Annotated in this window: 46 protein-coding genes, 4 tRNA genes, 1 rRNA gene, 1 pseudogene and 1 other annotated feature (1 of these 53 running past the window's edge); of the genes and pseudogenes, 44 read left to right on the forward strand and 8 right to left on the reverse strand. The window is 49.7% G+C overall.

Annotated features, from left to right (window positions below; all coding sequences use genetic code 11):
* Positions 1-68: 68 nt before the first annotated feature.
* Both rrf and NOS26_RS07690 read left to right on the forward strand, forming a co-directional pair.
* Positions 69-185: ribosomal RNA gene (rrf, locus tag NOS26_RS07685) — 5S ribosomal RNA — on the forward strand.
* Between the two features lie 454 nt (positions 186-639).
* On the forward strand, positions 640-798 hold the full coding sequence (locus tag NOS26_RS07690; RefSeq protein WP_155266575.1) for a hypothetical protein: 159 nt from the start codon (positions 640-642) through the stop codon (positions 796-798).
* A gap of 562 nt (positions 799-1360) precedes the next feature.
* On the opposite strand, the gene NOS26_RS07695 is transcribed toward NOS26_RS07690, so the two are convergent.
* Genes NOS26_RS07695 through NOS26_RS07705 form a run of 3 tightly spaced genes read right to left on the reverse strand, consistent with a single transcriptional unit; the run spans position 1361 to position 3741 of the window.
* Positions 1361-2119 carry an ABC transporter permease gene (locus NOS26_RS07695; protein ID WP_179944798.1) on the reverse strand — a complete coding sequence of 253 codons (759 nt, stop codon included), beginning with the start codon at positions 2117-2119 and terminating at the stop codon, positions 1361-1363.
* Complete coding sequence (locus tag NOS26_RS07700) at positions 2100-2801, reverse strand: ABC transporter ATP-binding protein (RefSeq protein WP_255917505.1); 702 nt, start codon at positions 2799-2801, stop codon at positions 2100-2102. Before NOS26_RS07700 ends, NOS26_RS07695 begins: the two co-directional genes overlap by 20 nt.
* Positions 2776-3741, reverse strand: coding sequence for an ABC transporter substrate-binding protein (locus NOS26_RS07705; RefSeq protein WP_014017160.1), 966 nt, complete (start codon positions 3739-3741; stop codon positions 2776-2778). Before NOS26_RS07705 ends, NOS26_RS07700 begins: the two co-directional genes overlap by 26 nt.
* A 259-nt stretch (positions 3742-4000) precedes the next feature.
* Here NOS26_RS07705 and NOS26_RS07710 point away from each other — a divergent pair, with 259 nt between their 5' ends.
* The 8 genes from NOS26_RS07710 to NOS26_RS07745 all read left to right on the forward strand — a co-directional run bounded on the left by NOS26_RS07710 (position 4001) and on the right by NOS26_RS07745 (position 12613).
* The gene (locus NOS26_RS07710; RefSeq protein WP_014017159.1) at positions 4001-5254 is read left to right on the forward strand and encodes a pyridoxal phosphate-dependent aminotransferase; all 1254 of its coding nucleotides are present in this window, start codon (positions 4001-4003) and stop codon (positions 5252-5254) included.
* Positions 5255-5280: 26 nt separating this feature from the next.
* Positions 5281-6081 carry a pyrroline-5-carboxylate reductase gene (proC, locus tag NOS26_RS07715; protein ID WP_014017158.1) on the forward strand — a complete coding sequence of 267 codons (801 nt, stop codon included), beginning with the start codon at positions 5281-5283 and terminating at the stop codon, positions 6079-6081.
* 466 nt (positions 6082-6547) lie between these two features.
* On the forward strand, positions 6548-8095 hold the full coding sequence (locus NOS26_RS07720; RefSeq protein ID WP_014017157.1) for an L-lactate permease: 1548 nt from the start codon (positions 6548-6550) through the stop codon (positions 8093-8095).
* Between the two features lie 477 nt (positions 8096-8572).
* Entirely contained in the window at positions 8573-9994 is a 1422-nt protein-coding gene (locus NOS26_RS07725; protein WP_014017156.1) for an FAD-binding oxidoreductase, read from the forward strand.
* A gap of 147 nt (positions 9995-10141) precedes the next feature.
* Positions 10142-11425, forward strand: a complete 1284-nt coding sequence (gene larA / locus NOS26_RS07730; RefSeq protein WP_255917506.1) for a nickel-dependent lactate racemase — start codon at positions 10142-10144, stop codon at positions 11423-11425.
* A 193-nt stretch (positions 11426-11618) separates the two neighbouring features.
* Positions 11619-12317, forward strand: coding sequence for a TerC family protein (locus NOS26_RS07735; RefSeq protein ID WP_014017152.1), 699 nt, complete (start codon positions 11619-11621; stop codon positions 12315-12317).
* Positions 12318-12374: 57 nt separating this feature from the next.
* Positions 12375-12451: transfer RNA gene (locus NOS26_RS07740), tRNA-Pro, on the forward strand.
* 70 nt (positions 12452-12521) lie between these two features.
* Positions 12522-12613 (forward strand) — tRNA-Ser (locus NOS26_RS07745).
* A 55-nt stretch (positions 12614-12668) separates the two neighbouring features.
* Here NOS26_RS07745 and NOS26_RS07750 read toward each other — a convergent pair.
* The gene (locus NOS26_RS07750; protein ID WP_054335819.1) at positions 12669-13274 is read right to left on the reverse strand and encodes a TetR/AcrR family transcriptional regulator; all 606 of its coding nucleotides are present in this window, start codon (positions 13272-13274) and stop codon (positions 12669-12671) included.
* A gap of 160 nt (positions 13275-13434) precedes the next feature.
* Between NOS26_RS07750 and NOS26_RS07755 the strand changes: the two genes are divergently transcribed.
* On the forward strand, positions 13435-14229 hold the full coding sequence (locus NOS26_RS07755) for an MBL fold metallo-hydrolase (RefSeq protein WP_072982426.1): 795 nt from the start codon (positions 13435-13437) through the stop codon (positions 14227-14229).
* Here NOS26_RS07755 and NOS26_RS07760 read toward each other — a convergent pair.
* A complete protein-coding gene (locus NOS26_RS07760; RefSeq protein ID WP_074787285.1) occupies positions 14226-14540 on the reverse strand; it encodes a helix-turn-helix transcriptional regulator in 315 nt (104 codons plus the stop codon). The genes NOS26_RS07755 and NOS26_RS07760 overlap by 4 nt on opposite strands.
* Before the next feature lie 8 nt (positions 14541-14548).
* Between NOS26_RS07760 and NOS26_RS07765 the strand changes: the two genes are divergently transcribed.
* The 6 genes from NOS26_RS07765 (at position 14549) to NOS26_RS07790 (ending at position 19409) form a co-directional block, all read left to right on the forward strand.
* A complete protein-coding gene (locus tag NOS26_RS07765; RefSeq protein ID WP_255917507.1) occupies positions 14549-16234 on the forward strand; it encodes a heavy metal translocating P-type ATPase in 1686 nt (561 codons plus the stop codon).
* 47 nt (positions 16235-16281) lie between these two features.
* The gene (locus NOS26_RS07770) at positions 16282-16698 is read left to right on the forward strand and encodes a C-GCAxxG-C-C family protein (RefSeq protein ID WP_255917508.1); all 417 of its coding nucleotides are present in this window, start codon (positions 16282-16284) and stop codon (positions 16696-16698) included.
* A 60-nt stretch (positions 16699-16758) separates the two neighbouring features.
* Positions 16759-16835: transfer RNA gene (locus NOS26_RS07775), tRNA-Pro, on the forward strand.
* Between the two features lie 54 nt (positions 16836-16889).
* Positions 16890-16981 (forward strand) — tRNA-Ser (locus NOS26_RS07780).
* A 137-nt stretch (positions 16982-17118) separates the two neighbouring features.
* Positions 17119-18039, forward strand: a complete 921-nt coding sequence (locus tag NOS26_RS07785) for an alpha/beta hydrolase (protein ID WP_169013529.1) — start codon at positions 17119-17121, stop codon at positions 18037-18039.
* A 56-nt stretch (positions 18040-18095) separates the two neighbouring features.
* Positions 18096-19409 carry a zinc ribbon domain-containing protein gene (locus NOS26_RS07790; RefSeq protein ID WP_255917509.1) on the forward strand — a complete coding sequence of 438 codons (1314 nt, stop codon included), beginning with the start codon at positions 18096-18098 and terminating at the stop codon, positions 19407-19409.
* Between the two features lie 324 nt (positions 19410-19733).
* Here the strand turns inward: NOS26_RS07790 and NOS26_RS07795 are convergent, their stop codons facing one another.
* Entirely contained in the window at positions 19734-21899 is a 2166-nt protein-coding gene (locus tag NOS26_RS07795) for a Tex family protein (RefSeq protein WP_072982438.1), read from the reverse strand.
* 194 nt (positions 21900-22093) lie between these two features.
* On the opposite strand from NOS26_RS07795, the gene NOS26_RS07800 reads away from it, so the two are divergent.
* The 19 genes and pseudogenes from NOS26_RS07800 (at position 22094) to upp (ending at position 40471) form a co-directional block, all read left to right on the forward strand.
* Positions 22094-22504: a Fur family transcriptional regulator gene (locus NOS26_RS07800; RefSeq protein ID WP_014017144.1), complete on the forward strand. Its 411-nt coding sequence runs from the start codon at positions 22094-22096 to the stop codon at positions 22502-22504.
* A 103-nt stretch (positions 22505-22607) separates the two neighbouring features.
* Complete coding sequence (locus tag NOS26_RS07805; RefSeq protein ID WP_022497686.1) at positions 22608-23438, forward strand: deoxyribonuclease IV; 831 nt, start codon at positions 22608-22610, stop codon at positions 23436-23438.
* 20 nt (positions 23439-23458) lie between these two features.
* Positions 23459-24604: an exonuclease SbcCD subunit D gene (locus NOS26_RS07810; protein ID WP_072982441.1), complete on the forward strand. Its 1146-nt coding sequence runs from the start codon at positions 23459-23461 to the stop codon at positions 24602-24604.
* Positions 24601-27645, forward strand: a complete 3045-nt coding sequence (locus NOS26_RS07815) for an AAA family ATPase (protein ID WP_072982444.1) — start codon at positions 24601-24603, stop codon at positions 27643-27645. Before NOS26_RS07810 ends, NOS26_RS07815 begins: the two co-directional genes overlap by 4 nt.
* 52 nt (positions 27646-27697) lie before the next feature.
* Positions 27698-28180 (forward strand): YbaK/EbsC family protein, encoded by a 483-nt coding sequence (locus NOS26_RS07820; protein ID WP_072982446.1) that lies wholly within the window; start codon positions 27698-27700, stop codon positions 28178-28180.
* 16 nt (positions 28181-28196) lie between these two features.
* Entirely contained in the window at positions 28197-28559 is a 363-nt protein-coding gene (locus tag NOS26_RS07825) for a VOC family protein (RefSeq protein WP_014017139.1), read from the forward strand.
* A 2-nt stretch (positions 28560-28561) separates the two neighbouring features.
* Complete coding sequence (locus NOS26_RS07830) at positions 28562-29272, forward strand: ThiF family adenylyltransferase (RefSeq protein ID WP_072982449.1); 711 nt, start codon at positions 28562-28564, stop codon at positions 29270-29272.
* A gap of 258 nt (positions 29273-29530) precedes the next feature.
* Positions 29531-31681 carry an anaerobic ribonucleoside-triphosphate reductase gene (nrdD, locus tag NOS26_RS07835; RefSeq protein WP_074787289.1) on the forward strand — a complete coding sequence of 717 codons (2151 nt, stop codon included), beginning with the start codon at positions 29531-29533 and terminating at the stop codon, positions 31679-31681.
* A gap of 13 nt (positions 31682-31694) precedes the next feature.
* Positions 31695-32201: an anaerobic ribonucleoside-triphosphate reductase activating protein gene (nrdG, locus tag NOS26_RS07840; RefSeq protein ID WP_255917511.1), complete on the forward strand. Its 507-nt coding sequence runs from the start codon at positions 31695-31697 to the stop codon at positions 32199-32201.
* A gap of 329 nt (positions 32202-32530) precedes the next feature.
* Positions 32531-32695, forward strand: coding sequence for a hypothetical protein (locus NOS26_RS07845; protein ID WP_170101502.1), 165 nt, complete (start codon positions 32531-32533; stop codon positions 32693-32695).
* A 113-nt stretch (positions 32696-32808) separates the two neighbouring features.
* Positions 32809-33606 carry a sulfur carrier protein ThiS adenylyltransferase ThiF gene (thiF, locus tag NOS26_RS07850; protein ID WP_022497414.1) on the forward strand — a complete coding sequence of 266 codons (798 nt, stop codon included), beginning with the start codon at positions 32809-32811 and terminating at the stop codon, positions 33604-33606.
* Between the two features lie 160 nt (positions 33607-33766).
* Positions 33767-35118 (forward strand): annotated as a pseudogene (locus NOS26_RS07855) (AAA family ATPase).
* 24 nt (positions 35119-35142) lie between these two features.
* On the forward strand, positions 35143-35352 hold the full coding sequence (rpmE, locus tag NOS26_RS07860) for a 50S ribosomal protein L31 (protein WP_014017132.1): 210 nt from the start codon (positions 35143-35145) through the stop codon (positions 35350-35352).
* A 48-nt stretch (positions 35353-35400) separates the two neighbouring features.
* A complete protein-coding gene (locus NOS26_RS07865; RefSeq protein WP_177183664.1) occupies positions 35401-36315 on the forward strand; it encodes a DUF1385 domain-containing protein in 915 nt (304 codons plus the stop codon).
* Between the two features lie 10 nt (positions 36316-36325).
* Positions 36326-37414: a peptide chain release factor 1 gene (gene prfA / locus NOS26_RS07870; RefSeq protein ID WP_027895289.1), complete on the forward strand. Its 1089-nt coding sequence runs from the start codon at positions 36326-36328 to the stop codon at positions 37412-37414.
* Complete coding sequence (gene prmC / locus NOS26_RS07875; protein WP_255917512.1) at positions 37407-38264, forward strand: peptide chain release factor N(5)-glutamine methyltransferase; 858 nt, start codon at positions 37407-37409, stop codon at positions 38262-38264. The genes prfA and prmC overlap by 8 nt, the downstream gene beginning before the upstream one ends.
* A 5-nt stretch (positions 38265-38269) precedes the next feature.
* Positions 38270-39322, forward strand: coding sequence for an L-threonylcarbamoyladenylate synthase (locus NOS26_RS07880; RefSeq protein ID WP_255917513.1), 1053 nt, complete (start codon positions 38270-38272; stop codon positions 39320-39322).
* A gap of 70 nt (positions 39323-39392) precedes the next feature.
* Complete coding sequence (gene rpiB / locus NOS26_RS07885; RefSeq protein WP_014017127.1) at positions 39393-39830, forward strand: ribose 5-phosphate isomerase B; 438 nt, start codon at positions 39393-39395, stop codon at positions 39828-39830.
* A 17-nt stretch (positions 39831-39847) separates the two neighbouring features.
* On the forward strand, positions 39848-40471 hold the full coding sequence (gene upp, locus NOS26_RS07890; RefSeq protein WP_022498294.1) for a uracil phosphoribosyltransferase: 624 nt from the start codon (positions 39848-39850) through the stop codon (positions 40469-40471).
* 107 nt (positions 40472-40578) lie between these two features.
* On the opposite strand, the gene metA is transcribed toward upp, so the two are convergent.
* Together metA and NOS26_RS07900 are read right to left on the reverse strand one after the other, a co-directional pair.
* Positions 40579-41514: a homoserine O-succinyltransferase gene (gene metA, locus NOS26_RS07895; RefSeq protein WP_255917514.1), complete on the reverse strand. Its 936-nt coding sequence runs from the start codon at positions 41512-41514 to the stop codon at positions 40579-40581.
* 25 nt (positions 41515-41539) lie between these two features.
* Entirely contained in the window at positions 41540-42826 is a 1287-nt protein-coding gene (locus NOS26_RS07900; protein WP_014017124.1) for an O-acetylhomoserine aminocarboxypropyltransferase/cysteine synthase family protein, read from the reverse strand.
* Positions 42827-42910: 84 nt separating this feature from the next.
* Positions 42911-43155 (reverse strand) — a binding site (T-box leader).
* Positions 43156-44756: 1601 nt separating this feature from the next.
* Between NOS26_RS07900 and NOS26_RS07905 the strand changes: the two genes are divergently transcribed.
* The 8 genes from NOS26_RS07905 to brxL all read left to right on the forward strand — a co-directional run.
* On the forward strand, positions 44757-45125 hold the full coding sequence (locus tag NOS26_RS07905) for a hypothetical protein (RefSeq protein WP_255917515.1): 369 nt from the start codon (positions 44757-44759) through the stop codon (positions 45123-45125).
* A gap of 9 nt (positions 45126-45134) precedes the next feature.
* Positions 45135-45329: a hypothetical protein gene (locus NOS26_RS07910; protein ID WP_255917516.1), complete on the forward strand. Its 195-nt coding sequence runs from the start codon at positions 45135-45137 to the stop codon at positions 45327-45329.
* A gap of 769 nt (positions 45330-46098) precedes the next feature.
* The gene (locus NOS26_RS07915) at positions 46099-46290 is read left to right on the forward strand and encodes a DNA-binding protein (protein WP_255917517.1); all 192 of its coding nucleotides are present in this window, start codon (positions 46099-46101) and stop codon (positions 46288-46290) included.
* 82 nt (positions 46291-46372) lie between these two features.
* Positions 46373-48505: a hypothetical protein gene (locus NOS26_RS07920; RefSeq protein WP_255917519.1), complete on the forward strand. Its 2133-nt coding sequence runs from the start codon at positions 46373-46375 to the stop codon at positions 48503-48505.
* Between the two features lie 7 nt (positions 48506-48512).
* On the forward strand, positions 48513-50924 hold the full coding sequence (locus tag NOS26_RS07925) for a phosphoadenosine phosphosulfate reductase family protein (protein WP_255917520.1): 2412 nt from the start codon (positions 48513-48515) through the stop codon (positions 50922-50924).
* A gap of 15 nt (positions 50925-50939) precedes the next feature.
* Positions 50940-55157, forward strand: coding sequence for a hypothetical protein (locus NOS26_RS07930; protein ID WP_255917521.1), 4218 nt, complete (start codon positions 50940-50942; stop codon positions 55155-55157).
* Positions 55158-55164: 7 nt separating this feature from the next.
* Positions 55165-57483: a BREX-4 system phosphatase PglZ gene (gene pglZ / locus NOS26_RS07935; RefSeq protein WP_255917522.1), complete on the forward strand. Its 2319-nt coding sequence runs from the start codon at positions 55165-55167 to the stop codon at positions 57481-57483.
* 14 nt (positions 57484-57497) lie between these two features.
* A protein-coding gene (brxL, locus tag NOS26_RS07940) for a BREX system Lon protease-like protein BrxL (protein ID WP_255917523.1) crosses the window boundary here: on the forward strand, positions 57498-57671 show its 5' portion. 1269 nt of this gene lie beyond the right edge of the window; only the first 174 of its 1443 coding nucleotides appear in the window; the start codon lies at positions 57498-57500; its stop codon lies off the right edge, out of view.

The following is a 57671-nucleotide window of genomic DNA, read 5'->3' on the forward strand; positions in this document are numbered from 1 at the left end:
CGTGGGCGACCCGTTAAGAAAAACATTTTTATGCAGTTGTCAGGATACGAACATCCTGAACAACATAATTCAGTGGCGATAGCTGCGGGGATCCACCTGTTCCCATGCCGAACACAGCAGTTAAGCCCGCAAACGCCGAAAGTACTTGGGGGGAGGCCCCCTGGGAGGATAGGAAGCCGCTGATTCTTATAAAAAAAGCACTAGCTTATGCTAGTGCTTTTTTGTGGTTCGTGATTCGTGGCTCGTGGCTCGTGGGGAATGAGTTTGTGGTTCGTAGGGGCCGTCCCAAAGGGCGGCCCGCTGTGATATTTGACCACAGCCCATTCGGAATGATGGTGAGCTTTTACGAGCCACGAACCACGAGCCACGGCTTTTTCGCGGACTCAGATGCGGCGTTCCGCCGCGACAGCCTCAAGTTGACAACATCGCTTCGAGCAACCCTCAGCTTGTAAAAAAACGCCCCGACCGGGGCCTGCGTAGGGGCCGACCTGGTAAGGCGGCCCACCTGAAACGATGGTGTACACGCTATTCATGACGGGTGATGTGTGAAAAAAAGCCCCATATACCAGAAGGGTCATACCCACGATTCACAGCGGGACGCCTTAATCAGGACGTCCCCTACGATATTGCATACAGGCGATGGAAATGAATGGGGTCCGCAAAAAAACACGGCCATCGGCCTGGTGCGTAGGGGCCGGCCCGAAAGCCTTTTTGGCCCGTCAGGTGCCGACCAGCGGAAGGCGCAGGATGGTTGCCAAAACGGACAGCCGTGGCTGGGCGGCCCGCTGTGATATTTGACCACAGCCCATTCGGAATGATGGTGAGCTTTTACGAGCCACGAACCACGAGCCACGAGCCACGGCTTTTTCGCGGATTCAGATGCGGCGTTCCGCCGCGACAGACTCAAACTGACAACATCGCTTCGAGCAACCCTCAGCTTGTAAAAAAACGCCCCGACTGGGGCCTGCGTAGGGGCCGACCTGGTAAGGCGGCCCACCTGAAACGATGGTGTACACGCTATTCATGACGGGTGATGTGTGAAAAAACGCCCCATATACCAGAAGGGTCATACCCACGATTCACAGCGGGACGCCTTAATCAGGACGTCCCCTACGATATCGCATACAGGCGATGAAAATGAATGGGACCCATAAAAAAAACACGGCCATCGGCCCTGTGCGTAGGGGCCGTCCCGAAGGGCGGCCCGCCTGAAATGTGATGTACACGACATATATGACGGATGATGCATAAAAGCCCTATATCCCAGAAGGGTCATACCCACGATTCACAGCGGGACGCCCTTTGGGCGTCCCCTACAGTGACATCTACGATGTCGCGGCTGATTGCTAACCCCTAGCTGCTACTTCTTCCACGGGCAGAGTTTCCGTTCGGCTATATCGAGGGCCATGTAGGCGATGATGCCGATGGCGGCCAGGGTCAAAATGGCGGCGTACATTTCTTCATAGTTGCGGACTTCCATGCGGTTCATGATGAAATACCCCAGGCCGGAAAAGGCGGCGAACGTTTCGGTAATGAACAGCAGGGCCAGGGCGATGCCCAGGGATGTTCTCAGCGCTGTCAGGATACCCGGTAGGCAGGCCGGCCAGATGAGGTGGCGGAAATCCTGCCATTTTGTCCCGCACAGGGAACGCATGGTCATGACCTGTTCTTCCGGGATGGCCTTGGCGGCATCGCGGACCATGATGGCGATTTGGAAAAAGACGGTAATGGCGATGATGAAGATCTTCGGGAAATCACCGAGTCCCAGGACGACGATGATGACCGGAAGGAAGACGACTTTGGGAATGGAGTAGAAGATATAGAGGAACGGCGACAACAAGGCGTCCCAGCGGCGGCTGCGACCGGCAGCCATGCCGACGGGGACGGCTGTCACCAGGGCCAGGGCCAGGCCGCAGATCATGCGGTACAGGCTGGAGGCGATGTGCGGCCAGAGAACGCCTGTCGTCATCAGGGTGTACCAGGTCTGGCAGACGCGGTACGGTGCCGGCAATAACGGTTTGTTCAAAGCCATACTGGCAGCCTGCCATATGGCACCGATGAGGAAGAAGGCCAGCAGGAGATGGGGCACATCGATGGGATTACTCGTTTTTCCGGACATCTTCGATGACACCTCCTGTCTTAGCAAAGACGACGGTCTTATCGCCCAGGGCGGCTGCTTCTTCCGGACTGTGGGTGACGATGATCGTCGCCATGGAGCTGGTTCCTATGTATTTCCGGAACAGGTCATAGCATTGATGGCGCATAGCCGGATCCAGGGCCGAGAAAGGTTCGTCCATGAGCAGTAGTTTGGGCTGCATGGCCATAGCCCGTCCCAGAGCGGTCCGCTGTTTCTGACCGCCTGAAAGTTCGCCTGGATAATGCTTACGGACAACTGTTAAGTCCAGCGATTCCAAGAGCTTATCCAGTTGCCCCTCATCTAAGGGGTGATGGTGAATCTGCCCTGGCAAGAGGATGTTTTCTTCGACCGTCTTCCAAGGGAAGAGCCCGTAATCCTGGAAGACGATGGCCAGATCCGGCCGAGGGCCGATCATTTTTTGCCCATCGAATCGTATCTGTCCCTCTGTCGGCGCCTGCAGGCCGGCGATGAGCCGCAAGAGGGAAGATTTCCCGCAGCCCGATGGCCCGACGACGGTCAGGTGCTGGCCTTCGTCCAGGCTGAGGCTGATATGCTGCAAGACGCGCTGGGGGCCGTGGCTGCCCTGATAGACGAGGCCCACGTCGTCCAATTGCAGCAGCGCTTCCCTTCCCTTGCCGTTACTGGACATGGGCGACCATTTCATCGTAGCTGTAGGCCTTGGGCAACAGGCCTTTCTGGACCATCCAGTTCATGATACGGCTGACTTCTTCTTCGGTCGGCAGGGCATGGGCCGTGTAAGACGGCGTGCGGTACGAACCGGCGACAGCTGCCGGGATATTGGCTTTCTTCATGGCCATGTCGCGGTAGGCATCGGGCTGGTTGTCCAGTTTTTCAATGGCTTCGTTATAGGCATCGAGGAAGTGGACGGCATCGTCGTGGTGTTTTTCGATCATGTCCTGGGTCAGGACGACGACGGACTGGGAATAATTTTTCTGGAGTTTCGTATCGTCGATGACGACATGGGCTCCCTGCTGGACGGCATAGGCTGCCAGCGGATCCGGCAGGATGGCCGCCTGGATGTCTTTGCCGGCCAGGACGGCTTCTGTGCGCAGGGCCAGGTTCGGCATCTGGACGGTATGGACTTCGGCTGCAGGAATCCCCAGTTCTTGTTCATACTGGTTCATCAAATAGTCCATCATGGTATTTTCCGAGATAGCCACGGCGGCTCCGGCCAGCTGCTGCGGCGTCGTAAGGCTGCTGTTCGGCGACGATACGACGAGGAACCGGCCTTCTTGGGGAACGGCACCGAGGGCCATGGCGACGACGCGGACGTCGGTACCGGCTTTTTTCAGCAGGCCCGTGACGATCATATCGGTCATCATGCCATCGAGTTCGCCGGCTTCCATGGCTTTTTGCTGGTCTGCAGCCGAGCTAAATTCGATGACCTGGACGTCGACGCCGTGTTTGGCAAAGAGTTTTTCTGATTCTGCCGTATAGAGGGGCAGGCTGTCGTCGATGCGCAGGACGCCGATTTTGTACGTCTTCTTGTCGTTCGAGCCAGACGGACTGTTCTGGCAGGCTGATAACACGAGGGCCGAGCAGGCCAGCAAGGCGGCTAATACGAAACGTAATACACGATTCATGGGAAAGACCTCTTTTCATAAAATCAAAATGTATAAAAGTAACACGAAATATGTTATATACTCCCTATTATAGGGGAGCCATGATATAATTTCAACCGTTTTATGCTGAGATGGCAAATGGGCTTAACTTTGATTGTCCAAGGGCGGTTATTCCTTTTGTATTTTGAATACATGACAGATATATGCAGACTGTTTATTGTCTTTCGATTTTGAATGTGGTATAAATGTATATGTACATAAGAAAGGGGAGTTGATTCATATGGTAAAAAGTGTTGCCGCACCGCAGGCAAAAGGGAAGAGTGCTGAAGATAAGATTTTTGGTGCTAACAACCGTGCCGTGGCTTTGAGCGAAAAATTGGGGGCAGATAAAGTTATTAATGGGACTGTCGGTTCCATGCTCGATGAAGATGGGAATCTCATCATGCTCGACGTCGTCCAGAAAGCCTATAAAGCCTTGACGCCGAAAGAAATCGTCGCTTATGCGCCGATCCAGGGCTATCCTGATTATCTGGAAGCGGCTATCGACCAGTGCTTCGGTGAATCCCGTCCGGAAGGCTATATCCGTGCCTGTGCTACGTCTGGTGGCTCCGGTGTTCTTCATCACGTCATCCACAACTATTCCGAATGGGGCGATGAAGTCCTGACCAGTGACTGGCATTGGGGAGCTTACGGTTCCATGTGCAACGACAATGGCCGCAAACTCCGCGAATTTGAACTGCTCACGCCGGATGGCCATTTCAATATGGAAAGCTTCAAAGCCAACGTCAGCGATATGGTTGCCAAACAGTACAACACCGTTATCATCATGAATTCGCCGGCCAACAACCCGACCGGTTACGGCCTCTCTGATTCGGAATGGGACGAAGTCCTGGCCTTCTTGAAAGATGTCGTCAAAGGCAAAGACAAGAACATCATCTTCGTTTCCGACGTCGCTTACCTCGATTACAGCGGTGAAAAACACGAATGTCGCAAATTCTTCAAAAAATTCGGCAACATGCCGGACAACGTCCTCATCGTCGTCGCCTACACCTGCAGTAAAGGCTTCACCATGTACGGCCAGCGTATGGGCGCCATGATTTGCGTCACGCCGAACAAGGATATTGCCGATGAATTTGTCGCCATCAACCAGTATACCAGCCGTGCTACCTGGTCGAACTCCAACAGCGCTGCCATGAAGGTCATGGCCAACATCTGCAAGGACCCGGCCAAAGTGGCTGAACTCGATGCCGAACGGGCTAAATATTTCCACCTCATCCAGGAACGGGCTGATTTGTTCATGAAAGAAGCCGACGAATGTGGGCTGAAATATTTGCGGTACATTTCGGGCTTCTTCATCACCATCCCCATGGAAGGGTCCCAGAAAGTCTGCGACGAACTGGAAAAAGAAAATATCTTCCTCGTTCCCTTGGGTAAAGGCATCCGCCTGGCTGTCTGCTCGGTTTCCAAGAAGAAGATCCACGGCCTGGCTGCCAAGATCAAATCGACGCTGGATGCCGTCGGCGCTAAACAGTAAGTCCGTATCGGAAAGGGAGTCTTCCTATGTTCCAGACAATCGGTGTCTGCGGGACGGGCAATATGGGCCGGGCCATCGTCAAGGGCCTGGTCGCTGCCAAGGCCATCGCTGCAGATCATATCTATCTTTATAATATTCACCGGGAAAAAGCCGAAGCCCTGGCTCAAGAAACGGGGGCCGTCGTCGTCGATACACCGGAGGAACTGGCGCGCCGGTCCCAAGGCCTGATCATGGCTGTCAAACCGAACATCATGGAATCGGCCCTGGAAACTGTCCGGGAAACCCTGTCGACGAAGAGCGTCCTCATTTCCATCGCTGCCGGTGTTTCTTTGGAAAAACTGGCCTTCTATACCGGTCCGGAAACGAAAATCGTCCGGGTCATGCCCAATACGCCGGCCATGGTCGGTGAAGGCATGGCTTCGGTTTCGCCGAACATCAACGTCAGTGAAGCGGAAACGGCCGATGTCGTGGCTATCTTTTCCAGTTTCGGCAAAGCTGTCGTGACCGATGAAAAACTCATCGATGCCGTCTGCGGCCTCAGCGGAAGCGGCCCGGCTTACGTCTACATGTTCATCGAAGCCCTGGCGGACGGCGCCGTCCGCGAAGGGATGCCCCGCCAGATGGCCTATACCTTTGCGGCCCAGACCGTCTTGGGGGCGGCCAAGATGGTCCTGGAAACGGGACGCCATCCGGGAGCCCTGAAAGATGACGTCTGCTCGCCAGGCGGTACGACTATCGAAGCGGTAAAGACCTTGGAAGAAAGCGGTTTCCGTGCTGCTACCATGAACGCTGTCATCGCATCGGCAGAAAAGAATAAAAGTTTATAGTTTACACTTAAAAAAAGGCGCTGTCCCATGAAGACAGCGCCTTTTTTAGCAGTCAGCGGCTAGCTGTTAGCCGTTAGCGGATGGCTTTAAATTAAAATCCCGCTGCTAACCACTAACTGCTAGCCACTAGCCACTTAAAAGGGCTATGCGCTTTGTACATGATATATAGAATTACATAAAGTCATTCATAAATTGATAAATGATTATTTTTGGCTTATAAACTCCACATTTTAGTGTAGTAATATGCAAAATAGTAAACATTGGTGTGCATTATATCGAAAATAGGTATACGCTCATGTCTAAATGTAATTTACAAATATGACATTGGGGTATATAATAACAGCATAGAGCATGTATCCGGATGCAATCTAAAAGAGAAATGGCGTTATTCGTGGTTCGTTCATGAATAAGCCCTGTGCCTGTTAGAGGCGTGAAACGTATTTTTTCTATGAAAGGGTGGTATGTAATGGTTATATTGGCCTTGCTCCCAATCCTATTCCTGATTGTAGCATTGGGGTTCTTGAAGATGGCCGGTTGGAAAGCGTGTCCAATCGCGGCTATTATCGCATTTGTTGTCGCTGTATTCTGTTATAATATGTCAGTTCCCATTGCCATTTCGGCAGCCCTCGAAGGCGTAGCCCTGGCATGCTGGCCGATCTTGCTGGTCATCATCATGGCCCTGTTCGCTTACAAATTGACTGTAGCCACAGGCAGCCTGGAAGTCATCAAACAGATGCTGACCACGGTTAGTGAAGATAAACGTGTCGTATTCCTGCTCATCGCTTGGGGCTTCGGGACGTTCATGGAAGGCATGGCAGGTTTTGGTACTGCTGTTGCTATCCCGGCTGCTATGCTGGTTGCCCTCGGCTATCCGCCGATCAAGACCATCGTTGCCTGCTTGATTTCCAACGCCGTAGCACCGTCCTTCGGGTCCATCGGTATCCCGACGACGACCATGGCTGCTGTCACCGGTTTGGATTCCAGCGTCCTGGCTACGAAAGTTTCGATCGTATCCTTTATTCCTGACCTCATCGCTCCGTTCCTGATCGTCATCTGCATCGGCGGCGGTATCAAAGCCATCAAAGGCGTCGGTATCGTAACTCTGCTCTCCGGCCTGGCCCTGGCTATTCCGGAACTGTTCATTTCCATGACTATCGGTGCTGAACTGCCGGTTATGGTTTCGTCCATCATCATCATGGCTGTCATCGTCCTTTATTCCCGCGCTTGCAAATCCACGAGCAACCCGGAATACAAGTTCGATATCGATGCGGAAAACCAGAAAGCTGTTTCCTTCGGTGAAGGCGTCAAAGCAGCTATGATCTTCATCCTCATCTTCGTATTCCTCGTCGGCACGTCGAAACTGTTCCCGTTCATCAACGGTCCGCTGGCTTCGATTAAGACGACTGTTCCTATCTATGCTGGCCCGGGGGCTAAACCTTATACCTTTACCTGGGTCGCTGTTCCTGGCGTCATGATTTTCATCGCTACCATCCTCGGCGGCCTCTATCAGGGTGCTTCCGTTGGTAAGATCGCTCAGGTCTTCAAAGATAACTTCGTCGGCCTGCGCTTCACGTACTTGACCATCATCGCCGTCGTCGTCGTCGCTAAGATCATGACCTACTCCGGCATGACCAAGGAAATCGCTGATGCTCTCGTATTCGCAACAGGCAATGCATATCCTATCGTTGCTCCGTTCGTTGGCGGCTTAGGTGCTTTCATTACCGGGTCTTGCACGAACGCCAACGTCCTCTTCGGGCCGTTGCAGACATCCGTTGCATCCAGCCTGGGCATGAGCCAGCCGTGGCTCGCTGGTGCCAGCTCCCTCGGTGGTTGTATCGGCAAGATGCTTTCGCCGCAGAGTATCGCTCTTGGCGTCGGCGCTGTCGGTGCCGTTGCTGATGGCAAGGAAGGCGAAATCATGCGCGGTACTGTTGGTTACTGCCTGTTCCTGCTCATCATTGCAGGTATCATTACCATCATCGCTCCGAGCGTCGTTCCCTTCTTGGTAAACTAAGCGTATAGAAAACACTATATAGCAGAGAAGAATAAAAAGGTATGCTACATCACCATGTAGCATACCTTTTTCTGTAATAAACAATGTGATATAATCGGATGTGAAATGTTCTTGATACGAAACATTTCCTTACAGGAATAATACGATATTACCTAAAAGCATGAGCAAAAAGGAGCAGAAATAACTGTTACTTAAATTTTTACGTTTTATTTTGAATTATTTAAAAATCAGCAGTTCTTATGATAAGTTGTCATAGGATACGATGAATCAATCGAAAAATGATATGCGTAAAATGTTCAAATGTAATTTACATGCATGAGGAAGTAGAGTATAATAATACCTGTAAGAGATAAACGGAAGGTAAAAGAAATATATTAGTTTATACTTCCGTTATATTCGGTCTTAAATCCGGTCCTCATGACTGGATGCAGAAATAAGTGTTAGGCTTATAATTTAAACTATTTGGAGGTATGTATTATGGCAAAAGGTAAAGTTTCCCCGGAGTTGATTGAACAGTTCAAACAGATCGTCGGCGAAAAGTATGTTTATACGGACAAAGATAAACTCGAACCGTATTCCCATGACGAAGTAACGGACCCCCATTACATGAAAGAACCGCAGGTCGTTGTTCTTCCGGCTACTACTGAAGAAGTTTCCAAAGTCGTTAAGCTCTGCTATGAAAACGATACGGTAATGGTTCCTCGTGCAGCTGGTACGGGCTTGGCAGCTGGTGCTGTTGCTACTTTCGGCGGCGTCATCATCTCCATTGAACGTATGAACAAAATCCTCGAAATCGATAAAGACAACATGGTTTGTGTTTCCGAAGCTGGCGTTACGACGTCTGTCCTCCAGGAAGCAGTCCAGAAGGAAGGCCTCTTCTACGGCGGCGACCCCTGCAGTGGGGACTCCTGCTTCATCAGTGGTAACGTTGCAACCAACGCTGGTGGTAACCGCGCTGTTAAATATGGTGTAACTCGTGACCAGGTCATGGGCATGGAAGTCGTTACTCCGACTGGCGAAGTCGTAACCCTCGGCGGTAAATTCCGTAAGAACGCTACGGGCTACATGCTGATGCACCTCTTCATCGGTTCTGAAGGTACCCTCGGTATCATCACTAAAGTTTACCTCAAATTGGTTGCTCTTCCGAAATACCAGCAGGACCTCCTGGTCGTATTCGACAACCTCGACGACGCTATCGCTTTGACACCGAAAGTCATGAACGCCGGTATCACTCCGGTCTGCGTAGAATTTATGGATAACGCTTCCATCAAACAGGTCGAAATCTTCCTCGATGAAAAACTGCCGAAATCTGATGTTGGTAACTACATCATCATCCAGATTGCTGGCGACAACGAAGACGTCCTCATGGATCAGTGCGAAAAAATCGTTGAACTCGCTGAAGAAAACAACGCTATCGACTCCTTGGTCGCTGACCCGGCTGTTATTTGGAAATCCCGTAAAGCCTACCTCGAAGCTGACCGCGCTCGCAGCTTAGTCTTCTCCATGGAAGATATCGTTGTACCGATGACGGAAATCCCGGGTGCTGTACAGCAGATTTCCCGCCTCTCCGAAAAATACAACGTCGCTATGCACTGCGCTGGCCACTGCGGTGACGGCAACGTCCATATCGATATCTTGAAAGATGACCGTACTCAGGAAGAATGGGAAGAAATGCTTCCGAAGATCCAGGGCGAAATCTACGCTCTCGTTTACCAGCTCGGCGGCCGCCTCTCCGGCGAACACGGCATTGGCTACAAACGTGAAGCCCTTCTTGAAAAATACACCGATCCGGTTGAACTCAAGATGATGAAAGCTGTCAAGAAAGCACTGGATCCGAAGAACATCATGAATCCGGGCAAAGTTGTCAGCATCAACGACGAAGTTCCTGTCGAAGAATAATTCACAGTTACATACTAAAGGAAAAGGGCAAGGCGCAAGGCTTTGCCCTTTCTTCTTTTTACCATTCTAAAACGGAATGTTTCTATAACCTCAAGCTATTCTCGAAAAATCATATAAATAGCAGTGAACCAAGAAAGGATGTGCATCATGCATACATTTAATTTACCCTTTGGCAAAGAAAAAATTAAACTCGAACTGCCGGAAGAACAGGTTGCCGGCGTCCTCGTTTCCCACGCTCATGAATATAAAGCGCCGAAATCAGAAGCGGAACTCGTCGCCGATGCCCTGGCCAATCCGATTGGCAGCCCGAAACTGAGTGATTTGGCCAAGGGGAAGAAGAATTGCGTCATCATTTCCAGTGACCATACCCGCCCGGTACCGAGCCATGTCATCATGCCTCAGCTTCTGGCAGAACTGCGCAAAGGGAACCCGGATATCGACATTACCATCCTCATCGCAACGGGTATGCACCGGGCGACGACGAAAGAAGAATTGATCGCTAAATACGGTAAGGAAATCGCCGAACATGAAAAATTCGTCATCCATGTCAGCCGCAACGACGAAGACATGGTCAGCGTCGGCACGTTGCCATCTGGTGGGGACTGCCGCATCAACAAGCTCGCAGCCAATGCAGACCTGCTCATTTCCGAAGGCTTCATTGAACCGCATTTCTTCGCCGGCATGTCTGGCGGCCGTAAATCCGTCCTGCCTGGCATTGCCAGCAAGGTCACAGTCCTGGCCAACCATTGCTCGGAATTTATCAACAGCCCTCATGCCCGCACGGGGATTCTGCAGGGCAACCCCATCCATGAAGACATGCTCTATGCTGCCAAAGCAGCTAAATTGGCCTTCATCTGCAACGTCGTCATCGACGCCGACAAGAAAGTCATCGCTGCCTTCGCCGGCGACCGTGAAAAAGCCCATTATGCAGGGGCTGATTTTGAAATGAAACTGGCCGGCGTCAAACCGGTACCGGCAGACATCGTCATCACGACTAATGGCGGCTACCCGTTGGACCAGAACATTTACCAGTCCGTCAAAGGCATGACCGCTGCTGAAGCGACCTGCAAAGAAGGCGGCGTCATCATCGACGTCTCGTCCTGCTCTGACGGTCACGGCGGTGAAGATTTCTACAACAACCTGAAAAATGCCGAATCCATCCAGAAAGCCATGGACGAAATCCTGGCCCGCGGCCGCAATGAAACAGTCTTCGATCAGTGGGAAGCTCAGATCCTCATGCGGATGCTCTTGAAATTCACCATCATCATGGTCACTGAAGCCCCGCAGCAGATGGTCGAAGACATGCACATGAAATACGCTGCTTCCGTCGACGACGCTCTGGCCATGGCCAAAGAAGTCCTGGCGAAAAAGGGCATTACCGACCCGAAAATCACAGTCATCCCCGACGGCGTATCGGTCATCGTGAAATAGTTGGGTTTGATGTGAAATGTTTGATGTTTGATGTAAAAAAATTTAAATAAAGAACATCATACATCAAACGTCATACATCGAACAGAAAAAATAGGGTACCGCTTGCGGTGCCCTATTTTTCTTGCTATCCCTCCATAATTATCCTATAATAGGGGAGATGTAAATTTGTCTTAACGCATAAGGAGGACTTACCTTGGAAGGGTTAGAATCGACGCTTGTCTTTGATGTTACTATGATTTTGCAGGTCGTGCTCATCGACTTGGCTTTGGGTGGGGATAATTCCATTGTCATCGGTATGGCAGCCAAGAATTTGCCCAAGCATTTGCAGAAGCGGGCTATTTTGTACGGGACGGCCGGGGCTATCTGTCTGCGTTTCATCATGGCCTTCATCGTATCCTGGTTGTTCCAGATTCCTTTCTTGAAGACTGTCGGGGCCATCTTGCTGGTCCTCATCGGCATCAAGCTCATCGGCGCCGATGACCAGGAAGAAGATGTCCATGTCGAAGCCAAGGATTCCCTGTGGGCAGCGGTGCGGACCATCATCATGGCCGACGCCCTCATGAGCCTGGACAACGTCCTGGGCATCGTCGGCGTCACTAACAACCATTGGGGCCTGCTCATGTTCGGCATGTTCATTTCCGTGCCGATCATCGTCTTTGGCAGCACGATCGTCGTCAAGGTCATGAACCGCTTTCCCATCCTCATCTATATCGGCGGGGCTATCCTCGGCTGGGCTTCGGGCGGCATGATGGCGACGGACCATTACCTGGCTCAGTACGTCAGCCTGGCCGCGGAAAATCCGACGGAACTGAAGGTCATCCTGCTGGTCATCACTATTGCCGGCGGCTTTTTGTGGAAACATATCCATAAAAATAAAGAAGTTGTGGCCTGACACGAGAAAAAAGCTTGACTTTTTTCTCCAATATGGTATTATATACAAGTCAGGTAACGGGGCGTAGCGCAGTTTGGTAGCGCGCTTGGTTCGGGACTAAGAGGTCGCAGGTTCAAATCCTGTCGCCCCGACCATATTTTTACACATTGGATGTCGATCCCGAGGACATCAAACAACTGCATAATCAAACAATGTGTAAGCCATGGAGAGCTGTCCGAGTGGCTGAAGGAGCATGATTGGAAATCATGTATAGGGCGAACGCTCTATCGTGGGTTCAAATCCCACGCTCTCCGCCATACTGTAAAAAGGACTATCTCATGAAGGCATCTGCCATCATGAGATAGTCCTTTTTTATTTTTTCAACCCCTGGATGCCATGGTAAATGAGACGCAGCAGCATAGCCTGAATCTGGAACCATGATTCGTCTTTTTTCCATTTATGATGCTGGTTGATGGTAAAAAACCCGCTGACCAGGAATAAGTAGAGATTTTCCGCTAATGTTGCATCAATCTGAAGTTGATTTTGTAAAAATGAAATCATTTGAGTTTTTTCATGTGTGAAAATATATTCTAAGATGTAAGGCCCTAAGGTCTTATCTGAAAAGAGTGCTTGGTAACAAGGGGAATCTGCGATGCGTTGACAGACGGGCAGCATAGTATAGTTATTCTTGATGAAAGAGGCACTTTCATTTGATTGACTGGCTTGGTAAAGAAAATCGGCCAAGGATTTATCAGGATTTGTATTTTCGGATGAATGCAGCGCTTCCTCAAGGATGGCGTCTAACAAGGCATAGATATCCATATAATGCAAGTAGAACGTAGCCCGTGTAATTTCCGCCTTTTTGCAGATAGCCGTGACTGTGACTTTTGGAAAGGGATACTTTTGGAGCAGTTCCAAAAAAGATTGCTTGATAACAGAACGCGTATAGCGGGTGCGACGATCTAACTTTTGCGTCATGAAGGATACCTCCTTACTTTCTAGACAATTTGGGAGATGTGTCCATTATCAGACACTTCCTCGAAGGTGACTGTTGAATGTTTTCTTGCGTTTAATATAATAGATATTGAACATAGTGTCAATAAAAATATTTATTGTAAAGAATAAAGGAGAGAAAATAATGGATATTCAGCAGATTCGCAATGCTACACTTAAAATTGTATATCAAGGGAAGACCTTTTTAATTGACCCCTGGCTTTGTGGAAAAGGAAGCCTTGGTAGTTTCGAAGATATTCCGGGGAAGCCATACATGATTCCGGACCCGGTTAAAATGGAAATTGCCATGCCGATTTATGGACTGCCTAGGACGCCGCAGGAAATTCTGGATGGTGTCGATTATTACATCGTAACGCACATCCATCCAGACCATATTGATATAGCTGCCGATGGGACCGTAGGCCAGCCTTTGGATAAGTCCATCCCTGTCTTTGTGCAGAATGAACAGGACGCAGCCATTTTTGAAAAGTCCGGATTTCAAGATGTACAGGTTTTGTCTAAGTCTCCGTTGACTCTCGATGGCCTTACCCTTCAACATATGCCGGCACGCCATGGTACCATCGTTCCTTGCGGTGACGCTATGGGGGTCCTCTTCCAGAGCGCAGACGAACCTACCCTTTATATCGCTGGTGATACCGTATGGTATCCTGAAGTGGAAAATACGCTGAAAACGTATCGCCCTGATGTCGTCGCATTAAATGCTTGTGCGGCTGAAACTGTAGACAATGGCCGGCTCATCATGGGCGATGAAGATGTAGCTTGTGTAGCAAAGACTGTTCCGCAGTCTCAGCTTCTTCTTACTCATCTGGATAATGTAGCCCATGCCTCTTTGACGAGATATACTCTGCGCAGCCGGCTCATGGCCCGTGGGGTGGACCATTATATTATGCCCGATGATGGAGAATGGGTTTCTTTCTAATGTGTTTTCCGATATTGCGTAGGTAATTCACCGAAACGTTTTTTGAAAGCTGCAGAAAATCGGCTCTGGCTTTCATAACCGACTTTGGCTGCGATTTCTGCCATTGAATCTTGACTATGGCAGAGAAGTTCCGCAGCTTGCAGCAGCCGGTGCTCTTTGATATGGGCTGCCAGAGAAGTACCATAGACTGCTTTAAATACGTTTTTTAAAGTCGTCTGATTTATGAGATATTGTTGGGCCAGTGTGTCAATTGTGATGCGCTGGTCCAATTTTTGTAATAAATCGTAGTGGATTTTTTGTACTAAGGCCACTTGTTCCGATGGATTACTTGGAAGGTATTGCTGTTATGTTGTTCTACCAAATCGGCGAATGGTTCCAAAGCTATGCTGTTAGCCGCAGCCGGAAGAATATCGGTGCCCTCATGGATATCCGTCCTGATTATGCGAATATAGAACGGGATGGTAAACTGGAAAAGGTCGACCCGGATGATGTAGCTTTAGGTACGACGATAGTCGTCCAGCCCGGTGAACGGGTGCCCTTGGATGGCGTGGTCCTTCGTGGGACATCGAGCCTCAATACGAGTGCCCTGACAGGAGAAAGCCTGCCCAGAGATGTGCAGCAAGGGGATGAAGTCATTAGTGGCTGTATCAATATGACTGGCGTCCTTTACGTGAAGACCACGAAGGAATCCGAAGAATCGACAGTTTCAAAAATATTGGAACTAGTTGAAGATTCTAGTTCGCATAAGTCGCAATCAGAAAATTTCATCACTAAATTTGCCAAGGTCTATACACCAGCTGTTTGTCTGGGTGCCTTGGCTTTGGCCATCATCCCTCCTGCCATTCAGCTGATGTACGGCCATGCTGATCCTCAATGGGAAAATTGGATTTATCGTGCTTTAATCTTTTTAGTCATCAGTTGTCCTTGTGCTTTAGTTATCAGTATTCCTCTCAGCTTTTTTGCCGGTATTGGTGGTGCTAGCAGAGAAGGCATCCTCATCAAAGGATCCAATTATATGGAAACACTGGCGCAGACGAGATATATCGCTTTTGATAAGACCGGGACTTTGACGAAAGGTAATTTTGAAGTTAATGGAGTCCACCACAACCAGATGGAAAAAGAAGAATTGCTTGCTTATGCCGCCATGGCCGAATGTGCTTCTTCACATCCCATCAGCAAGAGCTTGCAGCAAGCGTATGGTAAACCCATTGACCGTAACCGTGTCAGGAATATTCATGAAATCAGCGGACACGGTGTCAAGGCTGCCGTAGATGGTCATATCGTGGCCGTTGGCAATGATAAATTGATGAAGCAGATGAAAATTTCTTATGTGCCTTGTCATAGCATGGGAACCATTCTTCACGTGGCGGTTGATGGAAGATATGCGGGTCATATCGTCATATCTGATGTCATCAAGCCTCACGCGCGCCAGGCCATTGCAGCGCTTAAACGAAACGGCATCAAGCAGACCGTCATGCTGACTGGGGATACTCGTCGGACAGCCGAAAATATTGCCAAGGATGTCGGTGTCGACCAGGTATACAGTGAATTATTACCTGCCGATAAAGTAAATAAAGTGGAACAGTTGCTGGCCCGTAAAGGAGAAAAAGAAAAATTAGCGTTCGTTGGCGACGGAATTAATGATGCGCCTGTTTTGACCCGGGCTGACATCGGTATTGCTATGGGAGCCATGGGCTCTGATGCAGCTATTGAAGCAGCCGACGTCGTACTCATGGATGATGATCCCTTGCAGATTGCCAATGCTATCCTTTTATCGCGGAAATGTCTGCGTATTGTTTATGAAAATATCGTTTTTGCACTGGGGATAAAATTCCTTTGCCTGGGATTAGGGGCTGTCGGCATTGCTAATATGTGGTTTGCCATTTTTGCTGACGTTGGCGTCATGATCCTGGCTATTCTCAATGCTATCCGGGCCCTTTATGCCCCATCAGTATCCATTAAAAAGGATAGCAGGAAAATGGTTTTGCAACCACAAAGTGAATAAAATAATGTATAATAGATTATATAATATGTTTTCAAGGAGGTCTTACGATGGAAAAGGTAAAAGAACTGGCGGCACAATACCAGCAGGATGGGAATAATTGTGCTGAAACGGTGGTCAAGTTCTGCAATGATTGTCTGGATTTGAAGCTGCCGCCGGAAACGCTGCGCATGGTATCCGTCCTTGGCGGCGGGGTGGCCGGTTCGGGCTGTATTTGCGGGGCCTTGAATGGGGCCTGCCTGGTCCTGGGCTGTCTTGCCGGCCGGACGACGCCAGAAGAAAAGACGAAAGCCGAAATCAATCAACCTGTACGGGAATTTCAGAAAATCTGGCTCGACCGCTTTAAAGCGACGTGCTGCCGCGTCCTCAAAAGTCCGGCCAACGGCGGTCCCGTATCGTGCGGTGACCTCATGGCCGACACGTCGGTTATGCTCCTCGATTTCATTCGGGAAAAGAAACTGGCTTGATTTTACGCTTTTTCTCTTGACTTTTTTCGTGGATATGGTATTATGTATAAGTCGGGTCTACGGGGCGTAGCGCAGTTTGGTAGCGCGCTTGGTTCGGGACTAAGAGGTCGCAGGTTCAAATCCTGTCGCCCCGACCATACTTTACATATCGGCATTTATCCCGAAGATGTCAGCAAAGATATGTAAGACGCGGAGAGCTGTCCGAGCGGCTGAAGGAGCATGATTGGAAATCATGTATAGGGCGAACGCTCTATCGTGGGTTCAAATCCCACGCTCTCCGCCATACAGGACTTTCAAAGGGACTGTCGCATGAAGGGTTTACCTTCATGGGCAGTCCCTTTTTTGTATTTCTCCTATTCATCTGGAGTATTTTGTGCTACAATTAAAAACTATAATAAGAAGGGGAAAGAGGGGTTTACGATGAGTGCGATTAAAGAAGAACTGGCAGCTTTTATTGCTGCCCATACGAGTGATGATTTTGTCATGACACCGATTACCATGCGCGAGGCGTCGCTGCATACGGCGTGGGACCAGGAACTGCCTAAAGTAGCGATGGCGGACGTCGTCGATACGGTGCTGGAAGGCTGCGATGTCTATGATGTGCCGGTCCGGATTTATATTCCTGACACGAGTCGGCCCCTGCCGGTCTTGATTTACTATCATGGCGGCGGGTTTGCCATCGACACGGTCGCTGTCTACGACCCGGTCTGCCGCCGCATTGCCCAGGCGACGCAGCACATCGTCATTTCGCCGGAATATCGCCTGGCGCCGGAAAATCCCTATCCCGCTGCCTATGAAGATGCCCTGGCCGTGGCCCGGAAGGCGCTGCCCAAGCTGGATGAATTGCAGATTCCTCATGAAGCCGATTTGACCTTGTGCGGTGACAGCGCCGGCGGCTGCATGGCAGCTTATACGAGCCAGGCCCTGCAGCACGACACATCTATTCCGCTGACTCATCAGGTCCTGGTCTATCCCTGCCTGGATATGACCCATTCCTTCCCGTCGGTCCGGGAAAACTGCAATGTCAAAACGGGCTTCACGCCGGCTAAGCTGGTCTGGTATTTCAACCAATTCTTCCGCACCGGTGACGACCGCCGGGCCGCTTCGCCTCTCTTCTGCGAATTGTCGGCAGACATGCCGGCGACGCTGGTCTTGACGACGCAGTTCTGCCCCTTCCGCGACGAAGGCCGCGAGTATGTCCGTCGGCTGACTGCAAAAGGCGTCCGGGCCGAAACGTATAATTACGACAATATGGTCCATTCATACCTCAATTTTGAAAAAATATGCTACGATGAAATCTGCGATACCTACCGGCGCATGGCTGATTTTTTGCAACTGTAAGGAAAATAGCGTATACTAAAGACAGGTATTATGCTGGGTAAAGGATGTGCTTTTTTATGAAGAAATGCCAACATTGCGGGGCGCCTTTACAGGATGGCGACCGATTCTGCCAGGCCTGTGGCGCTGAACAACTACCTGAAGAGGAGTCGAAGAAAAGAATTTGTCCGGAATGTGGAAAGTGGATCCAGGCAGATGGGAAATTCTGCCCCTTCTGTGGAGCCGAACTGCCGGAAATGGATGACGATGAACCGGTCATCGATGAAGCGACGGGGACGGAAACCTTTGTCCATAAGCATCGGGAACCCGTCCGCGACGAAGAACCGCCTCGTTCACCGCAGCCGATGGAACGGCCGGTCATGACGGGCCGGCCAACGCCGCCGCCTTTTCAGGAACCGCCTTTTTACGTGCGCTATCGGAAAGGTATCATCACTGCCGTCGTCGTCCTCATCTTGGCTGTAGCTGCCGCTGTGGCTTTCCACTTCTATGGCAGCCGCAGCAGCGGGGATTACGTCAAGGATGCCGTTTCCCTATCACAGCAGCTGTCTTCGGAAAATGAATCCGTCACCGATACGGCTAAGCGCCTGAGCCAGAAGAGCAAAGGCGACGACGTCGATTCCCTGGTCAAGGATCTGGGCAAGAGCCGCAAGAACGTGGAAAAGATGGCCAAGAATTACCAGCCCAAGAACATTCCCGACCAGTATGCATCCGATGACCAGGCCATCCGCGAAGTCATGCGCGACCAGATGGCCATGTACGATACGGCCATAGCCATTGCTGAAAATCCGAAAGACGATGCCATCAGCGAAAAGCTCGATGACCTGCGCGATGCAGTCCAGAAAGCCAAGAAGACGGCGCGGACCATTAAGGTGCCTGGTGCTGATTTTACGGGAGCCGTCGATGGCGATAACCTGGTCAGCTATCTGGAAAAATACGTCAGCGTTCAGACTAAGCCCGACGAAACGCCTCAGCCCGAGGTGAAGGCCGACCCGGATAAGCAGGTCCTGTCATCCTATGCCAGCAGCAAGGATTTGTTCAATGACGATATCGGCAAACTGGCTGGCGACATCAACGCCTACTTGAGCAATCACCCAGACTTTAAAGGGAACCGCGAATTTACCAGCCGGGCCAATACGCTCTACATCCAGATTTCCAAGACCCGCAATCAGCTGGAAAACGATACGTCCATCGACAATACGGCCATGAAATACAAACTCGATGCCCTGTTCCAGGCCGAACAAGACCGCATCCGCGGCCTCTATGACGGCGTCAGTGCCAGCCAGCGCGGCCAGGACTACCGCCCCGGCTTCCAGCGTGGCCAGGCCGCCTCGAACCGCTACGACAAATTGAATGATGAATGGAATAGGTTATAATGTTAGTGGCTAGTGGCTAGTGGCTAGTGGCTAGTGGCTCGTAGGGGCCGTCCCAAAGGGCGGCCCGCCTGCAAGGGTATTGTATACGTCCTACATGACCGGTGATGTGTGAAAACTCCACCCATATACCAGAATAATCATCCCCATGATTCACAGCGGGCCGCCCTCTGGGCGGCCCCTACGCACCCATATCCCGGGGCGGGCGCCCCGCGTGGTCGCCCTTACAGAAAAAATTTTAATTTAAAACCATCCACTAACAACTAACCACGAACCACGAACCACTAAAAAGAGGCTGTCTTAATGCGACAGCCTCTTTTTTCACACTCATTTTTTCACTTTTTTCATGGACAGGCCGATGCGGCCGCGGGCGGCATCGACGCTGATGATTTCGGCTTCTACGATATCGCCGGCGTGGACGACGTCTGTGGGATGACGGAACGGATGGCGGCTCAGCTGAGAACGGTGTACCAGGCCAGGTGTCTTCAGACCGAAGTCGACGAAGGCGCCGAAGTCGACGACGTTCTGGACGGTGCCGCGGACGACGGTGCCGATTTGCAGGTCGTCCAGGCTCATGACGTGGCGGCGCGTCAGCGGTTTCGGAAATTCGCTGCGCACGTCGCGCCCCGGTTTTCGCAGTTCTTCCAGGATGTCCTTGATCGTCGGTTCGCCGGCATCGAGGACGGCGGCCAGTTTCGGTGCCGCGTTCATCTGTATCTTATCGCGCAGGCCGGCCAGCTTGTCCGGGTCCTTCAGGTCTTCATGGGACAGGCCGTAATGGCTGGCGATTTTTTCGGCCAGTCCGTACGATTCGGGATGGACCGACGTATTATCCAGGGGCTCGCTGCCGTCTTTGATGCGCAGGAAACCGGCGCACTGCGTGAAGGTCGCCGGGCCCAGGCGGGGGACGTTGAGCAGGTCCTGCCGGTTCTGGAAGGGACCGTTTTCATCGCGGTAGGCGACGATGTTCGCAGCCGTTGCCGCCGTCAGGCCGGAAATGTGCTGCAATAAGGCGGCCGATGCCGTATTGAGGTCGACACCGACATAGTTGACGACCGACGTGACGACCTGGTCCAGGGCGGCCGACAAGGCTTTCTGGTTGACGTCGTGCTGATACTGGCCGACGCCGATGGCCCGCGGGTCGATCTTGACCGATTCGGCCAGGGGGTCCTGGATGCGGCGGGCAATGGAGACGGCGCCGCGGATGGTGACGTCAAGGTCCGGCAGTTCTTCCCGGGCCAGGTCCGAGGCGGAATAGACGGATGCGCCGGCTTCGTTGGCGATGACGTAGCGGCAGGATAACTGGTAATCGGCGATGAGGGACGAGACGAATTGTTCCGTTTCATACGAAGCCGTCCCGTTGCCGATGGAAATGAGGGTGACGCCGTATTTCTGGATCATCCGGGCCAGGGTCTTGGCGCTCTGTTCCTTCTGGTAGGCCGATTTCGTCAGGTAATAGGTCCCATAGGCGAGGACGCGCCCCGTGGCGTCGATGATGGCGGCTTTGCAGCCCGTGCGGAAGCCCGGGTCGAGGCCCAGGATGGTCTGGCCGGCGAAGGGCGGCTGCAGCAGGACGTGGCGGAGATTTTCCGCAAAGACGTCGATGGCCTGCTTTTCGGCCTGCGCCGTCAGTTCGTTGCGGATTTCCCGTTCCATCTGCGGCGAAATGAGGCGCTTGTAGCTGTCGGCGGCGGCGTCGCAGAGAATCGCTTCATACGGCGAGTGACACTGGATGACTAAGCGGCAGAGCCTGTCGATGTGTTCATCGGCCGGCTCTTTTAGGGTCACTTTCAGTTTTTTCTCATTTTCGCCGCGGTTGATGGCCAGGATGCGGTAGCTCGGGATGCGGGCGACGCGTTCGCTGAAATCGGCGTAGGTCAGCATGGGGCCGGCTTCGCTCTCTTCGACTTGCAGGCTGCAGGTCAGGCGGGCCTGATGCCACAGGTCGCGGCGCAGGATGCGGCGGAAATCGGCCCGTTCGGAAAAGCGTTCGGCCAGGATATTGGCAGCGCCTTGGATGGCGTCTTCGACGGAAGGCACTTCGTCGGTGAGGTAGGCCTGAGCGGCTTTTTCCGGCGCCGGGCCATTGGCTTTTTGCGACAGGAACAGGTCGGCCAGGGGTTCCAGGCCGGCTTCGCGGGCCATGGAGGCTTTCGTCCGTTTTTTCGGCTTATACGGCAAATAGAGGTCTTCTACGTCCTGGAGCTGCCGGGCCGCTTCCAGTTCCTCGGCCAGTTCGTCGTTCCAGCAGCCCTGGTCGATGATGGACTGGCGGACCGTTTCCTTGCGGCTGGCCAGGGCCTGTTCATAGTCATATTGCTCCTGGATGCAGCGGAGTTGGACTTCATCGAGGCTCCCCGTCGCTTCTTTCCGGTATCGGGCGATAAAGGGAAGTGTATTGCCCTGTGCAAAGAGGGAAAGGGCAGATTGGACTTGGGATGGCTGTATACCCAGGGTCCTGGCGATTTCAGCGATCATCGTTTCCTCTGTCATGATTACCTTCCTTCCTAATTGAATAATTAATATTACTTATTGTGTAAGAAAAATTTCCCATAAAGCATTGAAATTTTTCTTGATAACCGTTACAATATAATACAGGATACTCCCCAGTATTCTGTACGATTCCAAGCTGAAATAAAGCTAGAATATCTTATTATACCACAGTTTTCCAAGAAAGGGGGATAAAAATGGAAATTGCTGAAGTTTTGCGAAAAAACGGCTATAAAGTAACTCCGCAGCGCCTGGCTGTGTACGAAGCCATCAATCACAATCCGACGCATCCCAATGCCGAGGCGATTTACAAGATATTACAGCCCAATTATCCGTCTATGAGTCTGGCTACGGTCTACAAGACGATGGAAATCTTTGCCAAAATTGGCGTTGTCCAGGTCTTGCAGTGTGCAGAAGATGCCCATCGCTATGATTATAATACAACTCCCCATGCCCATATTCGTTGCGAAAAATGCAACCGCGTCATCGATATCGACATGGACCAGGAGGGATTGCGTCAGCAGGCGGCTGAACAGAGCGGCTTCGTCGTCAACGGCGTCAGTATTTCGTTTGTCGGGATTTGCCCGGAATGTCGGGAAAAATCGTAAGTATTTGATTTTCATATAGTCTGAGGATAGGGGCTGCTGCATGAAGCCGGACGGGCTTTGTGCGGCAGCCTTTTTTGTTATCCGTCGCGCAGGAGGAAAAAATATGTTGCATATTGGATGTCATTTATCGGTTTCACAAGGATTTTTGCACATGGGTGGCGAAGCTTTATCTATAGGGGCAGATACGTTCCAGTTTTTCTCCCGCAATCCCCGAGGCAGCGGCGTCCGCAAACTGGACGTCGACGACATACAGGCCCTGAACCAGCTCATGGCAGACCATCATTTCGCGCCTATCCTGGCCCATGCGCCGTATACCCTGAACGGCTGCTCGAAGACGGCCAAGACGCGGGATTTCGCCCGCCAGGCCATGGCCGATGACCTGCGCCGTCTGGAATACGTCGACAACTGCCGGTATAACTTCCATCCCGGCAGCCACGTCGGCCAGGGCGCTGAAACGGGGATCGCCCTCATTGCCGACCTGCTCAACACCTGCATGTTCCCGGGCCAGAAGACGACGGTCCTCTTAGAAACCATGGCCGGCAAGGGGACGGAAGTGGGCCGGACCTTTGAGGAACTGGCAGCCATCATCGACAAAGTCGCCATGAACGAGAAGCTCGGCGTCTGCCTCGATACGTGCCACGTCTTCGATGGCGGCTACGACATCGTCCACCACCTGGACGACGTATTGACGGCTTTCGACAAGGTCATCGGCCTGGAACGACTGAAAGCCGTCCATATCAACGACAGCAAGAACGAGCTGGCCAGCCATAAGGACCGCCACGAAAAAATCGGCGACGGCCATATCGGCCTCGAAGCCTTCCAGGCCATCGTCAACCATCCGGCCCTGCGGAACCTGCCTTTTTACTTGGAAACACCGAACGACCTCGACGGGTATGCCCGGGAAATCGCCTTGTTGCGGTCTTTGCAGCAGTAATTGTCCGAAGGAGGGATTCCATGCGTATTTTACATACAGCGGACTGGCATTTAGGGAAATTATTCTATGGGAACTACTTGACCGAAGACCAGGCCTATGTCCTGGAACAGCAGTTCCTGCCCCTGCTCCGGGACGAAGGCATCGACGCCGTCGTCCTGGCCGGCGATGTCTACGACCGCAGCCTGCCGCCGGCAGAGGCTGTCGAACTCTTTGATGATATCGCGACGAAGATAACGGCTGATTTGAAGATCCCCTTCCTGGTCATCAGCGGCAACCACGACAGCCCGGCCCGCCTGTCCTTTGCCAGCCGCCTCCTGGCGCCGCAGGGGCTCTATATCGCCGGCGAATTGGACCGCCTCACCGGGCCTGTGGTCTTAGAAGATGAAGCGGGTCCCGTCGCCTTCCTGACGATTCCCTATGCCGAACCGGCCGTAGTCCGGCAGGTCCTTGGCCAGGAAACGGTCCGCAGCCACCAGCAGGCTATGGAAGCCCTGCTGGCCTGGCAGGCCCAGGCCGTTCCCAAAGGGGCGCGCACGGTCTGCATCGCCCATGCCTTTGTCGCCGGCGGCGTAGCCGGCGATTCCGAGCGGCCCTTGTCCATCGGCGGGACGGACCAGGTGGCAGGCAGCCTCTTTGCGCCTTTTACTTATACGGCCCTGGGCCATCTCCACGGCCCGCAGAAAGTCACGAGCGATACCATCCGCTATGCCGGCAGCCTGCTCAAATATTCTTTTGGCGAAGCCCGCCAGCATAAAGGCGTCGTCATCGCCGATATTGGGGCCGACGGCAAGGCAGCCCTTACCTTCCGGGACTTCGCGCCGCGCCACGATGTGCGCATCGTCAGCGGTTCTTTCGAGGCCATCATGGCCGCCGATGACGACCGGCCGGACGATTTCATCCTGGCCCGACTGGACGATACGCAGCCCATCCTCGACGGCATGGCCAAACTGCGGCGCAAGTATCCCAACGCCATGGCCCTGGAAATGCCCAACCGCAACACCCAGGCCGCCGGCCAGCGCGACTTTGATCTGCAGCAGGTGACGGAACGCGAATTGTTCACCGGTTTTGCCCAGGCCATGCGGCCGGACCAGCCCTTGACCGAGGACGAACGGGCCTGTGTCCGCGCCTTGTGGGACGAATTGGAAAAAGGGGGCAGCTTATTATGATTCCCATTTACTTAGACATGAAGGCTTTTGGTCCCTATGCCGGTCGGGAAATCGTCGATTTCCGCCAATTAGGGGACCACAAACTGTTCCTCATCTACGGGCCGACAGGCTCGGGCAAGACGACCATCCTCGACGCCATGTGCTACGCCCTCTACGGCAGCACCAGCGGCGACAGCCGTACCGGCGCCCACATGCGCAGTGAGTACGCCTCGCCGCAGGAAGCGACGTCCGTATCGTTCCGCTTTGCCATCGGCCAGAAATATTACCGCATCGACCGCAGCCCGGAACAGGAAATCGCCAAGAAACGCGGCACGGGCTTGAAAAAGGCTTCGGCCCAGGCCGCTTTATACGAAACGGATGAAGCCGGGGACCAGGAAAAGCTCATCGCCGCCAAGAATGTGACGGCTGCCGTCGAAGGGCTGCTGGGCTTTAAAGCCGACCAGTTCCGCCAGGTCGTCCTTTTACCGCAGGGGGACTTCCGCAAGCTCCTCCTGGCCGGGTCCGGCGAACGCCAGCAGATCATGCAGACCCTCTTCCATACCCAGCGCTATGCCCGGCTCCAGGAACTGGCCAAAGCCCGCCACGATGCCCTGGCCAGCCAGTATGAGCAAGTCCGGCAGCGGCGGGAACAGTGCCTGGCGGCGCTGGACATTGCCGACGAAAAGGAACTGCCTGCAAAGGAACGGCAATGGCAGGACCAGGCAGTGGCCGTAGACAAACAGTGGCAGGAAGCCGAAGGGACGCGCAAGACCTGTCAGGCCGCTTTCCAGGCCGCCCAGGCCCTGGACGCCCACTGGCTGCTGCGGGACCAGAAACGCCGGGAAGCGGCGCAGCTCCAGGCGCAGGCCCGGCAGTTCCAGGAAAAGAGGGATACCATCGCCATCCTGCGCCAGGCTGAAATCCTGGCCGAACCCTGCCGCCACCTGGACGACCTGGAAAGAGAGGGCAGGGAGACCCATAAAGCCGCTGAAAAAGCGGGTAAACTGGCTGAAAGGGCCCAGAAAGACCTGATCGCGGCTCAGCAGCAGCTGGCCGGCCTTTCGGCCCGGGAAAAGGGCTATAAGGCGGCCTGTGAAGAACAGGTGCAGCTGGCAGGCCTGCAGGACAAGGCCGGAGCCTATCGGACCTGTTGCCTCGAAGAAGGGCAGTGCCAGAAAAACGTGACTGACGCCGAAAAGCGCTGGAATCAGGCCCGAAAGAAAAAAGAAAAGGAAAAGCAGGCCTTGGACAAGGCCCGGGAAGCCGTCGCCGGCCTGGCCGAACAAGCCGTCGCGGCGGAACAGGCCAAAGCCCGCTGGCAGGCCCTGAACGACCGGCTCCAGCGCGAAGGCGAAGCGGCTGAGCTGGAAGCTAAGGCTAAAGAAGCGCAGAAACAGTGGCAGCACAGCCGGACTTTCCTGGAAAAAGCGGCGGCCAAAGCCCGGGACGAACGCATTGCCTATGAAAGCGTCCGGGCCCTGTTCCTGCAGGCCCAGGCAGCTGTCCTGGCGTCGGAACTGGAAGAGGGCCAGCCCTGCCCGGTCTGCGGTTCGAAAGCCCATCCCCTGCCGGCTGTGCGCCCGGAATCCCTGCCGGAACGGCACGACGTCGAACAGCATCAGAAACGGGCCGAAGCCAGTGAAGGCAAGCGCCAGCAGTGGGAAGTGACAGCCAAAGCCGATGAAACCCGCTGCCAGGCCCTGCAGGCCCAGTACGAGGCCTTGCGCCGCCAGTATCCCCAGGACGGGACCCTGGCGGACTGGCAGGCCAAGGCCGGACAGGCTCAAGTGGCTATGGAAGGCTTGCAGCAGCAGGTCCGGGACGGTGAAAAGCTGAAACAAGCCGTCGCCGCCGGCGAGGCCAGACTGGCCCGCTGGGAAAAGGACGAAGAAACGGCCCGGACGGCCGTGGAACAGGCGAGGACCGCTGCGGCTAAAGCCGCTGAGACGAAGGCCCGCCTGGAAGCGGACCTGCCGGCAGCCTATCGAGACCCGCTGGCGTTGCAGCAGCGACTGGATGCCTTGAACCGCGCTATCAAGGTCTATGAAAAGGACTTGCAGCACTGCCGCGACGCCGTCGTCGCCGGCGAACGGCAGGCGGCCAAGCAGCAGCAGGAAGCGCAGAACTGGCAGCATCAGGTCGAAGTGCTGCGGGACCGCTTCAGCCAGGGCGTCCAGGCCCTGCGGGACCGCGTCCTGGCCGCCGGCTTTGAAAGCGTCAAGGCCTGCCGGGCCATGCAGGCCGCCGTGCCGCAGATACCGGAACTGGAAGAATCCGTCCGTCACTATGACCAGCAGGTCCAGCAGGTCCAGGGCCAGCTGGCCCAGGAAGAGGCCGCCATCGGCACACAGGAACGGCCCGACGTGGCCGCCGCCCGGGCGGCCCTGGACGGCACTGAAAAGGCCAGCCAGGCCCTGGTCGAAGCCAAGGGCAGCCTGACGGCACGGTACCAGCGCTGGCAGCAGGAAAAGGAAGCCCTGGCCGCTTTGCAGCAGGAAGGCCAGGACCTGACCGAAGCTTATAAGACTGTCGGCGCCGTCTATGAACTCATTGCCGGTAAGCAGACGGGCATCAACTTTGAACGCTACGTCCTCGGGGCCCTTCTCGATGAAGTCCTGGCCGCCGCCAACGGACGCCTGCAGGGCATGAGCCGCCAGCGGTACAGCTTGCAGCGTTCCCAGTCCTGGGACGACAAGCGGGTCAAGCAGATTGGCCTGGATATCGAAGTCTATGACAATTATACAGGCTATGCCCGTCCGGCCAACACCTTGTCTGGCGGCGAGACCTTCCTGGCTTCCCTGTCCCTGGCCCTGGGCCTGGCCGACGTCGTTCAGGCCTATTCTGGCGGTATTCACCTGGATACGATGTTCATCGATGAAGGCTTCGGTACCCTCGACGGCGAAACCTTGGATTACGCCTTGAAGACGTTGGCGTCTCTGCGCAGCGGTGGCCGCCTGGTCGGTATCATTTCTCACGTCCCCGAACTGAAGGAACGTATCGATGCCCGCCTGGCCGTTCACAAGACCGACCGGGGCAGTACGTCGTCCTTTGAGTTTGCCTGACCGTCGCGATTAGTATATAATAAAATTATGACGAATAGAGAGGGGGAGAATTTTGTCTATTCAAAAAGTACGCGATTATTTTTCCCAGTGGGGAATGGAAGACCGGGTCATGGAACTCAGTCAGTCCAGCGCGACTGTCGAAGAAGCGGCAGCCGCCCTTCATACGGAAGGCCGGCGCATTGCCAAGTCCATGTCTTTCCTCGTTGGCGACCATCCGATTTTGGTCCTCTTTGCCGGCGATGCCCGCGTAGATAACCATAAGTTCAAAGAACGGTTCCACAAAAAGGCGACGATGATCAAGGCAGGCGACGTAGAACGGCTCATCGGCCATCCCGTCGGCGGTGTCTGTCCCTTTGCCGTCAATGACGGCGTCGAAGTCTTCCTCGATGAATCGCTTAAACGCTTCCAGACCGTCTTTCCTGCCTGTGGTACGGCCAACAGTGCCATCGAACTGACACTGCCCGAACTGGAAACTTATTCCCATGCCAGGGAATGGGTCGACGTATCGAAAGGCTGGCAGGAAGCAAACCAATAAAAAGGGGGTAAGTACTATGCAATTCACTTTTAAACACACTAATTTCAACGTGCTGGATCTCCAGCGCAGCATGGACTTCTACAAAGAGGCCTTGGGACTGACCGAAGTCAGCCGCATTGAAAATCCCGATTTCACCATCGTCTATCTCGGAGACGGCGTGTCCGATTTCCAGTTGGAACTGACCTGGCTCAAAGACCGCAAGGAACCGTATAACCTGGGGGAAAACGAATTTCACACGGCCTTTGCCGTCAAGGACATGAAGGCAGCCCTGGCCAAACATAAAGATATGGGCTGTGTCGTCTATCAGAATCCGGCCATGGGTATCTATTTCATCGTCGACCCTGACGGCTACTGGCTGGAAATCATTCCGGAGCGCTAATGATGAAGAAAGAGTATACGCAACGGACGGCCCGCCTCATCGGCCAGGATAAGGTGGATGAATTAGATACGAAAAAAGTACTCATCTTTGGCGTCGGCGGCGTCGGTTCGGCTGTCGTCGAATCCTTGGGGCGGGCTGGCGTGGGCCATCTCATCCTGGTCGATGCCGACGTCTTCGACCCGTCCAACGTCAACCGTCAGCTCGGCGCGACGGTCCAGACCATTGGCCGGCCGAAAGTCGAAGTCATGAAGGAACGCCTCTTGTCCATCAATCCCGACATCGACGTCGAGACCCATGCGACCTTCTATCTGCCCGACAGCCATAAGGGCTTCATCGCCAATTCCGGTGCCGACTATGTCGTCGACGCCGTCGATACGATGAGCGCCAAGATCGCCATCATCGACGAAGCCTATCACAGCGGCATCCCGGTCGTCTCGTCCATGGGGGCCGGCAACAAGCTCCATCCGGAATACTTCCAGCTCGACTACATCGAAAAGACCAGCGTCGATCCCCTGGCCAAGATCATGCGCCGGGAATTGAAGAAGCGCCGGATCCGCCGCATCAAAGTGGCTTATTCGACGGAAGTCCCGCATAAGCCGTTCTCGGACAGCGATGAAGTGCGCCCCAGTCCGGGCAGCATTTCCTTCGTCCCGTCGACAGCCGGCATGATTCTGGCCGGTGCCGTCGTGCGCGACCTCCTGGGTCTGGAGTAAAAGAAAATTTTTGCCAGTTATACACAAGGGCTGTGCCTGAAAAGGCGCAGCTCTTTTGTGGTCCTTTCAAGGCTTGCCAGCCATTTTGATAAAAATTAGCCTTAACTTGTCCACAACACGATGGAGTATATACACATTGACAGCTGCTACTATATATAGTATCATAGGGCATGTGAAAAACGGTCCCTGCATCGTATATCTTGTGGGGGACACGGAAAAAGGTACATCTTGTATACTATATACTGTGGAGGTAGACATATGTTAGAAGTAATCAAGCGCAACGGAGAACGGGTGCCCTTCAATCGCGACAAGATCACGAACGCCATTGAAAAGGCCATGAACAGCAGCAGCGGTATTTATGAAGAAGGGCAGGCTGCCAAGATTGCCAGTGAAATCGAAGCGTATGCGGCTTCTATCCAGAAGGACCTGACCATTTATGCCATCGAAGACCAGGTCTACTACCGCCTGTTGAAGTACAACAATCCGGCTACGGCCCGGGCCTATGAGAACTACAAGACCATCCAGGCCTTCAAGCGCCAGACCAACACGACGGACGATGACGTCTTCGGCCTGCTGAACAACACCAACCTGGAAGTCCTCGATGAAAACTCCAATAAGAACGGCCACGTCGTGTCGACACAGCGCGACCTCATTGCCGGCGAAGTCTCCAAGGACATTGCCCGCCGCAAGCTCATCCCGGCCGATATCGTCCAGGCCCATGACAGCGGGGCCATCCATTTCCATGATATGGATTACATCATCCAGCCCATGTTCAACTGCTGTCTCATCAACTTGGAAGACATGCTGGCCAACGGCACGGTCATCAACGGCAAGAAAATCGATACGCCGAAATCCTTCCAGGTCGCCTGCACGGTGACGACGCAGATCATCGCCCAAGTCGCCAGCGGCCAGTACGGCGGTCAGTCCATCAACGGCATCGACCGCATCCTGGCGCCCTATGTCCGCAAATCCTTCAAGAAGTACATGAAAGCTGTCGTCGAAGAACAGCGCGAAGTCTACGGTATCGAACCGGACATGGAAAAGGCCGAAGAAATCGCCTGGAAGCGGACAAAGAAGGAAATCAAGGACGGCATCCAGACCATCCAGTATCAGATCAACACCCTCATGACGACCAACGGCCAGGCGCCGTTCGTCACGCTGTTCATGTATTTTAGACCGGACTACGAATACGCCAAGGAAGCGGCCCTCATCGACGAAGAACTGCTGCGCCAGCGTATCCAGGGCATCAAGAACGAAGCCAATGTCTACGTCACGCCGGCTTTCCCGAAACTCATCTACGTCCTGGACGAACACAACGTCCGCGAAGGCAGCCCCTACTTCTATCTGACCAAACTGGCGGCTGAATGTACGGCAAAACGCATGTATCCTGACTATATTTCGGCCAAGAAGATGCGCGAATCCTACGAAGGCAACGTCTTCAGCCCCATGGGCTGCCGGTCCTTCCTCAGCCCCTGGAAAGATGAACAGGGCAACTATAAATTCGACGGCCGTTTCAACATGGGCGTCGTCTCCCTCAACCTGCCGCAGATCGGCATCCTCGCCGATGGCGACGAAGAAAAATTCTTCCAGATTCTCGACAAACGCCTGGAACTTTGCAAGAAGGCCCTGCTCCTGCGCGTCGACCTCCTCAAACGCATCACGTCGGACGTATCGCCTATTCACTGGCAGTACGGTGCCATTGCCCGCCTGAAGCCCGGCGAAACGATTGAAAAGTTTATTTACGGCGGTTATGCGACCTTGTCCTTGGGTTATATCGGTATCTATGAAGCGACGATGCTGACCAAGCACTGCTCGCACACGACGCCGGAAGGCCGGAAATTCGCCATGCGCATCATGGACGACCTCAACGCCCACATCAAGAAGTGGAGAAAAGAAACGAATATCGGCTTCGCCCTCTACGGCACGCCGGCAGAAAACTTGACCAATCTCTTCTGCAAGATCGACAAGGCCCGCTTCGGCTCCATTCCCGATGTCACCGACAAGGGCTATTACACCAACAGCTACCACGTCGATGTCCGCGAACCGATCAACGTCTTCGATAAGTTCTCCTTTGAAGCCGATTTTGAAGATAAATCGACAGGCGGCTGCATCAGCTATGCTGAAATCCCCAACATGACCCATAATATCCCGGCTGTCCTGACCATGGTCCAGTACATCTACGACCACATCGCGTACGGCGAATTCAATACCAAGCTCGATTACTGCCATGAATGTGGCTTTGACGGTGAAATCATCCTCAACGACGACAACGAATGGGAATGTCCGCGCTGCCATAATAAAGACCGCAACAAACTGACCGTCATCCGCCGTACCTGCGGCTATTTGGGTGAAAATTTCTGGAACGAAGGGCGGACGCAGGAAATTAAGAACCGCGTCCTCCATATCTAAGAGGTGACTTGTTTTGCATTATGCACAGATGCGGCAATATGACATTGCCAATGGCCCGGGCATCCGCTCGACGATTTTCGTCACCGGCTGTTCGCGCCACTGTTTCAACTGTTTCAATCCGGAATACCAGGACCCCAAGGCCGGCCAGGAATGGACGGACAAGGAAATGGACCAGCTCCTGTCCTGGCTCAGCGCCCCGACGAACGGCGGCCTGACCCTTTTGGGTGGGGAACCTATGGAAAATACCGATGGCTTGACGCAGATTGTCCAAAAGGTCAAACAGGCACTGCCCGATAAATCAGTGTGGGTCTACTCGGGCTTTACGTATGACGAAATCATGGCGGACCCGCAGAAAAAAGCCCTTTTAGATGTCTGTGACGTCCTCGTCGACGGCCCCTTTGTCGACGACCTGAAAGACCCGGGCCTCTATTTCCGCGGCTCCTCGAACCAGCGCGTCATCGACCTCAACGCCACCAGAGAAAAGGGAGAAGTAACCCTCCTCTGGCCGGACGGGAGATAAAAGTTTGTAGTTTGCAGCAACTTCTCTGTTGAAAGCCTCCCATAATAGGGGAGGTGCCGAAGACGGAGGGGTTGCTTTTTTTTAAAAATAATTAATAGAAATTATCAAGTAATACTATTTACAAAATTAGATAATTTTGCTATACTTTAGTTAGAAGAACACTGGGTACAGCACTATTCAGACGGGCGCCCCACATGGGCGCCCCTACAGCCGATGCGGGAATCCCAAAATCAGCGTAGGGGTCGCCATGTGGGCGACCCGCCGCGAACGCTGTACCATATCCTATACTGAATGCTGTGTAAATAATGTGCGCAAAAGGAGGGCTCCTCATGGTTGTTGAATCGGTAAAAAAAGTTAAGCATATCGTCTCTGAAGTCTTCAAAGGCTATGCCAGTAATTCCAGCGGCGGCTGCTGCGGCGTATCCCTTCCGCCGGAAGAACAACGCCAGCTCAAACGCCTGAAAGAAGGGGCCCAGGCCGAAAAGAAAGATTGACAGGGCCCATAAAAACGGCTACACTAAAGATATAAGAACAAGACGCACGACGGGGACACCACCTAAGGTGTCAGACGTCGTGCGTTTTTATTTTGCTACGAGGGGTGTATACCATGCAGTTACTATTGAACGGAAAGAAAATGACTTGTCCCTGTGATCACCTGGAAGACCTGAAAGCCGCCTATGGCAGCGGTCAGGAAATCACCATCGTCAACGGCTTTGCCACGACAGAGAACTTAGCCCTGAAAGAGGGCGATGAAATCTATTTCATCCCAAAAGACCGGCTGCCGCCGAAAGAAGCGCTGGAAGGCATGATGTGTTCCCGCCATACGCCGAAAGTCCACCAGAAAGTCAGCGCCGGCCGCGTCGCCATCTGCGGTCTCGGCGGCCTAGGCTCTAACGCTGCCGTCTACCTGGCCCGGACCGGCGTCGGCCATCTGCACCTCATCGACTTCGATACAGTCGATGCCAGCAACTTGAACCGTCAGTCCTACATGGTCCGCGACCTAGGACAGCGCAAGACCGATGCCCTGGCCCGGCAGATTGCCGACATCAATCCCTTCATCGATGTCCGCACGGACTTCGTCCGCCTTACGGAAGACAACGTACCGACTATCCTGAAAGACGACCAGGTCATTTGCGAAGCCTTCGACAACCCTGATGCCAAGACCATGCTCGTCCACACCGTCTTGGAACAATGTCCCGATAAATACATCGTCTCCGCTTCCGGCATGGCCGGCTACGGCGACAGCAACGCCATCGAAACAAAAAAAATCACGAGCCATTTCTATATCTGCGGCGACCAGACGCGGAACGCGAAGCCTGGCCGCGGCCTCATGGCCCCGCGCGTCGCCATCTGTGCCGGCCACGAAGCCAACCTGATCCTGAAGCTCCTGGTCGACGTCTTGTAAATGCCTCTCCTCATAGGAGAGGTGGCCCGCAGGGCCGGAGAGGTTTATTGGTAGTACGGAGCTAGAATAAACAATAGAATAGGGATGGCTCCTCTTTTTGTTTCCCGTGATTCTTGTTATAATGAAATGAAAGAAAGCGGGTGAGGCTATGAAGTGGCAGATGCCGATTGGTGTCGATAATTTTTTTGATATACAGAGCAAGCATTATTATTTTGTCGATAAGACGGATTTTATCCGCCAGCTCATCGACGGGCACAGTGCGGTGACGCTGATTACGCGGCCCCGGCGGTTCGGCAAGACCTTGACGCTGAGTATGCTGGAGTATTTTTTTCCATTGAAAAAGAAGTACAGAGCCGCCATCTCTTCGACGGCCTGGCTATTGACCGGGCCGGGGCAGATTACATGGCCCAGCGCGGCCAGTATCCGGTTATTTTCATGTCTTTTAAAGGGATGCAGCAGGATACTTGGCCTGGCATGTTCCAATCTTTCCGGCTTTGGATTCAGCGGGAGTTTAACAAATATGAATTTTTATTGCAAGGTAATCTCTTAAATGAGGTGGAGAAAAATGCCTTTCACCGTATTGTCTGGCAGCAGGCAACGCCTGAAGAGTATCAGCTCAGCTTGTTGAATTTATCAGAATATTTATTCCGTTATTATCGGGTGAAACCGATTATATTGATTGATGAATACGATACGCCTTTGCAGACGGCCTATAGCCATGGGTTTTATGATCAGGCCATCGCTTATTTCCGGACGTTTTTTAATAATACCCTGAAGGGCAATGAGTTTTTGAATTTTGCTATCTTAACGGGGGTCTTGCGTATTGCTAAGGAGAGCATCTTTAGTGGTCTGAACAATCTCGATGTGTATTCCGTTATGGATGAGGAATACAGTTCTGTCATGGGTTTCACAACGGCAGAAGTAGAAAAAATGGCCGGTGATTTACAGGCTGATGCCTTATTGCCTCGATTAAAGGCTTGGTATGATGGCTATCGTTTCGGACATCATGAAATTTATAATCCCTGGTCGGTCATTTCCTGTTTTGCTAAAAGGCGTATTGGAGATTACTGGGTCAATACGTCGGCCAATGAAATCATTGCGACCCTGCTGCAGGGCCCCTCTAAAAGACAGGAAGAACGATTATTAGCTTTGTTGCAAGGAAAAACTGTGTCGGCTGTTATTCGCGAAGGGCTGATTTATCAGGATATACGCATGGATAAAGATGCCCTATATACGTTGTTGTTGACAACCGGTTATTTGACGGCTGTCTGGCGGCAGGATATTCCCAATGGGATGCTTTGCCAATTAAAGATCCCTAATGAAGAAGTGCGCCATGTGTTTCAGAGTGAAATCCTTGACCGCTTTTGTGCGGATGGAGATGTTTCTCGCTTCGGAATTCCGCCAGCGGGGGATACATCAGGTATGGAAGTACGGTATCGCCTTTTGCGGGAAAAAAATCCTTGCATTTCAAGGGCCAATGTGCTAAACTATTCTAGCATAGGTTTTGAATGATTGATACAGAAAGAGGTGTAAGTGGTGAAAGAAGGTATTCATCCGAAGTACTACCCGAATGCGAAAGTTACTTGCGCATGCGGCAATACGTTTGAAACAGGTTCTACGAAACCGGAACTGCGTGTTGAAATTTGCTCCAAATGCCATCCGTTCTTTACGGGTCAGCAGCGTGCTCAGCAGGCTCGTGGCCGTATCGAACAGTTCAATAAACGTTATGGTAAAACAGCTAAATAAGCAGCAGTACAAGTGGGCAGCAGAGCAGAAATGCTCTGCTCTATTTGTATGTACAGAAATGGAGGCAACTCTTTGAAGAAACCGAAGACGTACGTCGGCGGCCAGGCCGTCATCGAAGGGGTTATGATGCGCGGTCCTGTCAGCATTGCTACGGCAGTGCGGACGCCGTCCGGTGAAATTACTGTAAAGAAAGACGCCGTTCACTCCATTACCGAACGGTATCCGATTTTGAAGAAGCCTTTTTTGCGGGGCAGTGTCGCCTTGTGTGAATCCCTGGTATACGGTATGAAGAGCCTGTCCTATTCGGCTCAGGCTGCCGGTGAGGAAGATGAGCAGCTGTCGAACACGCAGATGGCCCTGACTATGGCTGTATCGGTTGTCCTGGCGATTGTCTTTTTCCTGGCCATCCCGACGTATGCAGCCAAGTTCATTCCCGGCGTGGCCGACAGTGCCTTTCGCCTGAATATCGTCGAAGGGGTTCTGCGCCTCGCTATATTTCTATTATATATATGGGGGATATCCCTAACGTCGGACATCCGCCGCGTCTTTGAGTACCACGGTGCCGAACACAAGACCATCTGGACGTATGAATCGGGGGAGGAACTGACCGTCGAGAACGTCAAACGACATAGCCGCCTCCATCCGCGGTGCGGCACGAATTTCCTGCTCATCGTCATGGTCGTGTCGATCTTTGTCTTTGCCTTCCTGGGCTGGCCGAATCTCGTCGAGCGCATCGCCTCCCGCGTGCTGCTCATGCCTGTCGTCGCCGGCATCAGTTATGAAATGATACGCCTCGCCGGCCGCACCCAGAATCCGGTCATTCAAGCCTTATTCCGTCCGGGCCTGTGGCTCCAGTATCTGACGACGCGGGAACCCCATGCCGACCAGATCGAAGTGGCTATTGAAGCCCTCAACGCCGCTAAGCCGGCTGATGAAGAAAGTGAATCGAACGAATTGAAATGAGGAGGACCTTATGAGCTCTTTTATGGATAAAGTACAGGCCGTGGAAAATAAATTCATGGACCTGGAACAGCAGATCAGCGACCCGTCTGTCATCGCCCGTCAGGACGAATGGCAGAAACTGACGAAGGAACACGCTTCGCTGACGCCGATTGTCGAAGCATTCCGCAAATATAAAGACATTACCAACACCATTGACGGCGACAAGGAAATCATCGACGATCCCGACAGTGATGACGACCTCATCGCTATGGCCAAAGAAGAAATGAACGGCCTGACTAAGGAACAGGCCGACCTGGAAGAACAGCTGCACATCCTCATGCTGCCTAAAGACCCGCGGGATGATAAGAACGTCATCATGGAAATCCGCGCCGGTGCCGGTGGCGACGAAGCAGCCCTCTTTGCAGGCGACCTGTTCCGCATGTACATGAAATACATTGAAAAACAGCCGGGCTGGAAGACGAGCATCATCAGTTCCAATGCACCGGAACTGGGCGGCTTCAAGGAAGTTGTCTTCTCCGTCGAAGGTTCCGGCGTCTATGGCAAATTGAAATATGAATCCGGCGTCCATCGCGTCCAGCGTGTGCCCGTCACCGAAGCCGGCGGCCGTATCCACACGTCGACGGCGACCGTTGCCGTCCTGCCGGAAGCCGAAGACGTCGAAATCGACCTCAATATGGACGACGTCCGCGTCGACTATTTCCGCGCCTCCGGTGCCGGCGGCCAGCACGTCAATAAGACGAGTTCTGCCGTCCGCATGACCCATATCCCGACGGGGATGGTCGTCGAATGTCAGGATGAACGGTCCCAGCTGGAAAACCGTGCCAAAGCCTTGCGCGTCTTGAAAGCCCGTCTCCTCGACCAGGCCCAGCAGAAGGCCGATGCCGAATTGACAGAAGAACGGCGCAGCCAGGTCGGTACTGGCGACCGCAGCGAACGCATCCGCACGTATAACTTCCCTCAGGGCCGCGTGACGGACCATCGCATCAACCTGACGTTGTACAAACTGGATAACATCCTCAACGGCGATATTGACGAATTTATCCAAGCTTTGGCTGAAGCCCGCCGGGCCGAATTGATGAAAGAAGCCGAAGATGAATAAGATCTGGACTATCGGTGCCTTGCTGCAATGGACGCAACAGTATTTTGCCGGCAAAGGCATCGATTCGCCGCGCCTCGATGCGGAAATTCTCTTGGCCCATGTCCTGCATAAAGAGCGCATCTATCTGTACGCCCATTATGACGAACCCCTGAACGGCGAAGAACTGGCAGCCTATCGGGCCATGGTCAAAAAGCGGGCCGACCGATTATCGGTGGCCCATATCCTAGGCACCAAAGCTTTCATGGGCCTCGATTTCAAGGTCAGTGAAGACGTCCTCATCCCCAGGCCGGAAACGGAAATGCTCGTCGAGACCGTCGTCACCGCGGCCGAAGGGACGGCGCCGGTCATCATCGACATCGGTACGGGCAGTGGGGCCATCGTCCTCAGCCTGCTCCATTACCTGCCGCAGGCGACGGGGACTGGCGTCGACATCTCGACCAAGGCCCTGGCTATAGCTGCTGAAAATGGCCGTTCCCTGGGACTCGACGACCGCGTGACCTGGATTGAAAGCGATTTATTCACCCAGGTTCCGCCTTGCACCTGTGATTGGCTGGTATCCAATCCGCCTTACCTGACGCAAGGCGATATGGAACAACTCCAGCCGGAAGTACGTCACGACCCGGCGCTGGCCCTGTACGGCGGTGACGACGGCTTGGACTTCTATCGCCGCATTGCCGCAGACAGCCCGGCTTATGTCAAGGTTGGCGGCCACTGCGCTGTCGAAATCGGCGCCGGTCAGGCAGACGACGTGACGGCGATTTTCTGTACAGGTGGTGCCTATGAGCATGACCAGACCGTCAAGGATTACGGCGGTATCGACAGGGTCCTCGTATTTTCCAGAAAAGGGTAGATACTATGAAACAGACGAAGCTTGTAGAAATTACGGATATAGAGAAACAGAAAGCCATCCTCGAAGAAGCGGGCCGTATCATCCGCGACGGCGGCCTGGTCGTCTTTCCGACGGAAACGGTTTACGGTATCGGTGCCAACGGCCTCGATGCCGACGCCTGCCGCAGCATTTACGTAGCCAAAGGCCGTCCCAGCGATAACCCGCTCATCCTGACCGTGCCCGATGAAGAAGGGGCCCGCCAGGCAGCCGCTGTCATCCCGCCGACGGCACAGAAGCTCATGGACCGATTTTGGCCGGGACCGCTGACTATCGTCTTGCCGCGAAAGCCCATCGTACCCGATGCGGCGACTGGCGGCCTCGATACGGTAGCTCTGCGCTGCCCGGACCACGATATCTGCCGGGCTTTCCTGCGCTGTGCCGGTGTCCCCGTTGCCGGTCCCAGTGCCAACTTGTCGACCCGGCCCAGTCCGACGACGGCCGAAGAAGTCATGCACGACATGGATGGCCGCGTCGATATGGTCATCGATGGCGGCCCTTGTCATATCGGCGTCGAATCGACCATCGTCGAATGTAACGGCGATGACGGTGTTACCATCCTGCGTCCCGGCGGCGTTACCATCGAGATGCTGCAGGAAGTCGTACCTCACGTCCGGCTTGACACGACACTGGTCACGGGGAAGGGCGTCCCCAAGGCGCCGGGCATGAAATATCGTCACTATGCGCCGTCAGCACCGATGACGGTCGTCGTCGGCCCTGTCGATAAGGTAACGGAAAAACTGCAGGCCTTATACGACCAGGCCAAAGGCGAAGGCAAGACCGTCGGTTTTTTGGTCAGCGAAGAAGTAGGAGCTTCGTTCCCGCATAAGGATATGTATATCTGGGGCCGTCATGGCGACAAGGAAGCCTTGGCCAACCAGCTTTACACGGGTCTCCTGTCCTTCGACAGCGATGTCGTCGATATCATCCTGGCCGAAGGCATCGACGATGAAGGACTGGGCCTGGCTATCATGAACCGCATGAAGAAAGCCGCCGGCGGTCACGTAGTCATTGTCGGTTAAACCTTTTCACACGACTCCGAAAGGGGTATAATAAAACTGAATTTATCAGCATACATGGGAGGAATTGATTATGAAATTAGTACTCGGCGCCGATCACGGCGGATTTGACCTGAAGGAAAACATCAAAGAATATTTGAAGGAACAAGGCATTGAATTCACCGATTACGGCACTTTGACGGGCGAACGCTGCGATTATCCGGACATTGCCAAGAAAGTCGCTGAAGCCGTCGCTGACGGCACCTTCGACCGGGGCATCCTCGTCTGCGGCACGGGCATCGGCATCGGCATCGCTGCCAACAAAGTCCACGGCATCCGGGCAGCCCTCTGCCACGACTGCTTCTCGGCAGAATACTGCCGCCGCCATAATGACGCCAACATCCTGACCATGGGCGGCCGCGTCATCGGTCCGGGCCTGGCCAGAGAAATCGTCCGCATCTTCCTCTCCACTGGTTTTGATGGCGGCCGCCACGCAGTCCGCGTCGCCAAAATTGCAGAAATGGATAAATAGGAAAGGAGATTTCACACATGCACGTACAAGTAATGGACCATCCGCTCATTCAGCACAAAGTCACACTCATGCGGAAAAAGGAAACAGGTTCGAAAGATTTCCGCAACCTCTTGGAAGAAATCACCATGCTCATGGGTTACGAAATTACACGGGACCTGCCTTTAGAAGATGTTGAAATCGAAACGCCTGTCGCCAAGATGATAGGGAAACAGATCAGCGGCAAGAAATTGGGCATCGTCCCGGTCCTGCGCGCTGGCTTGGGTATGGTACAGGGCATGCTCAACCTCATCCCGACGGCTAAAGTCGGCCATATCGGCCTCTACCGCGACCCGCAGACGCTGGAACCGGTTGAATATTACTGCAAGCTGCCTGATGTCGAAGACCGTGATTTCATCATCGTCGACCCCATGCTGGCCACGGGCGGCAGTGCGTCAGCTGCCATTACGCTGCTGAAAGAAAAAGGCATCAAGAACATCAAGCTCATGTGCCTCGTCGCGGCTCCCCAGGGCGTCCAGAAAGTCAATGCCGACCATCCCGACGTCCGCATCTACGTCGCTGCTCTCGATGACAAACTCAACGACCAAGGCTATATCGTCCCCGGCTTAGGCGATGCCGGCGACCGCATCTTCGGCACGAAATAATCGTTCATCGACGTAGGGGCCGCCATAATCGGCGGCCTGCTCGGCTTCGCCAAACGAATCACGCCAAACGAACCACAAAAAAAGCCTGCCGCAAGGCAGGCTTTTTTTTAATGCGCACAAGGATGAACCTTGGCGATAGCTTGTAAATCATAAGGTGTTTCTTGATAGACGATATTCAGCCAGTTATGATAGAACAGGTGGGCGTAGCTGCACCACGTGAAGTATGGCCTCTTCGTATCGTTATCATTCGGATAGTAGTTCTTGGGCACTGCAATGGGCAGGCCCTTTTTCTTATCCCGCAGGTATTCCTCTTCCAGGGTCCGCCGATCGTACTCGAAGTGACCGAGGACGAAGAAACGGCGGTGATCCGGCGTACCGATGATGTTGATACCGTTTTCGACGGACCGTGAGAGGATGTCGAGCTGCGGCGTATTATAGACTTGGATGTCGTTAATCGCCGTATGCCGCGACTGGGGGATGAAGTAACGGTCATCGAAGCCCCGCAAGAGGGGGTGATGCTTCTGGGTCAGCTGGTATTCAAAGATACCGAAGAGCTTGGCCGGCAGGAGCCGCTTTTCGATGCCATAGTAGTAATACAGGGCTGCCTGGGCGCCCCAGCAGAAGTGGAGCGTCGAGAAGGCGTGTGTCTTGGCCCATTCGAAGTACGTCTTCATTTCCGGCCAGTAGTCGACTTCTTCAAAGGGAATCTGTTCGACCGGTGCACCGGTGATGATCAGACCGTCATAATAATTGTCCTTGATTTCATCGAAGACGTAGTAGTTTTCTTCTAAATAAGACGGATCGGTGTGGGTGCTCTCATGAGTTTCTGTGTGGCAGAAGTCCACTTCGACCTGGAGCGGCGAATCACCGAGGAGGCGGAGAAGCTGCAGCTCTGTCGGTTTCTTCAAAGGCATCAAGTTGAGGATAAGGATACGCAAGGGCCGTATATCCTGATGGAGGGCCATTCCCTTATCGATAGTGAAGATACCTTCTTCGTGAAGTTTTTCCTTGGCGGAAAGACCGTCAGCAATTTTAATAGGCATAGTGCATTTCTCCTTATCTTAGTTCTTAGATGGTTGCCAGTGCTTTTTCAACAGCAGCGAGGAGGTCTTCGATGTTTTCCAGGCCTACAGAGATACGGATTGTGCCCGGTGTGATACCGCAGGCGCGCTGTGCTTCTTCCGAAAGCTGCTGATGTGTCGTCGAAGCCGGATGAACGAGGAGAGACTTGGAGTCGCCGACGTTGGCGAGGTCCGAGAAGATGTCCGCGTTGTCGATGAATTTACGGGCAGCTGCATAGCCGTCTTTCAATTCAAAGGAGAAAATCGAACCGGTTCCCTTGGGGAAGTATTTCTGAGCCAGTTTGTAGTACGGCGAAGACGGAAGGGACGGATAGTTGACCTTAGCGACTTTCGGATGATTTTCAAGGAAGTCTGCAATCTTCTGAGCGTTAGCGACGTGGCGTTCGATGCGCAGGGACAAGGATTCCAAGCCCTGGATGAGGAGCCATGCGTTGAACGGGCTGATGCAAGCACCGAGGTCGCGGAGGGCTTTGGCGCGGATACGAGTTACGAAGCCAGCACCGGGAATATCCTTGGCGAAGTTAACGCCATTGTAAGATTCGTCAGGCGAAGCAAATTCTTTGAAGCGGCCGGAACCAGCCCAGTCGAATTTGCCGTTTTCAACGATGAGGCCGCCCAGGGTCGTGCCGTGGCCGCCGATGAATTTCGTAGCCGAATGGACGACGATGTCAGCACCGTGTTCGAGCGGACGGAAGAGGAACGGCGTAGCGAAGGTGTTGTCAACGATGACCGGAAGGCCGTTCTTGTGGGCGATTTCAGCGATGGCTTCGAAGTCCGGAATGTTGATGGCCGGGTTGCCAAGGCTTTCCAGGTAGATGGCTTTCGTTTTGTCGTTGATGTATTTGGCAAAGGACTGCGGGTCATCGGGATCGGCGAAGTGCGTCGTAATGCCGAGGTGTTTGAATGTTTCACTGAACAGTTCGACTGTGCCGCCGTACAATGTCGGAGCAGCGATGATTTCGTCACCGGCGCCGGCAAGGTTGATAATGGAGTAAGCAATGGCCGATGCGCCGCTGGCCGTAGCCAAGCCAGCTGTGCCGCCTTCCAGGGCTGCAATACGTTTTTCCAAGACGTCCTGCGTCGGGTTGGTTAAACGGCTGTAGATGTAGCCAGCGTCTTTCAAAGCAAAGCGGTCTTCAGCCTGCTGGGTATCTTTGAAAACATAAGATGTCGTCTGATAAATAGGAACGGCGCGGGCACCCGTTGCCGGATCCGGTACCTGACCTGCATGCTGCTGTAATGTTTCGAATTTGTAGTTAGTGTTTTCGCTCATAATACATTTCCCCCTAATATTGTAAAATATATATAATGTAATATAAACTTGAAAGCCTTGTAACAAAAAAAGCTTCCGTCCCAAGTAAGGGACGGAAGCACCGTGATACCACCCAATTTCACCCATCCTTCACAAGATGAGCCTCTTCAGGTACGCAGGCAGATGAGCCTTCAATACCATAGTGCTGTAACGGGCACGCCCGGATGGCCTAACTGTTCGACCAATCTGCTCGGAGTCCATCTTCCACGATGACCCTTGCATTCCCTTTCACCAAATGGGAACTCTCTGTGCCAATTCCTATCGTGTACTCTTCTCTTCATTGCAACACTATCAAGTTGTTGACGTAAGTCTACCATCAAAAATGCACTTTGTCAAATGATTTTCGCAAAAAAGTACAGAAAAAATTACGTTAAACGTTAAATGTGTCTGTCGGCACCGCTGTCCGCAGTTCGCGGTCCGGAAGCCTCCCCTGAGAAGGGGAGGTGGCCCAACGGGCCGGAGGGGTTCTTCCCGATCGTTCATCGTAGGCCGTTCATCGTTGGGGCTCGCTGGCGCATCGCCTCGGATTCAGGTGCGGCTGCGCCGCGACAGACTCAAACTGACAATGACGCCTCGGGTAGCTCCTGCGGCGCATAGCGGGCGATGGGATGGAGCGAAGGGCCGTAAAAGGCAGAAAAAGGCAGAGAAAAGCAGAAAAAAGCAGTAAAAGACAGTGAAAAACAGGTATAGGCATATAAGGCGTGTCTTTGACCGCCCGTAGGGGCCGCCATAACCGGCGGCCCGCTGCGAATCCTGTGTATAGCCCCAGCGATGTAGGGGTTCGCACGTGGCGAACCCGCGCGAATCCTGTAGACAGCCGGAATTTATGACAGGTGGCACATGGTCGTAATATAATCCAGAATTTCAGGCTGCGCAGCATCCATCTGACTCCGAATAGGCGGCGAGGCGTTAGCGAGCCCGAATCGAGACGGTTTTACTGAAAACTATAAACTACAAACTGCAAACTATCTTTTATCGATGAACGACCTACGACGAACGACTTGCCTAATCCCGACCTGCCGACTGCGAATGGCGGCGCCGTCAGGTGCCTTTCATGATAGTTATAGATGTTCGGCGCTTGACGAAAATTAGCAAAGGACGTTATAATAAATATGAAAGAGGCCCTGCCGATAGACGGTTGGCCCCTATATCAAAACAGTTACAAAAATAACCGCTTCGTTGAGGGACGTGGGCGGTTATTTTTGTGTTTTATTTGAGTTTTGACCCATGGCATAGCCAAGTGCAAAAGCAGCCATACCAAACGAGAGAATATTAATGAACATATCTACTGTCAGAGTCATCGTCATTCCCCTCCTTTCCGATTGGATTGGAGGGTTCACACAAGATCCCTCCTTTAGAAAGAAAGGGACCCACCGCCTACCGTTTTAGGCAGAACCTCGAAAACAGTATAACATAGGCAAGGTAGGCATGCCAAGCCGGATTTCTCGGACTCAGATGCGGCTGCGCCGCGACAGACTCATGATTGTATTATGACCATGCACAGTCCGTCATAAATTCCGAGACGGTGCCATCATTCAAGGCGGGCGGCCGGTATGGCCGCCCCTACGAAATCGCATACAGGCGATGGAGGGCAGCAAAAGACAGCAAAGTGCAGCAAAAAATTGGAAGCGTGTCTTTGACCGCCTGTAGGGGCCGCCATAATCGGCGGCCCGCGCGAATCCTGTGCATAGCCCTAGCGATGTAGGGGTTCGCACGCAGCGAACCCGCGTGCCTTTCTGGCCCAGCAGGTGCCGACCGAAGGAAGGCGCAGGCTGGCTGCCAGAACGGACCGCTGAGTGTATAGCCAGAATTTATGACAAATGGCACACAGTCGTAATACAATCCAGAATTCCAGGATGCGCAGCATCCATCTGACTCCGAATCGGCGGTGATGCGTCAGCGAGCCAGTCCCGCAACGACGAACGATGAACGACCTACGATAAACGGTTTTTACGATTTGCTGAACATGCTGCTGTTGGATGATCTCAGCCCAACTGATAAAAAAGAAAAACTGGAAACAGAATTCGGCATTACAGTAACTCCGCATCTGGAGAAGGGAGTGGCAGAAATGTGTAACTTAAGTGAAGGTATTGAACGGCGCGGCAAAAAAATCGGGTATGACGAAGGGCATCTTTTTGCAAAACGTGAAGATGTATTGGAAATGCTGAAAGACGGCCTGTCCTTTGAAAAAATTGCTCAATATACGAAACTGTCGCTGCAGGCGATTGAAGAGATAGCGAAGGATAGTGAAGAGCAGTAGGTGGCTGTTATGTGCGCAGAACTTGAAAAATGGGGTCTTGAGGAACGGCAGGAAGGCCGTCAAGAAGGCCGTCGAGAAGGTGAAAGTCGGCTGACGACGTTATTGAGACTGCTGAAAGCCGATGGCCGTCTGAAAGATCTGGAACTAGCCATCGACGATGAAAAGGCTAGGGAAAAGTTTTATCAGGAATATCATATTGATTGAACACTTACAAAAATAGCCGCTTTGTTGAGAAATGTGAGCGGCTATTTTCGTCTTTGTATTATGACCATGCACAGTCCGTCATAAATTCCGAGACGGTGCCATCATTCAAGGCGGGCGGCCGGTATGGCCGCCCCTACGAAATCGCATACAGGTGATGGAGGGCAGCAAAAGACAGCAAAGTGCAGCAAAAAGCAGTGACGGGCAGCAAAAAATTGGAAGCGTGTCTTTGACCGCCTGTAGGGGACGCCATAATCGGCGTCCCGCTGCGAATCCTGTGCATAGCCAAATTTTATGATCAATGGTACACGGTCGTAATATTATTCAAGATTTCAGACTGCACCGTGATTCTATTGCCAACAACGTGAATGTAAAAAATCGAAAAGAAACTTGTGGGAAAAGATATGGTAACGGATCTTATGGAAGTTGGCCTTGTATCGTTTCCATCTGTAATGCTGTTTTTTTTATGCAAAGACGTTCGAAAATCTGGAGAATCCTTGCAAGTCTTTCGAAAATGTATCGCAAGGTCATTTTCCGTCGTTATTATGATGATTATTCCTGCAGACGAAGTGTTGAAGCGTATAGACTCATAAAATGAAAAAGGAAAATACCGATACGGGTACTATTGGAAATGGTGCTATATCGGTATTTTTTGTTATATCAAATTCAATTATGCAACAAAAATAAATGGCAATTGATAATGTGCTAAATTTAGAGTAAAATAAAAATTATAAGTATTAATGGGTCATGATTATAGCGGAGGGTAAAAAATATGGATGAGTTTATGACCATAAAAGAAACTTCGGTTAAGTGGAGTTTAGGAGAACGGCGTATTAATACTCTATGTCAGGAAGGGAGAATTCCAGGAGTACGAAAGTTTGGTAAATCTTGGGCTATTCCTGCAGATGCTGAAAAGCCGAAAGATGAACGGATTAAATCTGGGAAATATATAAAAGTAAGATGAAATCAGTCTGATTTTACTGACGAAACACAGACATCAGAACGTAGTGTCCTGAATTAAAGAGAGAAAGATTAAATTCTAAAATTTGGTAGGAAAGGATGAAAGTGTGGTGAATAGAATATCTTGGAATTTGCATGAAGCGGCAATCTTGTTGCAGGGCCTTTTAGATATTAGAAAACAAAAGATACAAAGAGCTGAAGCTGTAGCGAATATATCAGTACAACTTCGTTTATTAGCTGAGCAAAATGGATATACGGTTGATGAAAAGTTCCGTAATATAAGCGGAATCAGCTTACAGATGGCACATTTGGAATATGCTTTAACTAGTGGGAAAGAAGGATTACGCCCTGCTTATAAATGGCAATACGATATTATTGAAATTTTTAAGAAAAAACCTGAAAGATATAAAAACTTGTTGAAGGAGGCAAAGGAGATGTCAGAATCACTTGCGAATAGACACTCTGATTTCATAGCATGGCTTAACAAAAATATATCAGCAGAACAAGCAGCAGGGATAAAAAATGCTATCACAACTGCTGATATCCTCCTTTGTAAAAGCGGTGAAATCCGTACATCTGTGCTAGATGTTAATGATTTAGGTACTATAGAAAAAATTATAAATCGGTTAAAGACAAAAAAGATTATTCATTCTAAAAAACTCTGCGAACAAATATTATCCTATGTCTTTGCTGTCAAAAAATACAAAGGCCAGACTAATGCCATAGAACAAAAGAATTCTGCGAATTGCTTCCAGAATCATCCGAAGATGCCTTGTCAGGAAGACAGTGGTAACAAGGAAGATTCTTTCTGCGATACTGCCGCATTTTACTCTGTTTTAAAAAAATATTTTCATAATGGTTTCCGTCTAGGTTCATTTATCGATACGAAAAAATTTCGGCGGTATTATGAAGAGGCTAATGCGAGTCCCCTTACACTCGATAACGACCAGATAAACCTGATTATAAAAAAATGTGGTATTGAGCACGAAGGGAAAATATACCTTCCTGATGAAATGCTCAGCAAAGAGCTCCACTCAAAGCTTTTTAATTACATCGATCATTGTTTTTCTGATGGTGCAACAACCGTATATTATGAAGCAGTGTTCCAACATTTCTACAATAATTTCTTGGATTGTAAAATGTATGACACGGATATGTTAAAGTCATATATTGCTTATTATGCAGGGGATAAATATGTTTTTGAAAGAAGTTATCTTTCGAAAGAACACTTGGGAGAAGCTGACCCTACAGAAGAAATACGAAGACTGCTCAAAAATCACGTTTATCCTATGAAGATTACTGAGATAGCTCATATCTTACCCAATATACCAGAAGGTACCATTCGAGGTATCCTTGGTGCAAATCTAGAATTTGTGCGGGCAAGCAAAGGCGTATATTTTCATGCGGATTGCTTTGCAGTATCTGATGAAGAACTAAACGACATTGCTAATTTAATTCAAGATGAAATTAATAAGAATGGATTCTTAAGCGGTAACGAACTTTACAATAATATAAAGATTCTTTTTCCCTACATTTATGAAAAAAACGAAGCTTTTCCCATAATCGGTTGGCGAGATGCTTTGAAGTATAAACTTAAAAATCGGTTTTCGTTTAATGGAAATGTCATCAGCAGCAAAGAAAAGCCACTTTCAATGAGCGACATCTTTTCAATTTATGGAAAAAACAGACAGAAATTCACATTATCAGAAATTTTATCCTTTGTTTCTAATGTCGGCTCAAGAGTGGTTTATTTTGACTCCTTATATAAAAATGTGGCTCGAGTCAGTGAAGACGAATTTGTTAGAAAAGATTACGTCATCTATAGAGTTAGCGAAACGGACGAGGTTTTGAGCCGCTATTGTCCTGATGACTATGTGCCAATTTCAGAGGTAAAGAATTTTGGACTATTTCCTGATTCCACCTACCCATGGAACGAATATTTGCTTGAAAATTATCTAGCATTCCACAGTAAGCAATTTAAACTCATGCATACTGGATTTAACATAAACTGTGTGCTTGGTGCTATGGTTAAACAATCTAGTGATATTCAGGACTATGATGATCTTGTAATAAGAGCAATTGCCATCAGTGGAGTGCCATTAAAAAAAACTAATGTGCTATCTTTTCTCTACGAGAAAGGGTATATAGGCCGCCGCTCATATCAGGGGATTGATTCCCTTTTAATAAAAGCACGTGAGATGCGAAACAGAAAGGAATAATAACAATATGTACTCATATGACTGGGATCCTGAAACAGGAGGTTTTCTGCTAAAAAGCTCACCTTTAAAATTCAGCAAAGAACCTAGGCCAGTTTATTATAAAGAACTCGATATACTTGGATTTGATAAATACTGGAATTACGAAAAGAAAGACGATTTCCCATATATGTGGGCAGAGTCAAATAATTATATCTATCGTGGGAGACGAGTAGCCAAGACAAAAGGAGGGACTGTCTATACGGCACCAGAACTGATTCTGTTCGAAGAACCAGAACCTAATGATGAACCATTACGCTTTGTGGATATCCCTGCCATGGTTGCAAAGAATCAGAAAATTATCGATGCTCTGGCACAGGATACTATTAAGAAAATTTACAATACTTATATAGAATATAACAATAAGGTCGATGTATTTTATGTGGCCTTTAGTGGGGGAAAAGACAGTGTAGTTACACTTGACCTCGTCCAACGAGCTTTGCCGCACAATAAATTTAAGGTGTTGTTTGGAGATACTGGGATGGAGTCACCAGATACCTATAAAGAAATAAAATCAATAGAACAAGATTGTAAAGATATTAAAGTAGAATTTCTAAAGGCTAAATCTTGCTTGTCGCCCGCTCAAAGTTGGAATGTTTTTGGTCCCCCAGCAGTAACTATAAGATGGTGTTGCAGTGTTCATAAATCTGCTCCGCAGATATTGTTGCTCAGGGAATATACTCAAAATCCAAATGTCAGAGGGATGGCTTTTACCGGCATTCGGGGAGACGAAAGTCTATCAAGAAGTGAATATGACGAGTTGAATGATGGTAAAAAAGTAAGAGGGCAATTCAGTTTTCATCCAATTCTCGAATGGAATTCAGCGGAACTCTTTACTTATATTTATCAAAGAAAGCTTCGTCTTAATGAAGCTTATAAAAAAGGAAATTCAAGAGTCGGCTGTTTGGTTTGCCCCATGTCTTCTGGGAAACATGAATATATGAAAGCAGTTTGTTATCCCAAAGAAGTAAATGGTCTGCTAGACAAAATAAAGTCTACCAGTGGAAAAATAAATTTCACTAAAGACCAGATGAATAAATTTGTTGATGAAGGATTGTGGAAAACCAGAAAAACAGGACGTGAACTTAATTTTGGCTCAGATAGTCATTTGATTGAGGTAAAAAACGGAAAAACTGTTATTATTGTCCGGAATCTAAATGACAGATGGAAGGAATGGGCGAAAACAATTGGAGATTTTGTTGAGCTTACTCCTAATGATTTTTCCATTAGTTTTAAAGAAAAAATTTATTCAGTACATTTACAGACAGAAAAAACAGGAATAAAGATTACTTTTCCTCAATGTGGTAATGGAAAGGATGATATTAAATTTATATCGCTTTTTAGAAGCGTAGTTATTAAAAGTATATATTGTGTTCGTTGCGGTGTTTGTGAAGCTAATTGTACGGCAAATTGTATTGATATGAGCAATGGATTAAAGATATCAAATAGTTGTATTCACTGCTATCAATGCCATGATATATATGAACATTGTTTAAGATACAACTCTATCCGTAATAGAATTGGAGGAGAAAGACAAATGAAGGGTTTGGATAGATATTTCAGTTTTGGTGTTAGAAAAAGATGGATTGAACTGTATTTCCAAGACCGTGGAAGCAGGGAATTTTGGGATTCAGACGGTCATGGAGAAGTGGCAAACAAGAAAAAAGATGCTTTTTTAAATTTCATCAAAGATGCAGGACTCGTCACATTTAACAGATTACACGGTGATAACAAGTATACAAGAAATGAAGCAAACGAATTTGCAAAGATGTTGTTTAATCTCGGAAGTGATTCTGATTTGACATGGGCTCTTATGCTTTGCAATTTGGCATACACTCCAGAATTTAATTGGTTCATCAAAAATGTACCGTTTAACGAGAATATCACTCAAGATAGACTCAAATATATGCTCAATGAAGCCATGGAAAATGATACAAAAGGTTTAGGAAAAAGAAATGTTTCAGATGCACTAAAAATAATACTTGTTACAACACCTTTAGGAGAATCTATTGGACTTGGGGATTGTGATTATACGAAAAAAGTTAATGCATCCGGCAATGAAACAATTACTCTTCATTCATTTCACCGTAGAAAGTGGCTTTCGCCTGATCCCAATGTAATTCTTTATTCTCTTTACAAGTTTGCAGAGAATTGTGGTAACTATTACCAATTTACGCTTTCTCGCCTACTTAATTTTAATGTGGATAGTAATGGCGTTAGTCCAGCAGAAATTTTCTGCCTTGATCATGATACAATGGAAAAAATTTTGACCGGCTTATCAATCAACCATCCAGAATTTATTACAACGCAGTTTACTCTAGATTTGGATACAATCACATTAAATCCCGAAAAGACATCTGTTGATGTGCTTAAATTATTTTAAGGGAGGAAGAAACGAATGGAAACATATCGCCATTATTTTGATATCGATCCGGATTATTTTCCGGCAGTCAATGAAAAGGTCATAAATGATAATCCAGATATGTGGAAAAAATTCTATCCGCATCAGACTTTTGTAAACTTGCTTAAAACTACTGTAAGTGTGATTAATCGGAAGCAGAAACTTTCTATCTGGGTAGAAGGTGCATACGGAACGGGGAAATCCCATGCTGTCCTCACCTTAAAAAAATTACTTGATGCGAATGAAAATGAAACTGATGCATACTTCGATAAGTACGGGCTGGATAAGGATTTAAAAAATAATTTTAAACAGATTAAAAACAGCGGACAAATTTTGACTGTACATCGTTATGGTTCATCGAGTATCCACGGAGATAATGATCTTTTTTTTGCTATCCAGGAAAGCATTGAAAATGCTTTTGAAAAAGCCGGTATAGAAAATAAAGGACAGGATTCCCTTAAAGAAGCTATTATTAGATACCTTTCAGATGAACTTAACAAAAAAAGCTTTAATGTCTTTGTGAAAGGATATGATAATCTTTTTGGTGGAGATGATGTAGACGCTATTGTAAAAAAACTCAGAGAATATTCTGGTGAATCACTTCATGCCTTGATGGAAAAAGTTTTTAAAGTTGCCCATGAACGACAAATCCGGGTATTCTCAATGACATCTGAAGATCTTACCAATTGGATTAAAGATATTATTCAGGCTAACAATCTTAAAGCAATCGTATTCATCTGGGATGAGTTTACAGAATATTTCTTGAATAATTCCAGAAATCTTACCGGTTTTCAACAGATTCTTGAATTAAGTGAAACGGAGCCATTCTATTTTGTGCTGGTAACACATGTAAGTGCCAGCCTTTTTCCAGAAGGTGACAAGGATTATATCAAGTTGAATGGACGGTTTGTCTCCCCTCATAGCCAAATTGCGCTTCCTGAAAATATTGCATTCCAGCTTATGGGAGCAGCTATGGAGAAAACAAAAGATCCCGTTGTCCTCCAAGAATGGGATGAAACTCTTGATGATTTAGCTGACCGCACCAAGAAATCCAGAAAAAATATTGGTACAACTGCTAAAATCAAGGATGAAGAGATGACTGGTATTTTACCGATTCATCCTTATACAGCTCTTCTTTTAAAACATATTTCCCAAGTGTTTGATTCAAATCAGCGGAGCATGTTTGACTTTATTAAAAATGATCGTGGAGATGAAATCAAAGGATTCCAGTGGTTTATAGATAACTACGGGCCGGATGGAGGCAGTGACAGTACCAATCCATTGCTTACCGTCGACATGCTTTGGGAATTCTTCTATGATAAAGGTAGAGATAGCTTGGCTCATGATGTACGTACTGTTCTCGATTATTATGAACGAACGGCGAATCGTGGACTTTCCTCAGAAGAAAAGCGTATTCTCAAGGCCATACTTCTTCTTCAGGCTATTTCCCAACATGCTGCAGATACGGTAGAAATGTTTATTCCGAACGAAAAAAATCTTGATGGGGCTTTTGAAGGATCTGATCTAGAAGACAGTGCTTCTCGTATTGCTGAAAAACTTGTCCGAGATAAGATCCTTTACAAGAGATCGCTCGGAAGCGGGAAATACCAGTATAATGCCTACATTAATGAAATAAGCGGTGCTGCTCTGGATGAGAACAAAAAAGAAATAGATAAAAAATCAACATCTACCCTTATTACTGAGCCGCTAAACGACGGTACTACGGTAGAAGATGCACTTAATCTGGATGATGCTGCTTTGAAATTACGATATAGTATACGCCATGCATCCGTATCAGATTTCGATGTAACAATCCGACGTATGCGTAATATTGAAGAAGAATCTGGAGGTAAAATACCTGCTGTAATTTGTTATGCTAAAGATGATAATGAATCCATCCTCCTGGGCAAAAAGATTCAGAATGCCCTACAAGATGGCTCCTATCATCTCATCTTTATTGATGCTACACGGACGCCTTTTGGTCAGGATGGGTATAACCAGTATCGCGATGAAATGGCGCAGTCTATGTATCAGACTGGTAAAGATAACGGTCTTGCGAATCAATACGCCAGAAATGCAAAGGAATCTCTGAAAAAATGGAAAGAACGTCTCAGCGAAGGCGAATTTCTCATATTTACCGAAGAAAAGCCAGCAGGTGAACGGGCTACTTCGAAGAAATTTCTCGAAGATATTCTGCGGGAAATAGACCATAAAAAATTTCCGGACTGCCTGGAAGCCGAGTATAACGTACTTCCAACGATGTATACACCAAGCAGTCTGAAATTAGGCGTGGAATGCGGTGTAAATAGAAAAACACGGCAGATGTTTTCTTCCGGAAATGTTCAAACCAAACTAGAAACAGCTTTAAAAGATGCATGGGAAGATCCTCGATATTGGGAAACACATCCTAATCTCCTAATTTCTAAAATCAAACGTACAGTGGATAACGAAATACAGAAAGAATTTAAAGAAGCAGGTCGTGTTTCTATCCGCGATATTTACGATTTACTGAAAGAATATCCGTATGGCTTTATGCCCTGTAACCTTTCCGCCTTTATAATGGGATTCGTACTGAAAGAATATACGGATGGTACATATTCGTGGAGCGATGGCCTCTCGAATGATGAACTTACTCTGAACAAGCTTAAAGAAATGATAGACGAGGTGATTAAGCTTCAGAATACTCCGAATAAAAAATATAAGGATAAATATATTGTTGCGCTAACCGCTGAAGAAAAAGCTTTCAATGAGTCAAGTGCAATTGCCTTTAATGTTTCGAAATCTCTTTGTACTTCTGTAGAACAGACACGAGGTATCATTCGAAACAAAATGAAGGAGTATGGGTTCCCAATTTGGACATTAAAGGAATTAATTCCCGAAAATTCGTTCAAAACTCCCGGTAAAATCATTTCATTGTTTATTGATTACTATATGGGGATTGCAAACAATGGTAACCTTGTGGGTAGCTTTAAGACTGAAAGCGATATTGCGAATGAAATCGGGAAGCTTTATATAAATTACCCTGAAGCTGCGGGAGAGTTGCAGGTCTTCCTCTCAAAAGATAATTGCATCAAAGGAATGGAGAAATATCTGCAGCAATATGATAATGGAATACTGCCGGCTCTTGCAAATGAAATTAAAGACGGCGGCCAGTATATCAATGTTGTTAGTCGTAAATTTGATGCAGATGCTTCAACTTGGGTATGGAATATTGATACTGCCAATCAAAAAATCAAAGAAGTAATTCTTGAATACCAGATAATTGCTGAAAGCAATAAAATTCTTCCGAAAAACTCAAATTATGCGGGTACTTTGGCTTCTTGGATTAGCCGGTGTGACAATATCCGAATTGCCTTTTTGGCTGCTAAAGGTTCTTTCGGTGGAATCGAACCATTTGTGGAAATGCTTTATAATTTAAAAAGAAACGGGCGGCTTTCTGATGAAAGGCAGAAAAGAAGTTTTCTAGATCTTCTGAAAGCAGATGGTAAGGGTTTTGACCATTTTTACAGGAATCAAACAGGTTTATTCATGAAGGTATGTGAATACTATTTGGATGAGTTTAATGATGAAGAAGTTCAGGAACTCTTCAATAAACTTCCTGGCTCTGGGACCTTTGTTATGGATAAGTCTGCTTATTTCAAGCTGGTAGACCGTGAAACTAAAAACTATCGTGATTCTCTCGGATATGAGCAACTAAAAAAACTTTGGAGCGAAAAGACGCATTCTACTACTCCAAGAGAATGGTCGAGAAAGCATCATATGCCAATCCTTGCTCTTGTTCCAGCAGATGAAGTCACAAGAGCCAGAGATGCTTTTGAGACACTCAATCACCGCCATCCCGATGCTACTTCTGTTTCGAGAGCTAAGGAATATCTTGAAAAGGCGACTTTCTATTCAAAAATGAATGATAGTGATGCTCTTGATCAGATTTTTGTTAGTAAAATTATTAATAATTATGCGGTTTTACTCACGGATATAAGTGAGGTAAAGCAATATTTGGAAAATAAGATTCCAGATGAACCTTATGATTGGTTCCAGTTACCTGCCGTGAATGAAAAGTTGAGAAAAATGGCTGAAGCGAAGTATAACCAAGAAGGAGCTGCAAAGGCATTAGAAAAAATTGATGAAATGAATGTCGATGATGTCAAGAAATACTTGAAAGAGCTGATTCGTGACAACATGACTGTTGGGATGGAAATTATAAAAGGAAACTGATGAAAAAATGAATTATGAAGAATGTGCAAAAAAAATCAGGAGGTTCCTGAAAAAAGATGATTACCAGCCTTTAATTGTAGATGTTCAGAATAGGGAGGATCTTAGCAAGCTTTTAGCTGAATTTTGTCCGATGACGCCAGAAGCCCCTAAATCCATACCTGTCTCGCAATATAGCGATATGGATGAATTCCCTAGGATTGAAAATCTTCTTCATGATTTACAAACAAAGGCTTACGATTGTTTTGTGACAGGGCTTTCTTCTTATTTAAGATTGATGGGCGAAGAAAAGCTAACTGCTCAATTGAACGAAATACTCCATATGTCGACAATGGGACATATGGTAATCATTACTTATCAATGCAAACGTTTTTTTAATGTCCGTGATCCACGCTTGGAAAGGCGCCTTGCCCTCCTTGATGGAAATTTAGCAACAATCCCGGAAATCTTTTTTTGTTCGCCGGCTCTCTCGCTTCCAGAAAACGTAAAAGTGTTAAAAGGGCTCAAAAATTTTGCTGTTGCCGTAGAACAAACTAATGAATCAAAAATCTATTTGGTCACCAGTCAAACAAAAAAACAATTCCCGTATGCGCTGTACAATATTATAGATCTGACCAAGGCTTACGATATTCTTTCTTTGAAGGATTCGGTAACAAAAAGGCTTTCAGAAAGTATGGGGACTGAAGAAGAATGGAATTACGCCCTTACTTTGTTTGACAAGGATTCTAGTTGGGCAGACGTTATAGATCGTCAATTTGGTGATCATAGACGGCTTGAACAGAGTGAGTCTAATCTTGATGATGATGTGCAGTCGAATCATAATCAGCGCTGGTTGTATTTTATTGCGTTAAAATTATATCAAATAAAAGGAAACTGGTGCCTTAATGATGCGGCTGTACATTCCTCTTTTGTGAGGGAAATGCCTTCTAATATTTATCGGGGGATACTCAATAAATCCTCCTCAGACAAAGATTTTTGGGATTGTTATAACAGTAGAAAGAAGGTGCTTCGCCGAATAGGTAATCCTCAGGTTGAGCTTGGCAGTTTCTGTAAAGTGGCTGTTGGTAAAGGAAAAAATGAAATTTATTATTTAACAGATAATACTCAAAAAGAAAAAGAAGAAATCTTTGCATATCTTGAACGTTATGGGACTGAAGGAAACCGCGAAAAGATAACAAATATTCTGGTAAAAGTATACCCGGAACTGGCAGCATACTTAAAACCATATGACTTTAAAAATGAATTGCTTAACCATTATTTTTCTGAATATAAATATCAGAAAGTTATCAATAAGATTTTTCCTGATTTTTATGATCTTGTGTTGGAGCAGGCAAAAAAACGTGACTATATTTCTATACTGCCGCCAAGGTCTGCTTTGGTAGAGAATCTTTCAAAGCCAAAATCCTTGCTTTATTTTATGGACTCAATGGGGGTTGAATTTCTTGGATATATACAGAGCGTTTGCAATGAACTCAAACTGAAAATTAACGTAAAAATATGCCGTTCGGAAATTCCGTCTATTACAGAATTTAATAAGGAATTTAAGGATGAATGGAATGAGAATCAGATTGTGGATATCAAAGACCTCGATGATATTAAGCATCATGGAAAAAATGACTATGACTATTACAGACATTCAAAACTTCCAATTCATTTGATAAAAGAGTTAGAAATCATCAAAGATGTCTTAAAAAAAATTCAGGCGAAGCTTATAAACAGAGATATAAATGAAGCTGTAATGATTGCAGACCATGGAGCAAGTCGCTTGGTTATTCGTTATGATAAAGAAAACATTTATGAGATGGCTGAGAAAGGAATTCATTCTGGAAGATGCTGCAAAAAGAGCGAACTTGATGAGAAACCTGAGTATGCTGTTGATGCTGGCGACTTCTGGGCACTTGCAAATTATGATAGGTTTAAAGGTAGCCGGAAAATCGGTGTCGAAGCTCATGGTGGCGCTACACTAGAAGAGATATGTGTTCCCATCATTACGCTTACATATTCTAACAAGAATATCGAAGTTTATATTATGCCAGTGAATTCTAATCTGGATACTATAAATAAAACTCCGAAGATTAAAGTTAGCTTCCGTAAAAAGGCTGCAATAAAAATATTCTTAACTGAAGAACAATCGGATGTATCAATACAGATTGGTCAGAAAAAATATTTTGCTGTTTCAATGGGCAATGGATATTACCGAGTAGATATGCCTGACATAAAGAAAAAAGGTACGTATCATATTGATGTATACACAGGAGATAATAAAATTGCTGAAAAGCTTCCACTTATTGTAGAACGCGAAGGTCAGCAAATAAATGACTTGTTATAGGAGGCTTTTTGTAAATGGATGATAAGCTACGGGAATGCTTTGAGGACATGGTGGTATATAAAGACCTTACGAAGAGTAATTTTTTTTCTTCGTTGGGATTGCCATCTTTTCTCAGAGATTGGGTACTAAAAAGATTTGAAGATGAAGACGGTAACTATGATATTGAAGACGTGACTGAATTTATAAAT

The sequence above is a fragment of the Megasphaera sp. SC8-1 genome (assembly GCF_024436295.1).
Taxonomy (GTDB): domain Bacteria; phylum Bacillota; class Negativicutes; order Veillonellales; family Megasphaeraceae; genus Megasphaera; species Megasphaera elsdenii.

Bases quoted from the DNA above. Each gene is read 5' to 3' on its own strand.
- NOS26_RS07690 (WP_155266575.1), top strand. From the start codon at position 640: ATGGAAATGAATGGGGTCCGCAAAAAAACACGGCCATCGGCCTGGTGC.
- NOS26_RS07695 (WP_179944798.1), bottom strand. From the start codon at position 2,119: ATGTCCGGAAAAACGAGTAATCCCATCGATGTGCCCCATCTCCTGCTG.
- NOS26_RS07700 (WP_255917505.1), bottom strand. From the start codon at position 2,801: ATGAAATGGTCGCCCATGTCCAGTAACGGCAAGGGAAGGGAAGCGCTG.
- NOS26_RS07705 (WP_014017160.1), bottom strand. From the start codon at position 3,741: ATGAATCGTGTATTACGTTTCGTATTAGCCGCCTTGCTGGCCTGCTCG.
- NOS26_RS07710 (WP_014017159.1), top strand. From the start codon at position 4,001: ATGGTAAAAAGTGTTGCCGCACCGCAGGCAAAAGGGAAGAGTGCTGAA.
- proC (WP_014017158.1), top strand. From the start codon at position 5,281: ATGTTCCAGACAATCGGTGTCTGCGGGACGGGCAATATGGGCCGGGCC.
- NOS26_RS07720 (WP_014017157.1), top strand. From the start codon at position 6,548: ATGGTTATATTGGCCTTGCTCCCAATCCTATTCCTGATTGTAGCATTG.
- NOS26_RS07725 (WP_014017156.1), top strand. From the start codon at position 8,573: ATGGCAAAAGGTAAAGTTTCCCCGGAGTTGATTGAACAGTTCAAACAG.
- larA (WP_255917506.1), top strand. From the start codon at position 10,142: ATGCATACATTTAATTTACCCTTTGGCAAAGAAAAAATTAAACTCGAA.
- NOS26_RS07750 (WP_054335819.1), bottom strand. From the start codon at position 13,274: ATGACGCAAAAGTTAGATCGTCGCACCCGCTATACGCGTTCTGTTATC.
- NOS26_RS07755 (WP_072982426.1), top strand. From the start codon at position 13,435: ATGGATATTCAGCAGATTCGCAATGCTACACTTAAAATTGTATATCAA.
- NOS26_RS07765 (WP_255917507.1), top strand. From the start codon at position 14,549: ATGGATTACTTGGAAGGTATTGCTGTTATGTTGTTCTACCAAATCGGC.
- NOS26_RS07770 (WP_255917508.1), top strand. From the start codon at position 16,282: ATGGAAAAGGTAAAAGAACTGGCGGCACAATACCAGCAGGATGGGAAT.
- NOS26_RS07785 (WP_169013529.1), top strand. From the start codon at position 17,119: ATGAGTGCGATTAAAGAAGAACTGGCAGCTTTTATTGCTGCCCATACG.
- NOS26_RS07790 (WP_255917509.1), top strand. From the start codon at position 18,096: ATGAAGAAATGCCAACATTGCGGGGCGCCTTTACAGGATGGCGACCGA.
- NOS26_RS07795 (WP_072982438.1), bottom strand. From the start codon at position 21,899: ATGACAGAGGAAACGATGATCGCTGAAATCGCCAGGACCCTGGGTATA.
- NOS26_RS07800 (WP_014017144.1), top strand. From the start codon at position 22,094: ATGGAAATTGCTGAAGTTTTGCGAAAAAACGGCTATAAAGTAACTCCG.
- NOS26_RS07805 (WP_022497686.1), top strand. From the start codon at position 22,608: ATGTTGCATATTGGATGTCATTTATCGGTTTCACAAGGATTTTTGCAC.
- NOS26_RS07810 (WP_072982441.1), top strand. From the start codon at position 23,459: ATGCGTATTTTACATACAGCGGACTGGCATTTAGGGAAATTATTCTAT.
- NOS26_RS07815 (WP_072982444.1), top strand. From the start codon at position 24,601: ATGATTCCCATTTACTTAGACATGAAGGCTTTTGGTCCCTATGCCGGT.
- NOS26_RS07825 (WP_014017139.1), top strand. From the start codon at position 28,197: ATGCAATTCACTTTTAAACACACTAATTTCAACGTGCTGGATCTCCAG.
- NOS26_RS07830 (WP_072982449.1), top strand. From the start codon at position 28,562: ATGAAGAAAGAGTATACGCAACGGACGGCCCGCCTCATCGGCCAGGAT.
- nrdD (WP_074787289.1), top strand. From the start codon at position 29,531: ATGTTAGAAGTAATCAAGCGCAACGGAGAACGGGTGCCCTTCAATCGC.
- NOS26_RS07845 (WP_170101502.1), top strand. From the start codon at position 32,531: ATGGTTGTTGAATCGGTAAAAAAAGTTAAGCATATCGTCTCTGAAGTC.
- thiF (WP_022497414.1), top strand. From the start codon at position 32,809: ATGCAGTTACTATTGAACGGAAAGAAAATGACTTGTCCCTGTGATCAC.
- NOS26_RS07865 (WP_177183664.1), top strand. From the start codon at position 35,401: ATGTACAGAAATGGAGGCAACTCTTTGAAGAAACCGAAGACGTACGTC.
- prfA (WP_027895289.1), top strand. From the start codon at position 36,326: ATGAGCTCTTTTATGGATAAAGTACAGGCCGTGGAAAATAAATTCATG.
- prmC (WP_255917512.1), top strand. From the start codon at position 37,407: ATGAATAAGATCTGGACTATCGGTGCCTTGCTGCAATGGACGCAACAG.
- NOS26_RS07880 (WP_255917513.1), top strand. From the start codon at position 38,270: ATGAAACAGACGAAGCTTGTAGAAATTACGGATATAGAGAAACAGAAA.
- rpiB (WP_014017127.1), top strand. From the start codon at position 39,393: ATGAAATTAGTACTCGGCGCCGATCACGGCGGATTTGACCTGAAGGAA.
- upp (WP_022498294.1), top strand. From the start codon at position 39,848: ATGCACGTACAAGTAATGGACCATCCGCTCATTCAGCACAAAGTCACA.
- metA (WP_255917514.1), bottom strand. From the start codon at position 41,514: ATGCCTATTAAAATTGCTGACGGTCTTTCCGCCAAGGAAAAACTTCAC.
- NOS26_RS07900 (WP_014017124.1), bottom strand. From the start codon at position 42,826: ATGAGCGAAAACACTAACTACAAATTCGAAACATTACAGCAGCATGCA.
- NOS26_RS07905 (WP_255917515.1), top strand. From the start codon at position 44,757: ATGCGTCAGCGAGCCAGTCCCGCAACGACGAACGATGAACGACCTACG.
- NOS26_RS07910 (WP_255917516.1), top strand. From the start codon at position 45,135: ATGTGCGCAGAACTTGAAAAATGGGGTCTTGAGGAACGGCAGGAAGGC.
- NOS26_RS07915 (WP_255917517.1), top strand. From the start codon at position 46,099: ATGGATGAGTTTATGACCATAAAAGAAACTTCGGTTAAGTGGAGTTTA.
- NOS26_RS07925 (WP_255917520.1), top strand. From the start codon at position 48,513: ATGTACTCATATGACTGGGATCCTGAAACAGGAGGTTTTCTGCTAAAA.
- NOS26_RS07930 (WP_255917521.1), top strand. From the start codon at position 50,940: ATGGAAACATATCGCCATTATTTTGATATCGATCCGGATTATTTTCCG.
- pglZ (WP_255917522.1), top strand. From the start codon at position 55,165: ATGAATTATGAAGAATGTGCAAAAAAAATCAGGAGGTTCCTGAAAAAA.